This window comes from Paenibacillus sp. AK121 (assembly GCF_019042715.1).
Classification (GTDB): Bacteria; Bacillota; Bacilli; order Paenibacillales; family Paenibacillaceae; genus Paenibacillus; species Paenibacillus polymyxa_C.
Genome location: NZ_JAHPJM010000014.1, coordinates 57,672 through 115,342 on the forward strand (window position 1 = coordinate 57,672; position 57,671 = coordinate 115,342).

At 45.8% G+C, this 57,671-nt stretch carries 55 protein-coding genes (2 of these 55 cut by a window edge); 15 read left to right on the forward strand and 40 right to left on the reverse strand.

Going from position 1 to position 57,671, the window contains the following annotated elements:
• The 3 genes from nadE to KSP24_RS21140 form a co-directional block, all read right to left on the reverse strand.
• On the reverse strand, positions 1–423 hold the 5' portion of the coding sequence (gene nadE / locus KSP24_RS21130) for an ammonia-dependent NAD(+) synthetase (protein WP_216976553.1). Its footprint begins 387 nt before the window's first position; only the first 423 of its 810 coding nucleotides appear in the window; the start codon lies at positions 421–423; the stop codon falls past the left edge of the window.
• A gap of 101 nt (positions 424–524) precedes the next feature.
• Positions 525–959, reverse strand: a complete 435-nt coding sequence (locus KSP24_RS21135) for a BrxA/BrxB family bacilliredoxin (protein ID WP_013369388.1) — start codon at positions 957–959, stop codon at positions 525–527.
• 142 nt (positions 960–1,101) lie between these two features.
• Positions 1,102–2,841: a two-component system sensor histidine kinase NtrB gene (locus KSP24_RS21140; RefSeq protein WP_216976555.1), complete on the reverse strand. Its 1,740-nt coding sequence runs from the start codon at positions 2,839–2,841 to the stop codon at positions 1,102–1,104.
• A gap of 292 nt (positions 2,842–3,133) precedes the next feature.
• On the opposite strand from KSP24_RS21140, the gene KSP24_RS21145 reads away from it, so the two are divergent.
• Positions 3,134–4,396: a BaiN/RdsA family NAD(P)/FAD-dependent oxidoreductase gene (locus KSP24_RS21145; RefSeq protein WP_216976557.1), complete on the forward strand. Its 1,263-nt coding sequence runs from the start codon at positions 3,134–3,136 to the stop codon at positions 4,394–4,396.
• 218 nt (positions 4,397–4,614) lie between these two features.
• Here the strand turns inward: KSP24_RS21145 and KSP24_RS21150 are convergent, their stop codons facing one another.
• The 6 genes from KSP24_RS21150 to KSP24_RS21175 all read right to left on the reverse strand — a co-directional run bounded on the left by KSP24_RS21150 (position 4,615) and on the right by KSP24_RS21175 (position 12,224).
• The gene (locus KSP24_RS21150; RefSeq protein ID WP_040102145.1) at positions 4,615–6,285 is read right to left on the reverse strand and encodes a ribonuclease J; all 1,671 of its coding nucleotides are present in this window, start codon (positions 6,283–6,285) and stop codon (positions 4,615–4,617) included.
• Positions 6,286–6,454: 169 nt separating this feature from the next.
• Complete coding sequence (locus tag KSP24_RS21155) at positions 6,455–7,885, reverse strand: YfcC family protein (RefSeq protein WP_025676064.1); 1,431 nt, start codon at positions 7,883–7,885, stop codon at positions 6,455–6,457.
• Positions 7,886–7,887: 2 nt separating this feature from the next.
• On the reverse strand, positions 7,888–9,471 hold the full coding sequence (locus KSP24_RS21160) for an amidohydrolase (RefSeq protein ID WP_216976559.1): 1,584 nt from the start codon (positions 9,469–9,471) through the stop codon (positions 7,888–7,890).
• 134 nt (positions 9,472–9,605) lie between these two features.
• Positions 9,606–10,319, reverse strand: coding sequence for a GntR family transcriptional regulator (locus KSP24_RS21165; protein ID WP_013369382.1), 714 nt, complete (start codon positions 10,317–10,319; stop codon positions 9,606–9,608).
• A 95-nt stretch (positions 10,320–10,414) separates the two neighbouring features.
• Complete coding sequence (locus KSP24_RS21170; protein WP_129548691.1) at positions 10,415–11,227, reverse strand: fructoselysine 6-kinase; 813 nt, start codon at positions 11,225–11,227, stop codon at positions 10,415–10,417.
• Positions 11,228–11,255: 28 nt separating this feature from the next.
• Entirely contained in the window at positions 11,256–12,224 is a 969-nt protein-coding gene (locus tag KSP24_RS21175) for an SIS domain-containing protein (RefSeq protein ID WP_013369380.1), read from the reverse strand.
• A 289-nt stretch (positions 12,225–12,513) separates the two neighbouring features.
• On the opposite strand from KSP24_RS21175, the gene KSP24_RS21180 reads away from it, so the two are divergent.
• Positions 12,514–13,146, forward strand: a complete 633-nt coding sequence (locus KSP24_RS21180; protein ID WP_025676060.1) for a LysE family transporter — start codon at positions 12,514–12,516, stop codon at positions 13,144–13,146.
• A gap of 20 nt (positions 13,147–13,166) precedes the next feature.
• On the opposite strand, the gene KSP24_RS21185 is transcribed toward KSP24_RS21180, so the two are convergent.
• The 4 genes from KSP24_RS21185 to KSP24_RS21200 form a co-directional block, all read right to left on the reverse strand.
• On the reverse strand, positions 13,167–14,507 hold the full coding sequence (locus KSP24_RS21185; RefSeq protein ID WP_058831246.1) for an amino acid permease: 1,341 nt from the start codon (positions 14,505–14,507) through the stop codon (positions 13,167–13,169).
• A gap of 157 nt (positions 14,508–14,664) precedes the next feature.
• Positions 14,665–14,964 carry a spore coat protein gene (locus tag KSP24_RS21190; protein WP_058710681.1) on the reverse strand — a complete coding sequence of 100 codons (300 nt, stop codon included), beginning with the start codon at positions 14,962–14,964 and terminating at the stop codon, positions 14,665–14,667.
• 16 nt (positions 14,965–14,980) lie between these two features.
• A complete protein-coding gene (locus tag KSP24_RS21195; protein ID WP_058710680.1) occupies positions 14,981–15,166 on the reverse strand; it encodes a hypothetical protein in 186 nt (61 codons plus the stop codon).
• A gap of 194 nt (positions 15,167–15,360) precedes the next feature.
• Positions 15,361–15,783 (reverse strand): hypothetical protein, encoded by a 423-nt coding sequence (locus KSP24_RS21200; RefSeq protein WP_013369374.1) that lies wholly within the window; start codon positions 15,781–15,783, stop codon positions 15,361–15,363.
• Between the two features lie 286 nt (positions 15,784–16,069).
• Here KSP24_RS21200 and KSP24_RS21205 point away from each other — a divergent pair, with 286 nt between their 5' ends.
• A complete protein-coding gene (locus KSP24_RS21205; RefSeq protein WP_013369372.1) occupies positions 16,070–16,534 on the forward strand; it encodes a MarR family winged helix-turn-helix transcriptional regulator in 465 nt (154 codons plus the stop codon).
• A gap of 120 nt (positions 16,535–16,654) precedes the next feature.
• On the opposite strand, the gene KSP24_RS21210 is transcribed toward KSP24_RS21205, so the two are convergent.
• The 8 genes from KSP24_RS21210 to KSP24_RS21245 all read right to left on the reverse strand — a co-directional run bounded on the left by KSP24_RS21210 (position 16,655) and on the right by KSP24_RS21245 (position 26,344).
• Entirely contained in the window at positions 16,655–18,247 is a 1,593-nt protein-coding gene (locus tag KSP24_RS21210; protein WP_216976561.1) for a glycoside hydrolase family 32 protein, read from the reverse strand.
• A gap of 105 nt (positions 18,248–18,352) precedes the next feature.
• Entirely contained in the window at positions 18,353–19,852 is a 1,500-nt protein-coding gene (locus KSP24_RS21215) for a glycoside hydrolase family 68 protein (RefSeq protein WP_040102152.1), read from the reverse strand.
• A 609-nt stretch (positions 19,853–20,461) separates the two neighbouring features.
• Entirely contained in the window at positions 20,462–21,976 is a 1,515-nt protein-coding gene (locus KSP24_RS21220) for an MDR family MFS transporter (protein ID WP_040102153.1), read from the reverse strand.
• Positions 21,977–22,150: 174 nt separating this feature from the next.
• Entirely contained in the window at positions 22,151–23,710 is a 1,560-nt protein-coding gene (locus KSP24_RS21225) for an ABC transporter ATP-binding protein (protein ID WP_216976563.1), read from the reverse strand.
• A 54-nt stretch (positions 23,711–23,764) separates the two neighbouring features.
• On the reverse strand, positions 23,765–24,352 hold the full coding sequence (locus KSP24_RS21230; protein ID WP_025678048.1) for an ECF transporter S component: 588 nt from the start codon (positions 24,350–24,352) through the stop codon (positions 23,765–23,767).
• Between the two features lie 163 nt (positions 24,353–24,515).
• Complete coding sequence (locus KSP24_RS21235) at positions 24,516–25,271, reverse strand: energy-coupling factor transporter transmembrane component T family protein (RefSeq protein ID WP_040102155.1); 756 nt, start codon at positions 25,269–25,271, stop codon at positions 24,516–24,518.
• On the reverse strand, positions 25,255–25,851 hold the full coding sequence (locus KSP24_RS21240) for a GNAT family N-acetyltransferase (RefSeq protein ID WP_040102156.1): 597 nt from the start codon (positions 25,849–25,851) through the stop codon (positions 25,255–25,257). Before KSP24_RS21240 ends, KSP24_RS21235 begins: the two co-directional genes overlap by 17 nt.
• A gap of 187 nt (positions 25,852–26,038) precedes the next feature.
• On the reverse strand, positions 26,039–26,344 hold the full coding sequence (locus KSP24_RS21245) for a hypothetical protein (RefSeq protein ID WP_040102157.1): 306 nt from the start codon (positions 26,342–26,344) through the stop codon (positions 26,039–26,041).
• Between the two features lie 351 nt (positions 26,345–26,695).
• On the opposite strand from KSP24_RS21245, the gene KSP24_RS21250 reads away from it, so the two are divergent.
• Together KSP24_RS21250 and KSP24_RS21255 are read left to right on the forward strand one after the other, a co-directional pair.
• Positions 26,696–27,175, forward strand: a complete 480-nt coding sequence (locus KSP24_RS21250; RefSeq protein ID WP_040102158.1) for a GAF domain-containing protein — start codon at positions 26,696–26,698, stop codon at positions 27,173–27,175.
• Between the two features lie 90 nt (positions 27,176–27,265).
• A complete protein-coding gene (locus KSP24_RS21255; protein WP_216976565.1) occupies positions 27,266–27,742 on the forward strand; it encodes a hypothetical protein in 477 nt (158 codons plus the stop codon).
• Between the two features lie 85 nt (positions 27,743–27,827).
• On the opposite strand, the gene KSP24_RS21260 is transcribed toward KSP24_RS21255, so the two are convergent.
• The 3 genes from KSP24_RS21260 to KSP24_RS21270 form a co-directional block, all read right to left on the reverse strand.
• On the reverse strand, positions 27,828–28,592 hold the full coding sequence (locus tag KSP24_RS21260; RefSeq protein WP_013369359.1) for a MerR family transcriptional regulator: 765 nt from the start codon (positions 28,590–28,592) through the stop codon (positions 27,828–27,830).
• A gap of 240 nt (positions 28,593–28,832) precedes the next feature.
• Entirely contained in the window at positions 28,833–29,204 is a 372-nt protein-coding gene (locus tag KSP24_RS21265; RefSeq protein WP_013369358.1) for a MerR family transcriptional regulator, read from the reverse strand.
• 64 nt (positions 29,205–29,268) lie between these two features.
• Positions 29,269–30,198 (reverse strand): transcriptional regulator, encoded by a 930-nt coding sequence (locus KSP24_RS21270; RefSeq protein ID WP_254207927.1) that lies wholly within the window; start codon positions 30,196–30,198, stop codon positions 29,269–29,271.
• A gap of 250 nt (positions 30,199–30,448) precedes the next feature.
• Here KSP24_RS21270 and KSP24_RS21275 point away from each other — a divergent pair, with 250 nt between their 5' ends.
• Both KSP24_RS21275 and KSP24_RS21280 read left to right on the forward strand, forming a co-directional pair.
• Entirely contained in the window at positions 30,449–30,913 is a 465-nt protein-coding gene (locus tag KSP24_RS21275) for an AbrB/MazE/SpoVT family DNA-binding domain-containing protein (protein WP_013369356.1), read from the forward strand.
• Between the two features lie 416 nt (positions 30,914–31,329).
• Positions 31,330–31,818, forward strand: a complete 489-nt coding sequence (locus KSP24_RS21280; RefSeq protein ID WP_216976567.1) for a hypothetical protein — start codon at positions 31,330–31,332, stop codon at positions 31,816–31,818.
• Between the two features lie 135 nt (positions 31,819–31,953).
• On the opposite strand, the gene KSP24_RS21285 is transcribed toward KSP24_RS21280, so the two are convergent.
• Positions 31,954–32,520 carry an NAD(P)H-dependent oxidoreductase gene (locus tag KSP24_RS21285; RefSeq protein ID WP_216976568.1) on the reverse strand — a complete coding sequence of 189 codons (567 nt, stop codon included), beginning with the start codon at positions 32,518–32,520 and terminating at the stop codon, positions 31,954–31,956.
• Between the two features lie 417 nt (positions 32,521–32,937).
• Between KSP24_RS21285 and KSP24_RS21290 the strand changes: the two genes are divergently transcribed.
• From KSP24_RS21290 to KSP24_RS21305, 4 genes are all read left to right on the forward strand, one after another.
• Positions 32,938–33,849 (forward strand): helix-turn-helix transcriptional regulator, encoded by a 912-nt coding sequence (locus tag KSP24_RS21290; protein WP_216976570.1) that lies wholly within the window; start codon positions 32,938–32,940, stop codon positions 33,847–33,849.
• Positions 33,850–33,937: 88 nt separating this feature from the next.
• Complete coding sequence (locus KSP24_RS21295) at positions 33,938–34,288, forward strand: nuclear transport factor 2 family protein (protein ID WP_216976572.1); 351 nt, start codon at positions 33,938–33,940, stop codon at positions 34,286–34,288.
• Positions 34,289–34,320: 32 nt separating this feature from the next.
• Positions 34,321–34,608: a DUF1330 domain-containing protein gene (locus KSP24_RS21300; protein ID WP_025678031.1), complete on the forward strand. Its 288-nt coding sequence runs from the start codon at positions 34,321–34,323 to the stop codon at positions 34,606–34,608.
• Between the two features lie 84 nt (positions 34,609–34,692).
• Positions 34,693–35,487, forward strand: coding sequence for an SDR family oxidoreductase (locus KSP24_RS21305; protein ID WP_216976574.1), 795 nt, complete (start codon positions 34,693–34,695; stop codon positions 35,485–35,487).
• A gap of 158 nt (positions 35,488–35,645) precedes the next feature.
• Here KSP24_RS21305 and KSP24_RS21310 read toward each other — a convergent pair whose 3' ends face one another.
• The 7 genes from KSP24_RS21310 to KSP24_RS21340 form a co-directional block, all read right to left on the reverse strand.
• Positions 35,646–37,064 (reverse strand): aldehyde dehydrogenase family protein, encoded by a 1,419-nt coding sequence (locus tag KSP24_RS21310; protein ID WP_216976576.1) that lies wholly within the window; start codon positions 37,062–37,064, stop codon positions 35,646–35,648.
• 43 nt (positions 37,065–37,107) lie between these two features.
• A complete protein-coding gene (locus tag KSP24_RS21315) occupies positions 37,108–37,536 on the reverse strand; it encodes a universal stress protein (protein WP_013369348.1) in 429 nt (142 codons plus the stop codon).
• A 27-nt stretch (positions 37,537–37,563) separates the two neighbouring features.
• Positions 37,564–38,775 (reverse strand): MFS transporter, encoded by a 1,212-nt coding sequence (locus tag KSP24_RS21320; RefSeq protein WP_069010958.1) that lies wholly within the window; start codon positions 38,773–38,775, stop codon positions 37,564–37,566.
• A gap of 40 nt (positions 38,776–38,815) precedes the next feature.
• Positions 38,816–39,271 carry a MerR family transcriptional regulator gene (locus tag KSP24_RS21325; protein WP_013369346.1) on the reverse strand — a complete coding sequence of 152 codons (456 nt, stop codon included), beginning with the start codon at positions 39,269–39,271 and terminating at the stop codon, positions 38,816–38,818.
• A 351-nt stretch (positions 39,272–39,622) separates the two neighbouring features.
• The gene (locus tag KSP24_RS21330; protein ID WP_014599460.1) at positions 39,623–39,724 is read right to left on the reverse strand and encodes a hypothetical protein; all 102 of its coding nucleotides are present in this window, start codon (positions 39,722–39,724) and stop codon (positions 39,623–39,625) included.
• A 94-nt stretch (positions 39,725–39,818) separates the two neighbouring features.
• Positions 39,819–40,421: a TetR/AcrR family transcriptional regulator gene (locus KSP24_RS21335; protein ID WP_216976626.1), complete on the reverse strand. Its 603-nt coding sequence runs from the start codon at positions 40,419–40,421 to the stop codon at positions 39,819–39,821.
• 235 nt (positions 40,422–40,656) lie between these two features.
• Positions 40,657–41,268 (reverse strand): pyridoxamine 5'-phosphate oxidase family protein, encoded by a 612-nt coding sequence (locus tag KSP24_RS21340; protein WP_025678021.1) that lies wholly within the window; start codon positions 41,266–41,268, stop codon positions 40,657–40,659.
• A gap of 115 nt (positions 41,269–41,383) precedes the next feature.
• On the opposite strand from KSP24_RS21340, the gene pdxR reads away from it, so the two are divergent.
• A complete protein-coding gene (gene pdxR / locus KSP24_RS21345; protein WP_216976578.1) occupies positions 41,384–42,922 on the forward strand; it encodes a MocR-like pyridoxine biosynthesis transcription factor PdxR in 1,539 nt (512 codons plus the stop codon).
• A 122-nt stretch (positions 42,923–43,044) separates the two neighbouring features.
• Positions 43,045–43,473 carry a DUF1259 domain-containing protein gene (locus KSP24_RS21350; protein ID WP_216976580.1) on the forward strand — a complete coding sequence of 143 codons (429 nt, stop codon included), beginning with the start codon at positions 43,045–43,047 and terminating at the stop codon, positions 43,471–43,473.
• Between the two features lie 68 nt (positions 43,474–43,541).
• Here KSP24_RS21350 and KSP24_RS21355 read toward each other — a convergent pair whose 3' ends face one another.
• Entirely contained in the window at positions 43,542–44,180 is a 639-nt protein-coding gene (locus KSP24_RS21355) for a pentapeptide repeat-containing protein (protein WP_216976582.1), read from the reverse strand.
• A 161-nt stretch (positions 44,181–44,341) separates the two neighbouring features.
• On the opposite strand from KSP24_RS21355, the gene KSP24_RS21360 reads away from it, so the two are divergent.
• Positions 44,342–47,629 (forward strand): DUF5695 domain-containing protein, encoded by a 3,288-nt coding sequence (locus KSP24_RS21360; protein ID WP_216976584.1) that lies wholly within the window; start codon positions 44,342–44,344, stop codon positions 47,627–47,629.
• A 297-nt stretch (positions 47,630–47,926) separates the two neighbouring features.
• Here KSP24_RS21360 and KSP24_RS21365 read toward each other — a convergent pair whose 3' ends face one another.
• A complete protein-coding gene (locus KSP24_RS21365) occupies positions 47,927–48,973 on the reverse strand; it encodes a hypothetical protein (RefSeq protein ID WP_013369336.1) in 1,047 nt (348 codons plus the stop codon).
• A 217-nt stretch (positions 48,974–49,190) separates the two neighbouring features.
• Here KSP24_RS21365 and KSP24_RS21370 point away from each other — a divergent pair, with 217 nt between their 5' ends.
• Positions 49,191–49,589 carry a hypothetical protein gene (locus KSP24_RS21370; protein ID WP_058831258.1) on the forward strand — a complete coding sequence of 133 codons (399 nt, stop codon included), beginning with the start codon at positions 49,191–49,193 and terminating at the stop codon, positions 49,587–49,589.
• 113 nt (positions 49,590–49,702) lie between these two features.
• Here the strand turns inward: KSP24_RS21370 and KSP24_RS21375 are convergent, their stop codons facing one another.
• The 6 genes from KSP24_RS21375 to KSP24_RS21400 all read right to left on the reverse strand — a co-directional run.
• The gene (locus tag KSP24_RS21375; RefSeq protein ID WP_017425736.1) at positions 49,703–50,530 is read right to left on the reverse strand and encodes a carbohydrate ABC transporter permease; all 828 of its coding nucleotides are present in this window, start codon (positions 50,528–50,530) and stop codon (positions 49,703–49,705) included.
• A complete protein-coding gene (locus KSP24_RS21380; RefSeq protein ID WP_025678011.1) occupies positions 50,527–51,411 on the reverse strand; it encodes a carbohydrate ABC transporter permease in 885 nt (294 codons plus the stop codon). The genes KSP24_RS21375 and KSP24_RS21380 overlap by 4 nt, the downstream gene beginning before the upstream one ends.
• 38 nt (positions 51,412–51,449) lie before the next feature.
• Complete coding sequence (locus KSP24_RS21385; RefSeq protein ID WP_216976587.1) at positions 51,450–52,730, reverse strand: ABC transporter substrate-binding protein; 1,281 nt, start codon at positions 52,728–52,730, stop codon at positions 51,450–51,452.
• 109 nt (positions 52,731–52,839) lie between these two features.
• Entirely contained in the window at positions 52,840–53,907 is a 1,068-nt protein-coding gene (locus KSP24_RS21390) for a response regulator transcription factor (protein ID WP_216976589.1), read from the reverse strand.
• Positions 53,904–55,703, reverse strand: a complete 1,800-nt coding sequence (locus tag KSP24_RS21395) for a sensor histidine kinase (protein WP_216976591.1) — start codon at positions 55,701–55,703, stop codon at positions 53,904–53,906. Before KSP24_RS21395 ends, KSP24_RS21390 begins: the two co-directional genes overlap by 4 nt.
• A gap of 135 nt (positions 55,704–55,838) precedes the next feature.
• Positions 55,839–57,671: the 3' portion of a beta-galactosidase gene (locus tag KSP24_RS21400; protein ID WP_216976593.1), read on the reverse strand. It continues 174 nt past the right edge of the window; the window shows 1,833 of its 2,007 coding nt (coding positions 175–2,007); its start codon lies off the right edge, out of view; the stop codon is at positions 55,839–55,841.

The following is a 57,671-nucleotide window of genomic DNA, read 5'->3' on the forward strand; positions in this document are numbered from 1 at the left end:
TACATTACCTCTCACTTGCGGAGTAATGGAACGTTCCAGACCGATATCCTTTAATGTGTGCTCTACTTCCACGGCAATCGTATCCACGGCTTCCTTAATGTTCGTTTCCCCGGCATATTTCAGGTTGAACGCTTTAGCCACCGCGTAGCTATGCTCGATATCTTCCTGTTGACCATAGGGCTGGAATACACCCAGTGTTTTGTATTCTTGCCCTTGCTCCTGTGTCAACTCATCTGTAGCCTGCTTGCACAAGGCGGCTGCTACGGCACTGTCAATCCCGCCACTGATGGCGATCAACAGCCCTTTGCTTCCTGTTTTTGTTACGTACGACTTGAGGAAATCCACACGCTTGCGGACCTCCGCCTCTACGTTGATCGTAGGCTGTACTCCCAATTCAGCAATAATCTGTTCCTGCAAACTCATCAGATAAGCACCTCTTTTTTAGGAATTTCCTTCACAAGCCAACACGCAAAAGCCCCGGCAAGTTTCGCAGGCGAAAAATGCGGGGCATAGCTTGAGCAGTCTTACCGGCAAAAACGGTCAAATGCACTGGTCAAATCAGCAGCAATCTGATCTGCCGAACGATCTTCGATCTGATGACGCTCGATAAAGTGAACCAGTTCGCCGTCTTTCAGTAACGCGATCGAAGGGGAAGATGGCGGATACGGCGCGAAAAATTCGCGAGCCTTCGCCGTTGCTTCCTTATCCTGTCCCGCAAAAACCGTATACAGATGATCCGGCGTTATATCATGCTTCAGCGCTTCAGCTATACCCGGGCGGCATTGGCCTGCGGCACAACCGCATACCGAGTTCACAACCACCAGCACTGTACCTTTAGCATCAGGCAACTTGGCCTCCACATCTTCAGAAGTACGCAGTTCCTGAATCCCAAGATTCGTCAGTTCATCGCGCATAGGCTGAACTGAATCTCTCATATATTGATCGAAAGACATAGACATATTCTTTCACTCCTTTTCACTAAATCATATATACTACGTTTCTAATTTCATCCTTTGCCGTAGTAAAGACATGGACATCTAAAGCCCATTATACAATCTTTTTCACGTAATTTGCAAAAAATCCGGTTACATCTTTGCACAATTATTTCTGTATCGAATTTATGACAGGAGGCTCAGAATGCTCCTGATAAGTCGGAATGGTCCTGCGCAAACGAACTTTAAACTGTGTGCCCATTCCCTCCACCGAATCTACGGCAATCGTACCGTGATGACGCTCCACTATACTTTGACATAAGGCCAGACCCAGACCTGTACCTTTCGTTTTGGTGGTGTAAAAAGGCTGGAACAGCTTTTCAAGCTGTTTTGGCGGAATTCCCGGACCTGTATCCCTCACTTCCAGTTCGACAAAATCCCCTTCTTCATGAGTAGAAATGGTCAGCACACCCTTTTCACCCATAGCTTCCATCGCATTACGCGATAAGTTAAGCAGCAATTGCTTGATTTCCTTAGGGTTCAAATGCAGCATCGTTACATGATCCTCCAGTTTTAACTCAATCGTCTGTCCCCTCAGGTTCGCATCTGCCCACAAAAGAGGTGTTAGTTCACGAATGATATCATGCAGATGACACTGCTCCTTCTCGACAATCCGATTCTGGGCCAGGGAAAGAAAATCATTAATAATCCCGTTCGCCCGATCCAGCTCCTCCATCACGATGCGGTAATAATGACTTAGAGAATCAGGGCTCTTCTCGCGCATAAGCTGTAAAAACCCGCGCACAACCGCCATCGGATTACGTATTTCATGTGTAATGCCCGCTGCCATCTGTCCAACCAGACTGAGCCTCTCGAAATTGCCCAACTCACTGCGCAGCGTCTCCAGCTCTGTGATGTCCTGCAAGGCGATAATGACACCTGTCGTTTGATTGATATGTTTATCTCGAATAGGAAGGAAACTGGAGAAGAATACTTTAGGAGATACATTTATAAAATCAGCGCCTGCTTCTCCTTCCAATGCTTTCGCAACTCGTTCGTTGACTACAGGCGAAGCGCTAAAAACGTACAACGAGTTTAAAGGACGGCCTACAACCTCAGGCAGCGTAATATAGGGATCGAAGTCCCGGTAGAGCTCCAGCATCGTTTTGTTCATATGTATAACTCGTTCTTCGCTGTCCAAAGTAACAAGAGATAACGGCATCAAATCCATGACTTGACGCAGCTTATCCACTTCGATTAAATATTTGCTCGTAAACTCAGTTACATCTCGCCGCAACGTCAGTTTCTCAAAGGAATTATGCATCAGACTTACGACCGTAAAACTTGCCAACACACCTACAGCAACATTCCAAAACGTTGTGAGCAGATCAGGAATGTATACTGAAATGTTCTGTTTGCCCCACAATAGCGGTAATAATGCCTTAAGCAGCATATCAGCCACAACATATGTGAAAATTACGAGCTTTTTGTCCAACAATGTTCCTCTTTGAAAAAACTTGACATGCAGTAGCATAAAAGGAAAAAGGATAAAAGCAGTGCCCACATACATTGGGGACATTTCTATCGACTGCGCTATAATTAGAACACCCGTCAATGCAGAAGCAGCGAGAACAAAGGAAGTGCGACGTGTACCATACATGACGCCTACAGCAAGGGGAATAATACCGAGATTGGAAGGTAGGCCATATGGAGGCTGGTATTGAAAGAGCGAACATAGCAATATAGCTGGCAAGCAACACAGATAAAGTATTCCTTGATGAGGTCCGGGAAGCAGATTGCCTGCCCAAACCTTTTTCTTGTCCCCATAATCCGTTAATATAGAGAAAAAACCCGCCGATATAACGGCAAGGAGAACTTGGAGCACACTTTCCTTCAACGCAATTAACAAGGACTTCTCCCCCTCATCATCTTTCCTTGACGCCGTTAGTTGAATTAAAGCACAGGCTACAATATATTACAATATATGTGTTAAAATCCCGGTGTAGAACGACAAATTCTGCTAAATACCGGATATATATTAGAGGATCGTTTTTACGGTTTTTATACTTCTGTAAAATAAGAGATATACGCAACTACTGTGCTCAAAGTCTATCTAAAGAGACGGTATTACGATATGATGGAAAATCTGTTACGCTATTCTGAATTTTTTTGAAAATTTGTCGACGAAAAGGAAGAGGTCTATGACTTACGACGTTATTGTGATCGGAGGCGGCTCAGCCGGCTTAATGGCAGCGGCTGCTGCCATTGGCGAAGGCGCCAAGGTGCTTTTAGTGGAAAAGGGAAATAAACTTGGACGAAAGCTGGGGATCTCCGGCGGAGGTCGCTGCAATGTCACCAATGCAAAAGAGCTGGATGAACTTATTCGCCACATTCCCGGCAATGGTCGTTTTCTGCACAGTGCCCTGGCTGCTTTCGGCAATCGGGATATCATCGCCTTCTTTGAACAACTAGGTATAGCCTTAAAGGAAGAAGACAACGGGCGTATGTTTCCAGTAACGGACAAAGCCAAAACGGTCGTCGATGCTTTGATTAATAAGGTACGCTCTCAAGGAGTCGAGATTCGGACAAGCTGCCCTGTTCAAGAGGTGATTTACAAAGAAGGTCATACAGCTGGTGTGCGGCTGCGTTCCGGTGAAATGCTGCGTAGCCGTAACGTCATTGTCGCTGTCGGTGGCAAGTCCGTCCCGCACACAGGCTCGGAAGGTGACGGCTATGCATGGGCAGAGCAAGCTGGGCATACCATTACGGAACTATATCCAACAGAGGTCCCGCTAACGTCAGGCGAGACATTTATCCAGACAAAAGAGCTTCAGGGGCTCTCCTTACGAAACATCAGCCTGACCGTATGGAATGCGAAACAAAAGAAGGTTGTCGTTCATGAAGGAGATATGATTTTCACGCATTTTGGTTTGTCTGGTCCAACCGCTTTGCGCTGCAGTCAGTTTGTCGTCAAGGGAATGAAAAAGGATAAGGTAAACACAGTATTGTTAACTCTCGATTTACAGCCTCACAAACATGCTGATGAAGTCTACCGTGAGACACTGGAACTGGCATCGGTCGATGCTAAAAAGGCGATCAAAAACGTGCTTAAACCTTATTTACCGGAACGCATGATTCCGTTGTTGCTTCAGCAAGCTGAACTGCGTGAAGATTTGACCTATGATCATATTCCCAAGCAGCAATGGCAAGAACTCGCCCATCGAATCAAGGCGTTTCCCATTCGTGTGAATGGGACGCTCTCCCTGAAGGAAGCATTTGTTACCGGGGGTGGTGTGAATTTGAAGGAAATTAATCCGAAAACGATGGAGTCCAAGCTGATGCCTGGCTTGTTTTTCTGCGGTGAGATTCTGGATATTCACGGCTACACTGGAGGTTATAATATTACAGCGGCGTTTACGACAGGGCATACAGCAGGAACGCAAGCGGCTTTAAACGAGATGTAGGAGTGGGAGGCACTACGCGTAGGCTTTGATCTTACGATCGCTGGCCCTTCTCCAGATTCAAATCCTCCGCTTCGCTACAAACCGCCATTACAACCGCAATTTTTAAGAAAAACAGGAATTTAAAAGACTTAAATCAGTTGTATTGCTGATTTAAGTCTTTTTTTTGAGTAATCGCGTATTGAACAAACTCCATCTTGTTTTAACGTTTACAGCTATTCCTAAACCTCAATAATGATAGGTAAAATCATAGGTCTTCTCTTGGTTTGGCTGTAAATAAACTGACCCACATTATCCTTTAACATCTGCTTAATCAAGCCCCACTGACTCATTTCGATTTCTGTTAACTCGTTCACTGTGGCCATAATCGTGTCTCGAATCTGATTCATCAGCTCTTCGGAATCCTTAACAAATACAAAGCCTCTTGATATGACTTCTGGCGTTGCAAGCATTTGCTTTTCGTTTTTGCTCAAAGTCATCACAATAATCAGCATTCCGTCTGAGGCAAGTTTTTTACGGTCCCGCAGTACAATATTGCCCACATCACCAGTTACCAGCCCGTCTACCAGGCTATTGCCGGATGGTACTTTGGGACCCAGGGATGCCCTTCCCTCTGCGATTTGAATTGTCTCACCGTTTTGGACAATAAATACGTTTTCCATAGGAATACCGACTGATTCTGCTAGCTGACGATGCTGATGCAGCATTCTGAATTCACCATGTATAGGAATTAAATACTGGGGTTTCATCAGGGTCATCATTAATTTTAACTCTTCTTGGCTGCCATGACCGGATACGTGCATCCCCGTGGTGTTGCCTGATCCATAAATAACGTTAGCGCCCAGTACGTACAGGTTATCGATGACTTGAGAAAGGTTTCGCTCATTTCCCGGTATCGCTCCCGCAGCAATGATGACGGTATCCCCAGGCAATATTTCGATTTTGGGATGCAGGGAATTAGCTAAACGGGACAATGCAGCCATCGGTTCACCCTGACTTCCTGTACATAAAACTGCAATTTTTTCTGCAGGATATCGCTCCGTTTCTCCAGCCTCAATCAACAAATCCTCGGGCATGTGCAAGAAGCCCAACTCTTTAGCCACCGTTACCACATTTACCATGCTGCGTCCGAGTAAGACCAGCTTGCGGCCTGTTTCCACAGCAGCGTCAATGACCTGCTGGACACGATTCACATTGGAAGCGAACGTGGAGATAAATACCTGCTGCTTGGCTCGAGCGAATGCATCCAGAATGTGCCCGCCAACCAAACGTTCTGAAGGCGTAAATCCTGGTCTTTCCGCATTCGTACTTTCGGAGAGAAGCACCTTAACCCCTTTCTTTCCGATTTCAGCCATGCGATGAAGATCCGGAAAAGGTCCGCTGACAGGAGACATATCAAATTTGAAATCCCCGGTATGGACCACATTTCCTTCCGGTGTCTGAAAAAAGACGCCCAAGCAATCTGGGATACTATGGACAGTAGTGAAAAAGGATGTCTGAATCTTCCCCACATCAATGGTAGAATCCGCATCTATAAGATGAAGCTCGGCATCACGTAAAAGATTATGTTCCTTTAGCTTAATCTTAATTAATTCGATGGTGAGCTTTGTCCCGAATACTGGAATGTTGATCTGCTTCAGTAAATAAGGAATGCCCCCGATGTGATCCTCATGTCCATGGGTTACAATGAGCGCTCTAACTTTATCCTGATTCTCCAGCAGATAGGTAACATCCGGTACAATGAGGTCAATACCAGGCAAATTTTCATTAGGAAACTTGGAGCCACAATCAATGACGACAATATCCTGATCGTATTGGATGAAATACATATTTTTTCCAATCTCATTAACACCGCCTAGAGCAGCAATGAGTAATCTGTTATCAGCAAGCATCAAGTTTATTTCCTCCTTAGGAAAATGCTATCCATATTATTTATTTTCCGCGTAAACTTATGCACCATATTGGGAAAGAAATGAGTAGCCTTCCTACATAAGAGGACTTGTTTCACAAACACAAAAAGAAACCCTTGTCTCTAACAGACAGGGGCCCTGACTTGATTGATTACATACCCACCGCAGCCGATATCGCAGCAAAAATAGCAGCAATCAGCCATAGGATCGGGAATAGTTTGAAGATTACCTTCAGCCACTGTCCAAAGCTGATCCGGGCAATGGCCAATCCTGCCAGCAGCACTCCACCTGTCGGTGAAATGAGATTGGTTAACCCGTTACCAAATTGGTACGCTGTGACTACGGCTTCACGATTAATGCCTACAAGATCGCCAAGCGGTGCAAGTACAGGCATGGTTAGTGCAGCTTCCCCCGAAGAAGAGGGAACGAGGAAAGTAATGATATTATGCGCAAGCAACATAATAGTCGTGAATAAATAACTTGGCAAACCTTCCAGGACGCTTGCAAGTGCATTCAATACGGTATCAATAATCATCCCCTGTTCTGCGATAATCAGAATTCCGCGGGCGAGGCCTATGATCACCGCGGCGTAGATAAATTCTCCGCATCCTTTTACAAAATTCTCAGCTATCTCCTTCTGACTCATTTTGGTGACAACCCCAACAAAAATACCAAGGGCAAAGAAAAGGGCGCCGATCTCAGTCATATACCAGCCTTTGACCAAAATTCCCCAGACAATCGCTCCAAGCGTTACAATAAATCCACCTATAATTAATTTGTCCCGGAATGTGAAGACGACGTCCTCGCCTGTGCTTTCCTTAATAAATTGCTCGCGGTTTATAATATCACTTTGAAACACGAGGGATTTCTCCGGATTTCGCTTCACCCGGTGCGCATACCACATCGTAAAAGCAATAGAAATCGTCGTAAATACAAGCCATTCGATAAATCTCAGCCAGAGTTGAGGATTCCCCTCCACTCCTGCGATTCCCTGGGCAATCAACACTGAAAATGGATTGACAGTCGAACCAACATAGCCAATTTGCGTTCCCAGAAATAAAATAAGAATCGCTGTCATAGAGTCGAAACCCAAGGCAAACATCAACGGAATGAAAATCGCATAAAGTGGAATAATTTCTTCACTCATCCCAAAGGTAGAACCTCCGAGACTGAAGATAACCATAGCAATGGGAATAAGCAAAATCCCTTTATTCTTCAACCGCCTGGCAAGAGCTGTCAGCGCACGATCAATGGCGCCTGTCTGCAGAATAATACCGAAGGAGCCGCCTACAATAAGAACAAAAGAGACGACATCGGCGGCATTGATAATCCCCTCAATAGGAGCGCTAAGAATCTGAGGGATTCCCTGTCTTAAATCACCGTTCTCTCCCGTTTTGGGTACAGAGTGATAGGTTCCTGAAACGATTGCCGTTTTGGTCACACCGTTCACTGTCACTTCATGACGCTCAAATTGACCGCTGGGTACAACCCATGTCAACGCGGCGACTGTAATAATAATCAAGAATATTAAGGTATAACTATGGGGCAAGGATAATTTCCATTTCTTATTCGTGATGTTCATGTTTATCCCTCATTCCAAGAATGGTTATACGTAACCTTCCCTCCCATAATGGTCAATATCACTTGGGCATCCCTGATGTCAACAGCGGATGCATTAAGGAGGTCGCGATCAAAAACGGCGATGTCAGCATATTTTCCAGCCTCCAGCGTACCTGTAACCTCTTCCATATAACAATGTTTGGCTCCATTAATGGTCCATGCCTTTAAAACTTCGGATGCCGGCATTCCCTGGTCAGGATACCAGCCTCCAGCAGGCGAGCCATCCGGGAATAATCGGTGAGAGGCCGCATACAGCGAATCGGGGACACTGGTGATAAATAAAGGCAAATCAGTACCTATAGTGATCGGCACGTTAGCTTCCAGCATGGACTTATAATTATAAAAACGGTTTTCATTCTCTTTGCCTGCCACAGCAGACATATAAGCCTCTTCGTAAGAGGGATTTAGCAGCAAAATCTGAGCATAGACCTCGGCAAAAATTTCGTTTTCTCCCATTCTGTTCAGGTCATCTGGATGAGGATACTCCAGATCACTGATCGAATGTCTGATAAGGTGATTGCCTTGCTGCGCGCGGCATTTTTCAATCATGGATACTGCTTGGCGAATCGCAGCATCGCCTTCTGCAGTTAGGCAGCATTTGATCCCCTGGCTGTCCGCTTCCAGAACTGAGGCTTCAATTTTTTCGTAATCGACCGCCCTCAAATTCGTGACTCCAGGCATATCTGCGTAAGGCTCCAACATATCCCCTGTATGATCGGCTACGACGCCGTCAAGCATCAGCTTGTAGCCTTGGAAACGAATAAGGTCTCCATGATAAAGTGCCTTATACTTAATACCAATACTTATATCAAACGGTTCAACAACCGGTTCCAGCGAGAAATGAAACCGGAGTGGCAATTCACCTGTTTCTTTCAATTCCTCTAGAATCGGAAGCAGCTCGCTATGCCGGTCAAAGCCAATATCTTTTATAGAAGTAACTCCTCTTGCAGCCAGCAGGCGGCAAAATTCCATAAACTCTTGTTGGACAAGGCTGCGATCCTGCATCATAGCTTGGAGCAGTAAAGCGCGTGCTTCGGCACTGCATTGATCTGGCGAAAATTGATATCTCTCCTCAGCCAATCGATTCATCCAGCAGTAACTTTTATTTTGGTTGATGGCGATGACCGCCCGATCGGGAAACAATCCATCCAACAAGCTTGGCTCAGGCAGCCCACCCCATTTTTCCTCGCTCCAACCGTAAGCGGTTACATCTTTTCCTGATGGAAGGTGGTTTGCCTCTTGAAGCAGTAGTTGCACTGCTTCTTCACTTGAGGCTGTATGCGTCAGATCCAAGCCCCGATGCATTGACATATATCCGGTGAAAAATACATGGTTGTCATGAATTCCCGGCATGATAAAGGCATCGCCCAGATCATAGACAACCGTTTCCGATCCTATCCAGGCTTGTGCCTCTTCCGGATGCCCCACTGCTGCAATACGTTCTCCTCGCACTGCAATAAACCCGGGCGAAGCTTCATTTTCCAATCCATTAAAAATAGCATTGGAGAGTAATACTTTGTCTGCTAATGTATCTTTCATCCCTTGCATAGTTTCACCACCTCATGATTGATTCACCTAACAACATGACGTAATATAACGTTATGTTAATGCTTCTGCTTCTCCCTATTGGATGGAAGCAGAAGCCAGACGTACCTGAACTACCTTGCATAACAGGTAACGGATTATATGGAGAATTGGTAGCGGTCTCCGATGATGTACTGCTTCCCTACATGAACCGGGCTTCCATGCTGGTCATAGATAATGGTATGCATGTAAAACAACGCCTGCCCGATCGCCGTCTCCAGCAATTTGGCCTGATTTTCATCCGCCAAGGCAATTTGTAATATCGTCTCTCCTGGCTGGTTAGGGTCGATGCTGTATTTTTGCCGCAGCAGTTCGTATACAGACCCCTCCAACTGCTCGTGCATTAGAAATGCAAAGCGTTCATAAGGATAAAAATTGTTTTCCAGCATCAGGGGGCGATCATCCGCATATCTTTTACGCTGGATAAATAACACTTTTTCTCCTGGCGATAGCTGCAACTGATGTGCAATTTCTTCATCTGCTGCTATAATTTCACGTTTTGTAACCTCACTGTGTGAAGAAAGCCCGTTGGATTTGCATGCCGCCGTAAAGCTGATGACATGTTCAATCTTCCGTCCAATTTTGGGGATATTGACAAAGGTGCCTTTTCCCTGACGTTTGGTCAGATATCCTTCATGAACTAATTCGGCAATTGCTTTCCTTACAGTAATTCGACTTACATTATACATTTCGCTTAATTCTGTTTCGGTCGGTATACGACTTCCCTGCGTAAATGTTCCATTATGAATAGCGGTTTTAACCGCTTTTTGTAATTGAATATATAATGGCTCCGCTTGGTCTGAATTTAACATAATGTACCCTCACTTGTCATATAACGTTATATCACTCTCACTTAGAGTATCAAAGGTTACATATTCTTACAAGTGAAGATATTCGAAAAGGATCGTCAATAATGAACGCCGTATCCGAAGGAACCTTCTACCAGGCAGCTCTGGGCGGCAAGCCTTGAGCCTTCTGCCATAGCAGCCTGAATGTTGCCTTTTTCCAAAAAGCTCAGTAAAAAAGCAGTTATATAAGAATCGCCTGCTCCCATGGTATCCACAGCGTCAACGGAATCGGGCATTTGAAAATAGAACTTCGTACCATCATAGGCGATAGATCGGTCACCGCCACGAGTGGCGATCAGAATTTGCCCCTCTTTTTTTCGATTGGAACGGATAAAATTCTGTGTCTCTTCATCCGTCATATGGCTGCAAGAGAAGAATGCAAAATCGGCATGCATGATATATTGTTCTACCTGTGTATCTGTAAAATCATCTGAAAAATCAAAGGAAATAGGAATTCCCAGTGTCTCCAACTCGGGCAGCAAGTGGCCTGTATGGCTGTACAAGCCAGTATGAATCAGGTCGAATCCGCCAAGATAATCCTTGTCATCTTCGCTCAGTTCCAATGGATGGAGACGTGTCACTCCCCCCTCATTACTGCCCAGAAATACTCTGTCTCCGTCTTCCAGGGTTACACGTGCACAGCCGTTCTCACCGCTGTGATATCTGCACCGTGAAATATCGATGTCAAGCTCACGGAGGGTATGTTCTACATGCCGTGCTTCGTGATCGTCCCCAAACACGCCTATAAAGGCTGCATCCACTCCCGCTTTTTTGGCAAACACACTGAAATTAAGCGCATTGCCGCCAGGGTACATCATGCGCAGATGAACATATTTATCTACCACATTATCGCCAATGCCTAGAACCTTCATGATGGTTTCCTCCTGTTGGTAGGTGCGCTTAGTAAGCTACTTTGCCCATATAACGGCGAGTTTCCAATGGGTGGTTGCGTACATTTGCTAGTGCTTCACGATACACACATACAATGCTGTAAAATAAAACCGGGTTAAAAAACTCTACCACTTCGTCTGCAATCGTTCCGATGCCAAGCTCCTTTGCATCAATCACTTCCACTTTCTCGGCATACTGATTCAGGAAAGTCTGTGCCCGCTCATCCAGCGCCCGTGTACGTCCTTCGTTGATCATCAGAATAAATGGAGTTTCCTTATCCGTTACTTCAAATGGGCCATGGAAGAATTCACCGGAATGGATAGAAGCTGCATGAAGCCATTGCATTTCCATCAGCGAGCAGATGGCAAAGCCATAAGCATGTCCATAAGATGCTCCGCTGGTCAGGATATAAAAGAGTTCCTCATTGCGGTATCTGTCAGCGAATACTTGAGCGCGCGGTTCAACTTGGACTTTGGCCCGGTTAATAATCCCATTGATTGCTCCCAATCCATTCTGGAAAGCTGGGTAATGCGCATAGCCCTCAGTGATTTGAAGCAGTTCAACCGTAAGTTCTAGAATAATGGCCATCGGGTTGTTTTTAACATCGCTCTCATCCCCCCACTCGTAAAGGAAGGAATAATCCGAATAATTAAGCAGGCTCGCTTCACTATTGTGGGTTAAGCCAATGGTATAAGCACCTTTCTCTTTGGCAGATTTAGCAGCTGCGACCGATTCTGGAGTATTTCCACCGTGGGAACAAACGATGACCACTGAGTGTGCCCCCAATCGTTTGGGCAACGCATGTACAAACTCATTCGCTGTATACATCCCTGCTACCAGTTTCTTTGCTTCACTATCCAGAAAATATTTTGAAGGATACATATCAACTAGTGAGCCCCCGCAGGCTACTAAATAAACCTCAGAAATCTTCCCATTCGCTTGTTCATTAATCGTCTGAATCGTCTGTTGTACATTCATTTTTTATCTCTCCTTCTATATAACGTTATATAACGTATTGTTTACGAGATAAATATAAGCGCTTTCATTAAAAGTGTCAAGCCCCTTCATTAAAAAAAGCTCTAACCCTTTTGTATGAGGTTTAGAGCTCCTTTTGGGATTTAATTCATATTCATTGATTGGGTTAGCGATAAGGAAGCTATGCCTATAATATACGCGCAAAAAATATGGTCTTACACATGGGTTTGTCCGAATAAACTAAATGAGACAAATACATAACGTCCAATAAATAATCAAGGAGGAAAACACCATTAATACATTTATCGGGTATGTTTTTCTGGGTCTGTCACTTTCAGCTCCCATTGGACCCATCAATGCCGCACAGTTAGATCGAGGTATTAAAAATGGATTTTGGCACGCCTGGTTTATTGGGCTAGGTGCAATCACAGCAGACATTATCTATATGATGCTTGTCTATTTGGGAATGATCCACCTTCTTAATTCCCCATTTGTCAAAGCTTTTTTATGGCTATTTGGTTTTTTCGTGCTTGTGTATACAGGTCTTGAAAGCATCAAAAATGCTGGTGTGATTTCAGAATCTGAATTAAGGGGAAATGGCAATACCCTGACTAACTCCTTTGTTGCGGGCTTCCTGATGTCGTTGTTTAATCCTCTCTCCATCCTTTTCTGGCTTGGTATTTACGGTTCCATACTGGCCAATGTTGCTAATACATATCCAGTACAACAGCTATTGATTTACAGCGGAGCGATTGTACTGGGCGTGTTGGCGTGGGATGTGACGATGGCAGCTGCTTCAAGTGTTTTCCGTAGATTTCTCAAACCCGGATTGCTTAAAACCATCTCTTGGATGTCAGGTCTATCTCTTGTAGGCTTTGGCTTTTATTTTGGTGTACAGGCATTTCAATTACTTTTTTTACGCTAACGCTTGTCTTCTTCATAAAGTTAACGAGATTCCTTGCCGTGCTTTCGACGCACCCATTGAACAATGAGGTCACATATTGCAATTAACAAGACCAGCAGTAAACTGATGTAAACCCCAGGGCGGCTAAGCTTATGAAAAAAGGCCCCGACTACAGCCATAGCTATCAGCAATAATCCAATCCAGCGTTTGATATTGCTTGATGTGCTTGATTCCAGTAACTTACCTGAAGACAGCAAAATAAAGCACCAGTTATATAACAGCATTAAGCCCGCAGCTGTTGTGATATATTCATACACTTTTCCCGGTAGCAGCAACGATAATACGATTGCTGAGATTAATCCAACAGAGATCAAACTGAGTGCATAAAGAGGATATTTGCCCTTCCACTTTCGTGAGAACAGTGTGGGCGCATCTCCTTCCTGGGCAAGGGTAATCATCATCGAAGTCTCTGCATATAGCGATGCTGTCATCGTGGAGAACCCTGCTATAATCAGGACTCCGTTAAACAAATGAGGCACAAAGGCCAGATGATCGCTACTGAGCGCAAGTACAAAAGGGCTTTCCTTCGGATTAAAGGCACTTAATGGTACCATAGACACAGCCAGCCCAATCGAAAGCACATACACTGCAACCAGCGTCATCAACATGACCTTTCCTGCTTTGGGTGCTTCCTCCGGGTTTTGAAGTCGGTTAGACATAATTCCGAGCACTTCAATACCTCCGTATGCATAAAAGGCAAAAATAAAAGATGACCATAACCCTATGCCACCGGTTGGAAAAAAGTCTTTGGAGCTGAGAGGGAACTTCGGATTATATTTACCTCCTCCGATCCAGCCTGCCAGAAGCGCTACCGCTAGGACCAAAAACATCACAAGAGCCGCTATCTTGATGATCGCGAGTACATTTTCTACACGATCAAAACCCTTATTGCCAAAAAAAACAATCACAAGCCCTAAGAGCCCGAAGCCTGCCGCAAAAATCCACATCGGTACCTGAGGAAACCAAAAGCGTGAAAATATAGACAGCGCGGTTAGTTGACTCCCATTAATAAGCAATTCCGAGAACCAATACACCCAGCCACTGCCGAAGCCTGCCCAATTGCCAAATGCTTTTTGAGCATAGGAACGGAAAGAGCCCTGTTCTGGATGATCTGCTGTCATGCGCGAAAGGGCGTCAAACACCACATACGTTCCAACTGCTGCCAAGAAGTAAGCAATCAGCACGGCTGGACCACCAATGGAAATTGCTAAACTAGACCCGAGGAAATACCCTGTACCGATGGTGCCTGCAACTCCTAACAAGCTCAGCTGCCACCATTTTAGTTTTTGCTCTTTTTGTTTGCCCGCTGAAGACTTGCCCATACGAAAATCACCCTATTCTGAATTTGAGACCTATTTTTTGTTTTTTTATGATTGCCTTCTTCTCCATATTTCATGTGAAAGTCAATTCAATTTGTAATAAAGAAGCACCAGCAAACTCGATTAAAGGTTTGCTGATGCTTCTTTTTAATTAAACGTTTTACATTTTGGACAAAGAAAGTGCCTTGTCTGCATTTTGAATATCCATTTGAATTTGCTGATCCGGATCATAGGCGTTGTAGTAACCATTATTCTTCATATAATTAAAAATTTGCTCATGAAGGTTAACAGCTTTGCTCAATTGGTCACAAAGGACATTTCGAACTTCTGAGCTGGTCGACTCTGTTAAGGCCGCGGCGTAGTTTTTGATCCCACTTTTAGCTGCGATTAACAGATCGGAAGCAATCACCTGATCGGTCATGGGGGTTGTACCGGTCATATTCCCAATAAAAGAATTCACGTTATTCCTCCTTAGATTATACAAGCAGATTTCTAAGCTGTTGAATATCTTGTGTACCGCTGCTGATGTCCTGCTGTAAAATATTTTTTAAATTTGAATCTGAGACTAAAGGGAGCATGGTTTGAGTTTTTGTAATACAAGTTGTTTTAAACGTAAGCAGCTCATGCAATTCCAACTTTTCGTGAACTCCAAGTTTTTGCAAGATCAAAACCTCCTTTCTGAACTTCTTTTGGTATTTCCTACGATTGCTGCCCTTATGCACGATCCAAGAATCTTAGTTTTCACAATGTCCTTTTCAGCTGTTTCTCATGATGAAAAAAGGTTCCTTCAAACCATTAGTCATGGTTTTGAAGGAACCTTTTTGTTCCAAAGTGGCAGCCAGGGCGGACACAATTTTCAGGTATGTACGCTTCCTGAAAAACCGTCCACATCGTCCTCCGGTTGTTGGTCAGAGCTGACGTTGTGTTCCTGTGTTGTGTTAGTAAACGTTTGGGAAGAGCCGTTTTTATACGCCTCGCTCCAGTCTTCATTGATGATGTGCGCTGGAATAATCCAATCCTCCGGGCTATAACCTGGATTTTGCATACCAATATTACTTTGTTTACCTGGACGATAAGTGAGAACTCCTGTCTCAATTATACTTCCTTCATAAGCTTGGCAAATCTCTAATGCAGACAGCACATCCTGGTTCTCAACGTGAACACTGAGGCCTGTATCACCGTTCGTGCTGGCAGAGTATCCAATTTCCTTTAATGTTTCACAGGCTTGGGCGGCTTGCTGCGGATCACGAAATTGAAAACGGAAAGAACCCGTATCCATGTGCTTCATCTCCTCTGAATTTATCTTATTTTGTTATTTGGGTTCATTAGGTATGTTATTTGTTAATATAACCAATCGGAACGCTATTTTTACATTCGGAACCTTTATTTTTCAAAAATTTACCTTAAAGCTTTGAAATTAAATAATTAAAAAAGCAGCTACTGTGACAAATCGCATGTTTTCCCTACGTAAATCCCTTTATGCTAGTAGTAAGGGTATGGTTGCCCGGTCATCCGAACCGAGCGGTCAAAGGATGCCCAAATCCATACATAAAGGCGGAATGAAGATGATAGATTACCGAACATTGGTGACACAGCAATCCATGCATTTGTATAGCGTGTTTGCCAAGTCATTCAAAAGTGTAAACGAACATGCGGTTGCTGGCATCAAAACGGTGGGCTTCAACCCAACGGCCTTCGCCGTGATGGAAGTTTTATATCACAAGGGAGCACAGCCAATTCAACAAATTGGTGCCAAGCTGCTTCTACAAAGTGGAAATGTCACTTATGTGATCGACAAGCTGGAGAGCCGCGGTTATTTGCACCGTCACCCGTGCGACCAAGATCGTCGTATTATATATGCAGAGTTGACGGACGAAGGACAACGTGTCATGGACGAAATTTATCCTGATTATACACGTCAGATTGAACGTGCCTTTAGCGGAATCAGCGAAACCGAAAGAGATCAACTCATCGGCTTGCTCAAAAAATTGGGCCGTAGCGCTGATAATCTGTCACCTTATCACAAATAGAACGAATAGTAATTTTAGCAACTGATCGTTTGTGAATAAACGAACAATCTTATAGCTGTGCTAAACGAAAATTTAGATTTACACAGAAAAGTCCACCCTTATATTCAAGGGTGGACTTTTTTAATGATTAAAATGTTTGATTATTACATTACTAAAAATAGCCTTACCGCCATCTGAAAAAAGAGTAATTCCCCGATCCTCTAAGCGTGGGAATATTAAGGAGGAATAAGCTACTTCTCCATCATCTACAAAGACTTCGATGCTGGTTTTATCGACGAGAATCTTCAAGTGGACATTTTTCTTGTCGGTATCAAAAGGCGCCTTACTCTCTACATATTTTCCACTCTGATCCGGCTGCCCGGTGTTCGCTCTGTTTACATAAGAGTATTGACCCTCCACCGAAACACCCACATCTACATGACGCTTACCATCCGCAGACTCTCGAAGCCTCAATCCTGTATTTTTGATCGTTGACCAAGATACATCCGCCTCTAACTGATAGGCATCACCTGCTATCGGAAGCGTATGAGTCCCATCTACTTGGATCTTCCCCAATGATTCCGTTGCGGTAGGGAATTGCTCCAAAGCTGGTACAGGCTGTGAAACCAAGCGATAGCCGACATTAGATGTACGCTTCAACCGAATTTGGCGAACAACTGAATCCATTCCATTAAAGCCTTCTTTCAGGGTAGGCGTGTTATTGGCATAATCCCAATTGTTCATCCAGGCCAGCGCATAACGGTGACTGTATTGGTCTTTGGCTTTGCCATCCTCGAACGTAACCGCACCATACCAGTCAAAGCCATAATCTAGCCAATCAGGATCATTGCGATCAGGGAGAAATGCTTCTCCATTAAAATCTCCCGTCCAATAGGCATACGTGTTGGGTCCGCCGGTTGGTTTACTATTGGCGCTCGCGCCCAGAATCCATTGATAGGTCCCATCATCCGCGCGCATCTGGTAAAGGTCAGGGCATTCCACAAGCCCGATATTTTCCGTTTGAAAGCCACTCGTAAACTGCCAATCCTTTAAATTTTTAGACTTATAAAAGCCAATCTTCGTTCCCTCTGCCATGACCATCACCCATTGATTACGCCCAGTATCCCGGACGATCTTGGGATCTCTGAAATCCTTCGTACCAGGGTTGGACATCACAGGCTTGTTGCGGTAAGAAGTAAACGTCTTGCCTTTATCCTTACTGTACCACAGAAATTGTTCCTGCTTTCCTCCATCTGCGGAGGGCTGTGTGACAATGGCTACAAGTGCGCCTTTTCCAAAACCAGCGGTGCCATGATCGTCGATCACGACCGAACCGGACCAAGGATCTCCATTCGGGTTTGTATATTTGGGAATCGCCACCCCTTCATCTTTCCAATGAACCAGATCGGTCGATGTTGCATGGCGCCATTCTGTACCGTTCTTATGAGGGTAATCACGATTATATAAATAATAATAATGATATTTTCCATCCATATAAATCGGCCGCTGCGGATCATTTTTCCACTTATCCGGAACGGTAAAATGGTAGGCTGACCGGTAGGTCGGTGTTGAATGCTTACTTTGATTCGCTTGATTTTTTGGAGTTGCAGCAGGTTTATGGGGTTTGACAGCATCCTGTTGGTACATATTCCATCCCATAGCTATGAATATCGTTAAGCCTGTGATGACTACTACGGATCGTATCCAAATGTTCTTGGGAGCTTTTTTTCTCATTATGACGATCCTCCTTACTTCATTGCATCGTTATGTATCGTCCGACGGACGACAGATCGGGTTGCTACCGACTGCCGCCTTCGGACATACTGCTTAAATACCTACTTATTTCTTTCCATACTCATTTTGGTGTTCTTTTTTGTCATTCGCTGGATCAATCGTGATTTGCCCTTGTTCCAGAATACCGTTTTTCACAACAGAGGTTTTCGAACCTTTAATATTCAGCAGGAAGCTTGGCGCAAAAGTAGATTTGTGATCCGGGAAAAGCCCACGATTGGTCATATAACTCGAAACGACTACGTTATTGCCTTTGCCTTGCGGGATAGCAAAATGGGCATACGTCCAGGTAATATCATCACGATCCAGATCCTGATGAAGAACGAGACCGGTTCCATTCAACGGTTTATAAGGCCCTGTCAAGGAAGTAGAAACATAACCCAGCATGTAAATATCATCGTCACCGATCGCATCTACAGTCACCTTAGAACCTCTTGTACTCGTAAATAAATACCACAAACCGTTCATTTTGAACACATTCGCCCGTTCAATTTCATCTGTTACCAGATTGGATGCAATCAAAGGAGGCATTACATTTTTCAACGTATAATCATCATTCAATTCAACGATGCCCAGTGCGCCGTTCGCCAGCTCAGCTCCCTTTTTCTTAGGACTTTGCAGCAGGTTTTGTTGCTCTTCCTCGAAGAAATTCTTATTGCCGCCATAATAAGCTGGGTTTTGAATTGAATCTTCGCCCTGATAGCCTGTCTCTGTTCCTGTGTTGGCTTCAAATATAATATATTTGTGGCCTTGATCCTCGACATAGTGAGGGTCTCGAAGAGTATGATTATCCATATCTATTCCGACGCTTTGCTGTACATTTTGATAGGTTTTCCCATCTCCACCGTCATAGATCGATTTCAAATCCTCGACTCCATCTACTTTCAGTGTCTTATCATCAGGCTGAGAGACATTAATTTGAGCCGTGCTCAAGGTTTGCTTGCCGTATAATTTGTTATTTGGGTCATAAGGCTGTCTGCTGGTATAGAATAAACGTACATGTCCATCAGAGGTTAAGGTAGCTGAGCCGGACCATTCTTCTGACTGATTTTTGAGAATCGGATCGTTGGAGAGCAGTTTATCATTGTCTTTAAATACTCTACCAGCATTTTTCCAGCCGCTCAGTGAAGTATCACCCGCTTTTTGATAGAACAGATATATAAATGTATCCTCACCTCTTTTAGGATCGCCTGCCAATCCAAAAACGATATTATATCCCTTGTAATTAGCCACTGTGCCATCGGCATTTTGTAACGGCCAGCTGTCCCAGACATCCAGATCAATCTGCTTGCCTGAGCTATCGTGACCAATAGCAGAAGGAATATTTTTAATTGTAGAGGCATCGAAGGACGGAACCTCATATTTCTCTTTACCTTGCTGTTTGAAAATATTCAGCATGTCACTACGCGTAATTTGGGTAAATGCACTGTCTGCTTTGGAATCTGCCTCGTCATTTCCCTTTGCAAAAGCCTGAACGCCGCCTCCTAACAGTAAGGTAGTTGCTACTGTTGCAGTGGCTGCTTTACTAAACCATTTGTTAAACTTCAAGTACTCCATCTCCCTTAATCTGATTATGATTTCTAGATTTGAAACCCAACTTTTTGGTTGGTAGGGCCATTTTATATGGTATGTCAAACGATTGATATAGACTGAAAATCCCTATTATGTGAGGGAAGAAAACAGATTCCTCTATAAATTTCATCCTCATATTTTCCTAGTAATTTTCTGAAAATCCCTGTTTTTTCATTCTTATTACATTCAGAAAAATTTGTTACTTGATTTTTTTTCGTATCCCATTTTGCTTGGTTGGTTGCTTCATTCACATGCAAAATCGTTCTTAAATAAATCATACAAAGCCCGATTTGGAAGCGGGTTCAAAAAAATGGTTCCTTAGTACTGTACGGCTCAATACAGAAACAAATTTTTAGTTACAATTTTTTAAGACTTTTTTACCATTTCGTTACCTATTCGATATGAATATATCGCAATCTCTAGGGGGTTTTATTTTCTTTTTTATATACTGGGGAATTTATCGGTCCTATACGAGGTGGCTATTTTGCTAAATCAGTAGGAGAAGAGACCTTAGCATAAAGAAACAGCCCGGCCCCTTATTGGTGTACCGGACTGTCTCTTATAATGAAAGAAGTATATTATTTTTTATGCGTGTTCTCTTTGTGGTGCCTTTATACGCTGATCTGCCTCTTCTTCCGTACCCGGTGGGCGGTTCCGCAAGCCGAGGACAACAAACCAGCTAATCACTGCAATAACGACCATGATCACGAACAGGGAATGCAGACTGTTTTCCAGTACAGACCGGAGTAATCCGGCAACCTTGTCACTTAGACTCTGTGAAGCATGCGGGGCCAGCAGACCATTGATATCCTCCTGCGTAACCCCTTGCTGAGTGAGCTGTCCGTCCGCTGTCTGGGCAGCAATGCGATAATTCAGCCATGAACCGAAGGCTGCAACCCCAATTGTTTGTCCCAACGTGCGCAGGAACGTATTCAAGGCTGTAGATGCGCCACGCAGCTGGAATCCGACCGAGGACTGAGCAATAATCGTGAACACGGTCATCGAGAAGCCGAATCCCAGTCCATACAATAATGTAGACAAGAACAGCAGCCAGATCGGAGCCGTTAGGTCCATCAAGGTCATGACGAAAGCTCCCAATACAATCAGGGTCAGCCCGATCAAAGAGGTTCGACGCGAGCCCAGCGTCAGCAAAATGCGTCCACCGATCATGGAGCCAAACAGCCAGCCTACGGACATTGGTGCCAGTGCAAGACCAGATGAAGCGGCATCTCCACCGTGTACGCCCTGAATCCATAGTGGAAGATAGCTAGTCAGCCCGATTAGCAGGGTACTGACGAGTAGTGCAGCGGCACAGGAAAAAGCGATATCCCGTATCCGAAACAGCTTCAGAGGTACCATCGGTTCCTGAGCGCGCTTTTCGATAACCAAAAACAAAACCAGGAACAAAATCGCCACCGCAGCCAAGGCCAGTAATTCAGGAGAAGCCCAGTCGATATACTGTCCCCCAAGGGCCAATACGAGCAAGAGTGCCGTCATCCCGATGGTAAAGGTAACTGCTCCCGCCACGTCGATACGTGCGGTACGCTTGCTTACCTGTTCCCGCAGGTAACGGGCGATGAAGAACATAGCCAGTAATCCAAAGGGAACGTTAAAGCCAAAAATCCATTCCCAGCCAAAATAGGTGACCACGTAACCGCCCAAGAGAGGCCCGACAAGGGAAGAAATCCCCCATACCGAGCTGATCATGCCTTGGACTTTACCACGTTCCTCCATTTTGTATATATCACCGATAATGGTAAAGGTAACAGGAATGACACCGCCTGCTCCAATCCCTTGAATAGCCCGGTATAAAATAAGCTGCTCCATACTACCAGCCAGCATACAAAGCAAAGAGCCAACCACAAATAACGAGCACCCAATTAGAAAAATGGGTTTTCGGCCAAACAAATCGCTAAGTTTGCCGAAAATAGGCGTGGTTACAGCCATCGTCAGCAAATATGCCGTAAAAATCCAGCTGAGCAAACTCACACTGCCCAGTTCACTAACAATTGTCGGTCCTGCTGGACCGATAACCGTTCCTTCAATCGCGGCCAGAAAAGTGGCCAATAGAACACCTGTCAGCACGAGCCCGCGCTTCATAGGTTTATCGTTTCCCAAGCAAATCACAAATCCTTTCCTTGTAAAAACTGTGTTGTATCTGTACGGTTTTTCCTTCCCAGCTTGGATGATTACCCGCACTGCATAATCGTAAACAGGCGGCCTATATAGGCCGCCTGTTGTGTACGATGTATATATATTATTGTCTACATATCCTTAATTTTTGTCAACTGTAATCGTATGATAACTCCCGCTATCTTCCGTTCTATAGAGATACCCCTCTTCCATACGAAGAACATGGCTGGCAAAGCGTTCAGCTATCTGTATATCATGGGTAATGATTAGAAAAGCCGCGCCTTCAGCAGCCTGCTCTGTACACATACGGAGCAGGCTATTCGCCCCTTCGTAATCCGTTCCCGCAGTTGGCTCATCCAAAATGTAAAGCTTTTTGGGTAGGATAAACTGTGCCGCAACGCTCAAAAGCCTTTTTTCGCCTCCACTTAGCAGGTACGGTGAGGCCTCCAGCCTGTGATCCAGCCTGGCGGCTGCCAGTAAGCGATGCGCTCGTTCCTCATAGGCGGCGGGAATCGGATCTCCGATCCGTAAACCAAACTTGGCGCGCACGCTGTACAAGCACTCTTCCCACACCGTTGCAGCTGCAAACTGATGCTCTGGTTGCTGGAACACATAACCGATCCCGGCAGCCAGTTGATGAATGGGCAGCTTCGCCATATCCTGCCCCTCCCACCACATGCATCCCTTCGGTGCGGGGAGTAGACCCATAAGCAGCTTGCCCAGCGTGGTTTTGCCAGAGCCGTTCTCGCCCAGCATTACGGCTCGTTCGCCAGGCGCAAGGGCAAGACTCACACCCTTGAGCGCCGGGCGCTGGCTGCCGGGGTAGGTGAAGGGCAATCCCTTCACCTCCAGCAACGGCTGCCCAGCGCAGTTAGCCGCCGAGCCGGAATTCACCCCCGGCTCACGCGGCATGTCTTCCCTCCCTGCGGAAGAGGGGAGCAGCCCCCAGGCTGCCAGCTGCGCCCCATGCTCGCGCAGCAGCTCTTCGGGCGGACCTTGCAGCAGCATAGTCCCGCCCTTCAGCACGATGACGCGCTGTGCTGCACGCGCGCCATCATCTATACGGCCGGACGCAGTGATCACCGTCCGGCCTGCGGCATGAAGCCGCCGACATAGCAGGACGAAGTCCCGTACAGCCGGCGGGTCCAACTGCGCAGCTGCGTCGTCGAACACGACCAGCGGCGCTTCCAGCGCCAGCACCGCAGCAATGGCGGTGCGTTGGCGCTGGCCTCCCGAGAGGCGCCGCACGAAGGAGCCGCGCTCGGATGCCAGGCCGACGGCCTCCAGTGCAGCAGCAAGGCGCTGCTCTATTTCTGCCGGAGGCACGCGCAGGTTCTCCGGTCCAAAAGCAATTTCGTCTTCGACGATTCCCTGCACTAGCTGGGCATCCGGGTCCTGAAGCACGACGCCGACAGTGGTGGCGACCGTAGCCAATTCAGCGGTGTCGGGGTCCATCCCGTACACGGTCAGCTCTCCCGTCCGTTCACCCTCGCCAGAACGGGACAACCCGCCATGAAGCAGCTGGCACAGCGTAGACTTTCCACTTCCGCTAGCTCCAACAATGGCTACATGCTCGCCCACCGCAATGTCCAGCGTCAGACCATGTAACGCTGGCTCCACCTGGTCATCATACCGATAGCCAAAATTCCTTAAGGAAACAGCCACTCTATTCTCAAAAGCATGATCACTACGTTCATTCATAACCGAAATACCCTCGATCCCTATTGTTCAAGCTATAGCCATGCATAGCCTTGGTTATGCACGTGAAGCGCGTCCCAGTTCAAAGCGTTTTAACAGCCCCGTTCCATTTAAGGCATCGCCCAGTACTTTCGTCAGCAGACCACACAGGACAATGCCGCTCAGGATACGAACGACCAGTGCAATCGTCAGCACCTTCCATCCCCAATGCATATAGCCAAACATATTGGCTGCCACAATAAACCACAGCGGAACCATGGCTCCGCCCGCCAGCATCAGTGAAACTGTGTTCCAGCGGCGATATCGCAAAAGAGCAAATACCAGTTCCGCCACAACCATATAGCAGACAGCCGCCGCGATGATAGACGCAATTCCATAGGCAGAGCCCATAAAAGACTGCACTACTGCGCCAAAGGCATAAGCAATTACCGCCGTACCTGGCTTACGAATAATATAATAGGCCAGCAAACCATATATCATGTACAGCCCGACGATAGTGGAAGTTGCAATAGGCCCTCCCAGACTGTTTAACGTTTTGTTAATCATCGACAAATACACAGTCATGACGCCGTTCAACGTAGCCAGCATGGCCATTAACACGATATCCAGCGTTGTAAACTTGGCAAAAATACGAGATTCTTTCATATATATTTCTTGACTCCTCTCTACAATCTAGTATACAAGGTCATAGACTCTGGCCCTTGTACAAACTGTTACTGTATAAATGTATTCATCCGCTGTCTCATTGTCAACCTAATTTTATTTAAAAAGTTGACAATAAGAACAAAAAAAAGGGGCTGCTTCTTTATCATACCCACCATAAAACAGCCGTAGCGAATACAGCAATCACAGCATATACGTAGCCTAAACGCCCATTCTTCAGTGTTCGAAGATACGTCCGTTCTGCATATGCGCCAAAACCTTTGCCCTCCATAGCCAGTGCTGTCTGCTGAACCCGTCTCACAGCATTCACCAACACAGCAGCCGCATACCCGCTCCACCATGATAACCGATTGCTCCATCCTCGTGGTGGCTCCTGTCCACGGACACGTCGTGCAGCCATAATTGTTCGCCCTTCTTCTTCCAATAAGGGTAGAAACGTCAACGCCACTGAAATACCGAACGCAAACCGATAAGGCACACGCAAGCGCAGATTCAAAGCCTGCACAAAATCTCGGGGATCGGTCGTCGAGAGATAGATATAGGATGCCAAAAACAATACAAAAATCCGCAGCGTTAATGCCCCCGCGATATCCAGTCCCTCAGCTGTAATCACAATGGGTCCCCATGAAGCCACTGCATGCCCTTCTCGAATCGCTAGGATAGACAGTATAAAATATGGAATCCCTAAACCAATCAGGAACGACATAGCGCGAAGTTGTCGTGCAAGGGTCAACCGTGCACCCAAGCCAGCCACAGCGATCAGTACCGCCAAGAGTGCCGCTTCCCGTAGCGTCGAATCCCATGACATCGACAGGAGACTAAAGCATCCCACCCATATAAGCTTACTTAACGGTCCAAGCCTGTGCAGCGGCGACGAACCGCCGTTATACTGAAACAGCATTTCGTTGTACCTCCAGTCTGAGCCATTCTTCATGCAGTAATGAGTACATCAGCATATCCTTAAAACCTGTAGATGTATGCTGTACCTGCCGTAACAGCCCTTCCTGGGTCCAGCCCATCGAGGACAGCAGGGCTTGCGAGCCTGTATTGCGCGGGTCCACCAGTGCTTCAATCCGATTTAATCGGATCGTGCCATATCCGAATGAAAGCACCAAGCGAAGCGCCTCCGTCATATAGCCCTGTCGCCAATAAGGCTTGGCCAACTCATAGCCAATCTCGGCTTTATAAGCTCCCTCTGTCTGCCAATAATTAAAGCCGCAGCTTCCAATCAGCTTCCCGTTGTCCTTCAGCTCGATCCCCCAGCGCAGTGCATCCTCCGTCTTCGCCAGCTCATTCAACAGCCCAATCATATCCTCAGCATCCTCACGTCCTGACATACCGGAAAGATTCATATAACGGTGAACCTCCGGGTCAGACCAGCAAGCGAACATCGTAGCCGCATCCCGACTTTCCATCCTTCGCAGCCGAAGACGCGGGCTTTCCAGCAGTGGTATATGCCCCTTACATGCATATGCACACATGTTCCATCATCCTTCCAGCATCAAAATACAACAAATATACGCTACATTTAAGCATACACCTCCAACAAACACAACCTTATTAAAGTGGACAGACCCTATAAAATCAAATTAGCCCTCCGCTTCCTGGAATCAGGAATGAAGAGGGCTACCTTTTATTTTTATATGATTTTTTTGTGTCCCTATTCTTTTATGAAGAGGCACGGGCAGCGACTTGCGCTGGATTTTTCACAACATCTTCGTACAATACGCCTAGAATTGACTGAATCTCCTGCAATTCTTCGATCCCTGCGCCGGTAAGACTGAACATATCATCATGCGGTGTCAGAAAGTTTTCCTGTGTCAGGTTTTCCAGTTCCTGCTTGACCTCTCGTTCACCTACACGGTACCCGCGTTCTTCGAGCAACGGTTGTACATCACTCACCGTCAAATCGTTCTGCTGTGCGTAAGAAAGCATCTGTATACGGATAAACAAGTTCTGAACATCTGCATGCATAATTGTAACTCCTCTCTGGCCTAAGCCAACATGTTACATTGTTTTTACCCATAGGGGAGAAGCTGGAAACAGATGAGGGCAACCCTCGCTGAATTACTTTCTATATTATATGTCCCGCTAAAACGTAAAGCTTTGCCGTCAGCGCTGCTTGTACAGATAGGGAATTGTGCTGCTGTTAGAGTAAGGTGATTATTCCAAGACGGTAGTGCTATTTTCTACTTGACTGAATATGTACAATCGTTATATCTTAAATTAATTAACCAATGGTAAAAGCGATTTGCACAATTACCTATTTTTGGTGATATATACAACAGTTAATATGAAAATTAATGTTAGGAGCGTGGACTCTACATGTTTCAAACTATCCCTTACGAAGGAACACGTCAGGAACAATTCGAATCCGTTCTCGGACAACTCCGGGCACTTGTTCACGATGAATCCAATAGGATTGCCAATTTAGCGAACGCTTCAGCGTTACTGGGTCACTTTCTTCCAGATGTGAACTGGAGTGGCTTCTATCTTTATGATGGGACTGAGCTTGTACTAGGACCTTTCCAGGGTTTACCCGCATGTATACGGATTCCACTGGGACGTGGTGTTTGCGGTACCGCAGCAGCTGAACGGCGAACACTTGTCATAGACGATGTACATGCATTTCCAGGACATATCGCCTGTGACGCTGCTTCCAATAGCGAAATCGTTATCCCTCTAATCAAAAACGATGAGCTGATTGGAGTGCTGGATATTGACAGCCCGCTAAAAAACCGATTTGATCAAGAAGATCGTGTATTCCTAGAGGAATTTACGGCTATTCTGGTATCCAGCCTGTAACCAAAAATTGTGCATATATATAGTCTTCCTTCGCCACAATATATGAGGGTCCTAAAACCTAAACTATCCGGCGAAGGAGATTGATGATCAATGTTCAACAACATGGCTCCACAACAACAACTTCATCAATGTGAACAAATTATGCAGCAATTGGTACAACAAACACAGCAAGGAACTGCTATGTATCAGCAATTGCTGCAACAAGAGCAACAAAACGCATCTAGCCTTGAAAGCCTAGTGCAACGCGAACGTAGCGCAGCTCAAATGATTCAAACCGCAATTCAGCATCACCAGCAAGCTATGCAGCAATACCAGCAAGTCATTCAACTGTGTAGCCAATTGGAAAACTCCATCCGCTCAAGCAGCCAAATGACTCAACCTGGATTTGGCGATAACTATGCTTCTCGCAGTATGCAACCATCCACCTTTAGTGCAGGAAGCCACATGAATCACAACTTTCCGCAACATATGGGGACGACCGGACAACATTTTGCAGGCAGTAGTAACATGCAACAGTTCGGAAACAGCAGTCAACAAGGCATGAGAACAGCACCAAGCGGCATGTAAGCTGCTTTACACAAAAAAGGGTGAACAGCAGGCCGTCGTGTTCACCCTTTTTTCATATTACTTATAGCCCTTTCATCAGCTATTGCTAGGTTAATTCCCGCTTGGCCAGCTCCTTCATTCCGTCTCGCAAATACTCAGCCAGCCCAGGGTGATAGCCTTCATACATTTTACTGAAATCCTCATGTTCTACATACAAGTCTCCCAGCCCGCTATAAATTTCTGCTGTAGGGGTATAAAATCGGCTTACCCATTGAAGATGACGGCGGATCAGCGCCTGTACTTCTACACTGTTATGCTTCAATCCCTTATTCATGGCTTCAGCCAACTCCCGATGAATCTGATCTGCCTCTGCCTGCGAATCCAAATAATCCTCTTTGCTCCAGTTCGTCGTCGCAGTCTTACTCTCCTGAACCTTCTCTTCGACCTGTGAACCATAACGTTCCGTCAGATCACGTTCATACATTTCTTGTTTTTCCGGGTTAAACCCTTGGTACATTTGCTCTGGTTCCATCGTTTGTTCTCCTTTCAAATGAGCCACCGTTTCGTCGATGGTCTGAAGGAGAGTATGCAAGCGGAAGACCTTGGCCTCAATATTGGCTCGATGCACCTGCAAAACCTCAGCCTTTTGTTCCTTGGTTTGCTCCAGCACATTGCCAATTTCGGATAAAGGCAAATCCAGTTCCCTGTACACCATGATTTGCTGAAGCCTCAACAGTTGTTCCTGTTCGTAATAGCGATATCCATTATTTCCGATATGATGTGGTTTCAGCAATCCAATTTCATCATAATAATGCAAAGTTCGAACGCTGATTCCCGACAGATTAGATACTTCCTTAACCGTATAAGCCATTCCGCTTCACCTCCCTTGCTTTCACAATCTACAGCCTCACGTGGCGTGAGAGTCAATACCCCCACTTCCCCACCTTGGTACTACACTTTTACCCTGTAAGCACATTGTGAACCGCCTAATTGCCAACGATTTTTCATACTTGCGGCCTACAGCAGGTATCTTTAGATATCTATACAAAAAAAGCCCTACAGCGTATTTCAAATAGGCTGGGGGCTTCATATATTCAATTCGATCTGGCTACTAAGAGAAGCTTTTTCCCATGACCACATGATCGTAGTAAGCTATCTTTTGAATAATTTTCTCCAAATTGTGTTGCGTTTGTGCCATATGTTCTTCCACTTTCTTTTTGTGAGCAACCAGGAAATCTCTTCGCTCTTGGATCGTGGCTTCTCCTTTTACATTTAGCTCAAGGTATGCCTTAATTTCTTCAATGGTCATTCCTGTGTCTTTCATAGCCATAAGGAACCTGATCCAATCCATTTGTTTCTCGGTATATACCCTTCTCCCACCTTCATCCCGACCGACATCAGGTAGAATGCCCTCTTTTTCATAATAACGAAGGGTAGATGCGGGCAATCCGCTCCTGATTTCAACTTCTTTAATGGAGTACATGGTTGATCCCCTCCTCGTTCTTGTATTTTCGCTTCAAGTCAGCTGTAACGATAAGTATAAGTTTTCATAGAAAAGAGTGCAAAATCTCTCCCTGTCCTTCCCCTCGCAATTTCCCAATATAACTCCTTACATTCTCCTCCGGATGGCTCACTTCCCATTGATCCAACAGCCGATTGACCTCCTCATCCTGAGAATTCAACTGGTAATAAAATATGGCCGCTCGTAATTGGTGGTGCTCTTCGACAGGTTCATCATCAGGCCAGTGGTACTCTTGCTTGCCGTTCTCATCGGTAGTCCCTATCGCTCCGTCCAGTAACGGAGAGCGGCCTTCTAGGCCTTCACCACGGGCAATGGCTTTGAGAAAATCGGCATGTCTCATGGCAACATCAGGCGAACAACGGTGCAAATTCTCGAAAATATCAAAGGCATCAATCGGATCGTATTCCAGATTCTCAAGGAAATGCCTTTGCAGCAACGCGGCAACTTTCTTATTGCCCGTCAGTCCGGACAGAAAATAGAATGTAGGCATTTGTGCCTCATAACGAAAATCGTCGACATGGCTGATAATATCGTCCACAATCTGGTCGGTCTGAAGGCCTTCACGGGCTAACCGAGTTAGTATCCGCACCGCCTTATACTGCGTCCAATCGTACACCCCGAACGCCACCTCATACAGCATGGGAATCGCCTTTTCCCTGTAATTATAGATAATCTCAAAAATAGCATCCTGTTGAATATGCAGCCAGTCACCCAAACCTTCGTACTTGCCCGCCAAACTCTCTGGCTTCTGCAACTCAGTCCCGAAAAAATAACGCGGGAATAGAGGCAATGCCTCTTCTCCCAGCATAGCAGCCGAATTTTTCGCCTCGGCGGTGAACTGCTCTGGCTGATCTACTAATCCGCCAACCTTTATAATGGCTGCAGGAATAGCAGTGTCCAAATTGATTGCCACCACAGTTTTTTTATTTTTCTTCCAAAACTGAAATATTCTCATATGTAATTTCCACAGCCCCTTAACGTATATTACTAAAAATTTCTTTGCCAACTAGAATATTGATTCTGAATATATATCGGCAATCCCCTATAATTCCTCAACACGTTTTCCACCATTAAACAAACATATTATGGGAATTACTTGTATACTTTTCAACAGTTTACTTAATATATGCGATTGCTTCTCTAAGCCTATTCTTTTTTATCATAATTATTTAGTATTATAAGGATATAAAAAAGGAGGTTATCATTTGAAAAGTACAGGTATGACACGTCCCCTAGATGCGTTAGGCCGTATCGTCATTCCCAAAGAAATGCGAATTTCTATGGATTTTAATGTGGGTGATCCTGTTGAGATTTTCGCAGATGAGGAAACTGGTATTCTCGCCTTTCGAAAATATACCGGGGTGACGTGTAAAATGTGTGGTTCAGCAGAACAATTGACTTATTTTAGAGACAGTTTTATTTGTAAAGAATGTATTGAAAGTTTAAAGAAGGGGTTAAATTTCAGTCCTGTCCTGAGACCAGCCAAATCAGCTTTAGCCAACGGACAACGGTCGAATAAAGAGCCCAAACGTCTACGGCGATCAACACAGCAGATGATTGAAAGTCTCAAAGAATTAATGCAAAAGCAGCCCAATGCAGCACAGCACGAATATGCCAAAATGCTTGAGGTTTCCCAAGCCCGTATATCCCAGCTCAAAAAATTGCTATAACTACAGCTTGCTATCCTACATAGGTATACACCAGAGATTTCATCATGTACAGCTAATTTTGAACCGTGATACGCAGCATCATAGCTAACCGACAAAACGCATATGCGAAAATTCAATACTAGGTATAAAGAACCACTGGATGAATTGCAAGCGATTATGCCTTATTTAAGAAGACAATGCCAATTAATGGTAACGCCTAAATTAAACGAAATGACCTCCTCTATATAAAGAAGGTCATTTCGTTTATTTATTCATTTTAATGTTATTTCCAATCATCCAAATGCTTTACCCGTAAAGGTATGCTTTTTGGGGACAGTGAGTTTTAAAAAAATATCTTAAAGGAACATTGCCCATTCCAACGAGTACGTTTGCACATATGATGTCACAAAATTCAATCTAAAGGAGAGATACACACCTTGTCAAAACATTCTTCTAATCGTTCGATGGGACCGGTTGGTTTTTTTCCAACCACTACTGAAGTGAGTAATTTTGTTAATTTATGGGGGATATTTACTGTGAATGGTCAACAGATTGTTGCTTACGTAAAAAGCGTAGATCCCGTAAATAAATCAATGTTAGTGCTATATCCTAACGGTACACAGTCTTATATTGACGTTACTCAAATCAGTCAGGCACAAGGTCCCTATCCAAGTATGCCTTCTGTTGCAGGACAAAGCGGTGGCCAAGGCGGCGGTCAAGGTGGTGGATCGCATTGGCAGCCTCATGGGCAAGGCGGCAGCCAGGGCGGTGGGTCTCAATGGTGGCCTCCTCATGGGCAAGGCGGCAGCCAGGGCGGTGGGTCGCAGTGGTGGCCTCCCCATGGGCAAGGTGGCGGTCAGGGAAGCGGGTCACAATGGCCCTCCAGAGGATCTCATAGTGCTAATCGGAAAAATCGGAAAAACTAATACCCATCCCTTAGTGTAGCAAATTGATGCTTGCCATGAGCGAGTGTTGATTGGAACACATTCAATATTGCAGCGAGCAAAAAGGCAACGCCTACAGATGCACGCGTTGCCTTCTTTCCTGAGAACACATTTTCATTAAGCCTTGCTGGCCATGTCTGCAATCTGGTAAAGCCACTCTTTACGTGTATCTTCATCGGATTGGGGTACCGACTCGAAAAATAGATGATACATAACGTCAAGTCCGCAATATTCAAATATACCTTTATCGGACGTCAAGCGAAGTGCTTGATCCATGCCATTGCTGGCATATTCCGCATGTGATTTCCCTTGTGTGTTGAGGATGATGACCTTCTTCCCCTTGAGCAGTCCTATCTGCACCCCGTTTACATATTTGTAAGCAAATCCGTAAGAGAATACGCGGTCAATATACCCTTTCATTATGGCTGGCATCCCCGTCCACCAAATCGGATAAATAAAGGTAATCACCTCTGCCCATTGCAAAAACTGCTGTTCCCGCACAATATCTTCTCCGATTCCTCCAATAATCTCGCTACTGCTGACTACAGGTTGAAAGCCGATATCATACAGATCACGAACCACCACATCATGTCCTTTTTGCTTTAGCCCCTCCACTGCAGAGGTCAAAATTGCATGATTAAAGCTTCCCTCAGATGGATGCGCGTAAATAATAAGATGTTTCATCTTTTTCTCCTCCATTTACAAATAAAATGAGTGATTGATCAATTACATAACTTCATACTTCTTCATCTAACTGAATCTTTATCAATCTATAGTTCCAATAAAGATACGTTTAGTAAACTTGAAGCAGTCTCTTGCTCATGAATGTTACCTCGTTGCTTGTTAATCAATTAGTAATTGATCAATCACTAACTAACTGGTCTGAGTATAGTTTATTCCTTTTTATTTTGCAAGTGCTTTTGGTTCAACTTTATATAAAAGATTGTAAAAAGATCTGATCCAAGGCAGTGTTATTATCGCTGTTCAAAGTAAATAAAGTCCCCCAGTTGATGCCCATTAGGGTGTGATGTAGAGCAATCACTTAATATGACTTTATAATGTCATGTTATAAGGTGTATGCTACCGAGTGAGGTGAAGCTTATGCCATTAAGCAGACATTTTGAAATCGTTTATATGTTACTCCATAAGAAAAAAGTGACTGCTGATGAATTGGCAGAGCATTTTGAGGTTTCCACACGAACAATTTATCGGGACATAGATGCCTTAAGCGCAGCTGGGATTCCCATCTACAGCAGTAGAGGCAAAGGTGGCGGAATATCATTGATGGAGGGTTATGTCTTTAACACCTCTTTACTGTCCGAGCAGGAACAAGATGATATCTTAATGGCCCTTCAGAGTGTGGCTACAGCTACCATCCCACAGGTAGAAGAAGTGCTAAACAAGTTGAGTAGGCTTTTTAAAAAAGAAATGGGAAACTGGATCGAAGTAGATTTTTCGCCATGGGGAAGCCAAAACAGCCAGAGACAGCTATTCACTCTTATACGCAACGCAATAATCACAAACCGTGTTATAAAGTTTCGCTATTATAACGTCGCCGGGGAACAGAGTTATCGTAGCATCGAACCTACCAAGCTCTTGTTTAAAGATAAATCCTGGTATGTGGAAGGTTACTGTTTAAATACCGAAAGTTATCGTGTATTTAAGATTAGCCGAATGAAAGAGATTGTAGTTACCGAAATTAGTTATGAGCCAAGAACAGTCGTGGCATCTACAGATACAAAGATGAACGACTTGCTTCATACCATTGAAGTAACTCTTCACATTTCTGCTCAAGGAGCTTACCGCGTATACGATGAATTTGCCGAGAAAACAATTACTCAGAGGGAAGACGGCTCTTATACCGTCACGGCACAATTTCCTGTAGGCAATTGGCTGGACAGTTATCTGCTGTCCTTTGGTCCCCTCCTTATAGAGGTTAGCCCCGAACAAGTACGTACAAGAATATTGTCTCATTTAGAAACGATGAAAAGAAATTTAAATGATCCTCTATAATATGACATCATGTAGTCATATTATTACTGCTATGATGAGTTTGAAGTTATCGCTCACAACATACTCACCATAGGAGGTTGAAGAATCAATGAATTCACATAGATCCATGCCACCAGCAGTAGAAACTTACTTTACATCAGCGAACAAATCCCGACTTGAAGCATTTACATCCGCTTTCGATAAAGATGCGTTGATCTTGGATAACCATCGCGAAATCAAAGGTATGAAAGCCATAAAATCATGGTGTGAAGCAGAAATATTGGAGCCGAATGTCACCTTCGAGATCGTGGATATGGATGACATTAATAATACCATCGTCGTAATTGCGAAAGTAGACGGAGACTCTGATAAATCGAATCTTCCCGACCCACTCCTACTTAAACATCAATTTCTAGTAAACAACAATAAAATTAAAGAACTGATTATTACACTTCCATAAAGAAATTAAAAAATAAGAAAGGGAAAACGTATATGCCCGCTTATGTTGTTTTTATACGTGAACAGAGTACCGATCAAACTGAACTCCAACTCTATTCTCAGTTGGCACCGGCAGGTTTGGCGGGACATTCCGTCACCCCCCTAGCAATGTATGGCGCATACCAGGTCCTCGAAGGACCCGATATTGAAGGGCTGGCCATCTTGGAATTCCCCACTTTTGAGGAAGCACAAGCTTGGTACTTTAGTCCAGCCTATCAAAAAGCCCTAAAGCATCGACTGCGCGGAGGGCGGTACCGGGGTATCATTGTCGATAGTGTGTAAGGTTCGCAAAACAAGTGAACTCGGAGTGAAGATACCCAGAGGTAGTTCTCAACCACATTGTCAAAATTAGGAGGAATTATTCACATGAGTTTTCAATTAGAAAGCATTTTAAGTGAGTTTAAAGGCAAAAAGGCCTTGGTCACAGGCGGTACCCAAGGAATGGGAGAGGCTATTGCTAAGAGACTTACGGCTGCAGGTGCTACTGTAATTACTACGGCTCGAACTACTCCAGTAAATTTAGAAAATCCGGATCTATTTATTCCAGCCGATATTAGTATGCCTGAAGGTGTAGATAAAGTGGTAACCAGCGTTCTTGAGCGCCTAGGCGGTGTAGATATTCTTGTCAACAATGTTGGAGGCTCGTCCGCCCCATCCGGGGGAGCTCTTGTCTTGACGGACGAGCATTGGCAGCAAACTTTTAACGCCAATCTGTTTGCTGCCGTTCGTTTAGACCGTGGACTGCTGCCGGCTATGGTGAAAAAGGGTTCAGGTGTTATTATTCATATTTCATCTATTCAACGTCGCTTGCCTCTATATGATGCAACATTGGCTTATGCTGCGGCCAAAGCAGCTTTAACTACTTACAGCAAAGGATTATCCAAGCAGTTTTCGCCTCAAGGCATTCGTATTAATACAGTTGCGCCAGGCTTTATCGAAACGAAGGCAGCACAAAGTTTGATTGATCGGATTGCTGAGACGACAGGCGACCGAGAAAGTGCATTAAAGCAACTAATGGACTCGTTGGGAGGAATTCCAATTGGTCTTCCAGGACTACCAGAAGAAATTGCTGAGCTTGTTGCTTTTCTGGTATCCGACCGGGCCGCTTCTATTACAGGAAGTGAATATAATATTGACGGTGGAACAGTTCCAACGGTCTAAAACTCAAGCTAAATACGCTTTATCCAAATATTCTTCAGTCTAACACTTTATTTTCATCTGACATTCGCGCAAATAATGAGAAAAAAAAGCCCATCTAATGAGCAGACATACGTAAAATGTATTATCTATGTCCATCAGATAGGCTTCTATATAGCTATTTACCGTTTAATAACGATCAGCTTGGTTTCCAGCATTTCTTCCATAGCGTACTTTACACCTTCGCGTCCGGTGCCACTTTGCTTCACACCGCCATACGGCATATGGTCAACACGGAAGCTTGGTATGTCATTGATCATCACGCCTCCCACCTCAAGCTTGTCCGCTGCATCCAGCGCGGTCGTGATATTACGTGTGTAAATTCCCGCCTGTAAGCCATAAATTGAATTATTCACATGATTCACAGCCTCATCTACAGAGCTAACAGAATGAATCAGCACAAGTGGGGCAAACACTTCGCGGCAGGATACCTTGGAAGTCGGGTCCACATCGAGCAATACGGTTGGCTCCAGAATCCCTCCTTCAGCATGGCCACCCAGAGCGATCCTCGCACCTGCTTGGACCGCTTCCTCCAGCCACTCACGAACACGCTCGACATCCTTGGCTGAGATGAGCGCCGATACGTCCGTGTCCGGGTCTAGCGGATCTCCAATTTTTAAACGTTGAGTCGCCTCTACAAATCGGGATACAAATGTATCATACAGCCCATCGACAACGTAAATACGTTGAACCGAGATACATACCTGCCCCTGATTGGCAAAGGCTCCACTTACACAACGGTTGATGACCGCGTCCACATCCGTATCACGGTCAATAATAACAGCCGCGTTGGAACCCAGCTCGAGCGTGACCCGTTTCAAGCCAGCCTTGGAGCGAATTTCTGTACCGACCGCCGGGCTACCGGTAAAAGTGATATAGCTAACGCGCGGATCAGTGACAAGTACGTCGCCAATGGTTTTACCATCGCCACTGATCACGTTAAGAGCGCCCGCAGGCAACCCGGCCTGCTCCAGCAGTTCCGCGATCAAGTAAGCCGACAGCGGTGTCTGCTCCGCAGGCTTCAATACGACCGTATTGCCTGCTGCCAGCGCAGGGCCCACTTTATGAGCGACCAGGTTCATCGGGAAGTTAAATGGTGTAATAGCTCCTACTACCCCGACAGGTTCTTTAAGCGTGTAGGCCATTCGGCCCTCACCGCCCGGTGCTGCATCCAGCGGAATGGTTTCCCCGTGAATGCGCTTGGCTTCTTCGGCTGCGAACTTGTAGGTTTGCACGGTCCGATCAACTTCCGCGAGCGCAGCCTTCCATGGCTTGGACGCTTCGCGTGCAATAATACGTGCTGCATCCTCACGCCGCTCTTCCAGCAGGTCAGCCAGCTTCTCCAAGATAGCTGACCGCTGGTGCGCTGGCATGGCCCGCATCTCTGCACGTGCATCAGATGCGGCCTGAATAGCGGTCTTGGCATCCTCAGCAGTGGCCTCTGCCACCTCAGCAATGACTTCCCCAGAATACGGTGATTTCAGTGTCGTATATGATGAAGCTACTTGCCATTCACCACCAATAAATAAATGCTGCTGCATGCTTTTTTCCTCCTTTTCTCTATATCAATGTTCCTTTTAACATCTATTTTACCGTCAGTACTGGACAAGGTGCATGCTGAATCACATGATGACTCACACTACCCAGGATCAGCTCCGAAACAAGTCCCTGTCCCCGTGTTCCCATAATGATCATATCCGCCTTTTCCTGCTTTGCACTCTCGCAAATAACACTCGCCGGATCACCATGACCCGCCAGCATACGGTACGAAATGCCCTCGTCCTTCAAATAGTCGGCTGCAGGCTCCAGAATATGACGACCTTCCTCTTCGATCCGCTCATCCACATCAATCCCAACCGGGGGCTCATTCATGGATAAAGTCGGATTTACATGCAATACGGTCAGATGCAGGTTCCCCTGAAGCTGCTTGGACAACGTTTTGGCTGTCTCCAATGCCTTCATAGCGTGTTCCGAACCATCAATCGCGACCAGAATCTGTTTGAATTCGCTCATATTCTTTTCCTCCCCAGAAGTTCAATATTAGTGTGCATCTACCTGAATGTCCTGCATATGTCGACGACGTACGATCAGCACAGCTACACCAATCAGTACCATCAATGCTCCAAAATAAAACGGGGTTTCTGCTGAGTACCACTCTGACAGCTTCCCTGCAAGCCACGGCGAAATGGCCCCGCCCAAAAAACGCATAAAACTGTAGGCCGCAGATGCTGTCGAGCGCTCCACTGGAGCAGCCTGCATAACAGCAGTTGTAATCAATGTATTATTAATCCCCAGAAAAATACCAGCTACAATGACGGCGACAATGACAGTCGTTGGCGAACCAGCTACCGTCCCAATCGCCATAACACCTAAATCAATGGCAAATAGCGTCAGCATGATACTAATGGAAGATACCACGCTCAAGCGTGCTTGAATCTTTGGAGCCACAAACACCGAGGTAAAGGCCAACATAATTCCCCAACCAAAAAACACGTAACCCAAACCATGCTCGTCTAAATGCATTACATATGGAGAATACGCCATCAACGTAAAAAATCCAAAGTTATATAACAACGCCACAATGCCGAGCGTGAGTAAAGCTGGATAACTAAGCGCTTTGAACGGATCGGCAATGGAGCCACGTTTTTTGGGCTTTGGAATCGAAGGCAACATAAACGTAATGAACAAAAATCCCACTACCATCAGTCCGGCTACACCGAAAAACGGACCACGCCAGGAAATGGAGCCTAACTCACCGCCCAGCAGCGGACCCACTGAAATCCCGAGGCCCAAGGCCGCTTCATATAAAATAATTGCTTTAGCTGTTCCAGAAGTAGACAGACCTACAATCGCAGACAGCGCTGTTGCGATAAACAAAGCGTTCCCCAAACCCCAGCCTGCTCGGTAGCCTACAATTCCGCCAACCGTATTGGCCGTGCCGCCCAATCCGGCAAACACAATAATAAATAAAATCCCGGTTAGTAGCGTCCATTTGACACCCAATCGACTTGATACGACGCCCGTAATCAGCATCGCAACGCCTGTCACCAGATTATAGCTGGTAAACAGCAATGACACTTGGCTTTTCGTAGCATGAAGCTGATCGGCAATGGCCGGAAGAATCGGATCGACTAATCCCAGACCCATAAATGAAATAACACAAGCAAAGGCGACCGCCCATACGGCTTTAGGTTGAGACAGCAAGCCTGAGCGTTCTTTTAACTCTTCAGGTAATGCATGTTGTGAACTCATATTATGATGTTACCTCCACATCTGAATGTAAATGTTCTTGTTATGATGGGTCGTGTTCAAGTTCCTCATCCAAAAGGATTTTGCGTTCACGAACCCTGATCCGCAGCTCTTCCAATTCAGTCTGGAGCATACGGATACTGTTGATTTTCCCCTCCATTAATTCCAACTGTTCGTTCAGCGTACGTTCCATATCCTCCAACATGGCCCGTCGCTCAATTGGTTGCAAATGCTCCGTCCGCTCGCGATATTCCTCCCGCTGCCCCTTGAGCATTTCCGCTGCGGACATGTAACGCTGAAGCTCTTGCAAAGAAAAACCAAGCACTTCCTTGGCACTCACTATTTTTTTTAGTAGATCCACATCCTCCTGCGTATACAGCCGCATATTTCCTTCACTGCGCTGCGGGGAGGGCAATAAGCCGATTTCCTCATAATAACGAATAGTTCGCTTGGTCAAACCGCTTTGTTTCGCGACCTCATCAATTTTATACGTAACCATGACACCCACCTTATGAAAAAGATTATATATAAATACTACGCCTATATAACGTTAACGTCAACGTAAACTTTAAAATAAAAAGAAACCGCCTCTGTTAGAGGCGATTCCTATTTGGGATTGCATGGTCATAGACCCGAAACATCGGCGCTCAAGCCCATGAATATCGCTTTAGATGAAAATAGTACGTGTGATGATAACCAGCAAAATGAAGAGTACCAGAATAACACCAGTGGAAGTAAACATGCCGTAACCGCCACAACCACAACCTCTTTCTACTTCACCCATCTTAGAATTCCTCCTCCTTCTGTCGATTAGAACAAATCGCCCGAAATCAAATTCTTGAGCTGAGAATTAGATAACGAATGCTTTGGAAATAATAACGAGCAGAATGAAAAGTACCAGAATCGCTCCTGTAGATGTAAAAGCTCCATAACCAGCGCCTACTCCAGACATGGTGATTCCTCCCTTCATGGTTTACAAGAGCATCTTATGCTTATGTTACCGTCCATGATAGGGACAAATGCCGCGCCTGACGCCCAAATGTGGGTTAAGATTCTACGGTTCCGTATCCTTCGGATGCCAGCATACCACGATACAGTAGGTTTCGTGCCTGCTTGGCAAGTACAGATGGGCTTTCACGTCCAGGCAGCAATTTCGTTAACGTCAGCCGTTCTATCAAACCGATCACGCATTCTGCTGTCAGTTCAGGGTCCAGTTCCTCACGGCAGGAACCCCATCGTTGTGCTGCCATCAGATGTTTTTTGATGTGCTCTGCCATTTCCGCCTTAATGCGCACCGAGTCTGCTGCCTGGTAAAATCCGACACGAGTGATCGCCGGATTATTAGACAACACGCGAAAAATAGCTTCCAGAAACACTTGTCCTCGTCTCAAAATTTCAGTCTCGCTTTGATCCGGGTCTACCTTCATGCTCTGTACTGTCTCATTCACCAAAATACGAAAGCTCTCCACAAGCTCCTCATACATCTGTTCCTTGCTTTCAAAATGAATATAAAAATCCGGCTGCGTCAATCCTGCACGCGCCGCGATCGAACTTACCTTTGTCTGATAAAACCCCGTCTGAGCGAACTCTTCAGCCCCCGCTTCCAGTAACAACCGTCGACTTTCCCGACTTCTGACTCCCGCTCTCATCACGGTCTTGCCCCCTTACGCCACAAATCTATCGTATTATAAAATTCCTTTGCAGTAAGAACAACGGGCTTGAGGATGATATATACCTGTCCTTCAAAAGTCCTAATACAGAAGGACTGAAAGTTTTGGAAAATCAAGGGCATCCCCCTTCAAGGTATAATTAACCAATTAGACGGATGAGCGAGCAGGAGTGAGTATATCGAAATCAAATTTTTATATTGGCGTTATACATATATCAATGATGAGGACAATATTTACGCATCATTTCAATTGTTATCAGATCATCATCCAGCCCCCGTTGTTGCAAGCCGTCGATAATTTGCTGGCGCTCCTGATCTTTAACATTTTGGCCAAATTTAAACTTGGCGGTCCATTCCTCGGGTACAATTTTGATCAGAGCGACCCCTTTCAAACGTGAGGCATACCGAGAATCGTTGGCATCAATCGTGTCATACCCGCCTTCCGGTTGCAGCTTACTCATAAAAATGGAAAATGCTGATGCTTTTTCTTCCAAATCCACTACATGCTCCGCATGACCACGCACGGTAATACTTTTAAAAAATGAAGTCGCAGGACATGCCATATGTTCATCTGTAAAATAAGATGGAATGAGCGCATACTCTTTGGCAGCTGAAAAAGTAACCCGGTTATCCTCTTTCATTCGTTCCATTTTTTCTCCAGCACGGCTGCCATGAATATAAAAAACGCCATTCCCATAAGCGAAATTCAAGGGAACCACACGCGGAAAACCATCCTCGCTGTTCATGCCTAAAAATCCGAAACTGACCTCGCTTAGAAACTGCTCTATTTCCTCTAGTTCTGCCACTGTAAATTCTTTTCTTCTCATAGGGATCTCTCCTTCCATCTATTGACCAACAATACATTTCAGATTATGTTGAAAATGGATTATTAAAAAGACCCAATATAAACGAAAATGACTGGTCCAATATAAGGAGAAAAGTATGGACATTACGATTGCTTATCAACGTGCGATTCAAACATATCATTTGAAATACTTGGCATTGTATCACGCTCTTCGAGAGGGAATTCTCACTGGCTCCCTTGCCAGCGGTACGCGCCTGCCTTCCAGTCGCGATCTGGCTGTGATGTATGGAATTTCGCGCGGGAGTGTTAAAGAAGCATACGATATGCTGTTGGCAGAAGGATATGTGAATTCGGTAGTAGGCAGAGGAACCTTTGTTATGGAACAGACCGCAATGCTGCCAGACGAATCTCTAATCGACCAGCAAAACCAAAACTCGCCTTATACAAAACAAAAAGCCCCTGCTCTGTCAGCATGGGGACAACGAATAATGCAGATCGAAAGGGAACGAGCCTTATACGCGACTCCTGTGTATGCTACAGATAGAGATGGTGCACACCAGCCTTTGATTTCTTTTCAAGCAGAAGAAGTTATATTGGAGGGCAGCTCACAGATCGCATGGAAAAGTGCATTGGTTGCCGCCGGCAAAGATCTGCAGAAGCCCTCGGATGACTCGATGCCTGCACCAGTAAACGGTGATAACTGGCTGCGTGAAGCAATTTGCCATCATGTTGGCAGAACACGCGGTATTACGGCTACCCCGGATCAAGTCGTATTATGCAGCGGTTCCATGGAAGTGATCACGTTACTAAGTCAGCTGCTTATTCATGAACAAGATAACATTGTACTGGAAAATCCCTGTTATTCCGGCATCTATCGTGCAGTAACTGCCTCAGGCGGACAGATACACGCTGCTGAACTGGATCAGCATGGAATTATTCCACAGGATTGGGATGCCAAACTCCTGTTTGTTACGCCTGGACGGCAGTTTCCAACCGGTGCTGTATTGCCATTAACACGCCGTCAACATATTTTGCAATGGGCAGCGTCCAAGGGGGCGTGGATTATTGAGGATGATTATGACAGTGAATTCCGCTGGGCGGGACGCCCTATTGAACCGTTAAAAGCATTAGACCACGCGGATTGTGTCATCTATGTCGGTTCCTTTTCCAAAAGTATGTTCAGCAGCCTTCGACTTGGGTTTGCCATCCTGCCTGTGGAGTTGGCCCAAGCACTGACTGCTGCCAAACGACTATACGATCCCCTGCCGCCTGCCCGTTTGGAACAGCGTGCACTGGCACGTTTTATGATACGCGGAGACTACATTCGTCATTTGCGGCGGATGACTCGAATATACAGATCACGCTACGACGTATTCCAGCATGAAATACAGCCGTTGAGTGAGCTGTTTCACTGGCATCAGAACGATTGTGGTCTACACGCCTATGCCATCTGGAAGCATGGACCTGCCCCGTATCATCATTTGATGCAGACAGCACAATTTTATGGAGTCACATGGCGTGATGCCGCTGATTACCAACTAACACCAGGACCTCCTTCAGCCTGCTTTAACTTTGCTCACTTAACGGAGCAGCAGATTATCGAAGGTGTTACGCGTCTGCGCCAGGCCTGGGACCGTATCAAACATGAGTATCACGGAGCAAAGCTGAGGCTTTAAAAGGGTGCTCCATTCGCACTTTATATATAGCAAATTAGACTAACGATAAAGAAGACTTGCCCTTTCCATTCCCTTACTTTTTCATATGATGCTAGTAACTTAAAAGATTTGGAGTGAGAGAAATGGCAGTTAGTCCACTTTGTAAACGGTTTGCCGATATATTAAAAGCAACACCTCAGATCATTAACGGAGTTTGTACTGCATCTGCAGTCAGAAACAACATCAAGCCAATCATTTTGGGGAAAAGGACCAGCTCCTTTCTTGCAATACCCCAAGCTTTTTCTTTCGAAAGTATTGGCCGTAACGGAAAAGGATTATGTCTTGGTGAAACCGTGATTTTAACCGCAGAAATTAATCCGTTTATTTCTCGACTTCGTAAACATGATATCAAAGTGACGGCACTGCACAATCACTGGCTATTTGATAACCCCAACCTTTGGTACATCCACTTTGAAAAAGTAGAAAAGCCGCTTGTTTTTGCCACAGAAGTGCGTGACGCGCTTAATGTCTTGACAACGAAGCCTGTACGGCCGGTTATTCAAAAAAAATAAGCTATTAATAAATGCAAGAGATCCGCTTAGGCGGATTTTTTTTGTTATGCTACTTTGCCCTGAACCCTTTATTTGATCACTAGCCCCAAAAGGCCCACAAATGATGAAGCCTGATGCGGTGAGATGATGCAGCCATTCAAATCTTCTATCTCCACTTGTATTCCATCAAATTCGCAATCACTGAGATCTACCCCCTTGAGCTTGGACCCCGACAGGATGGCTTGATCCAGATTGCAACGGGCAAAAGAGGTTTTTTGTAGCGTTAAATGATAAAAATCTGCACTTATCAAAGAACAATCCTCAAAACCAACTTGCTTGAAATTCGCAAAACGGAACATCGAATAATCCCCTAAGCAATCCAGAAAACGAACGTTTTGGAATCTGCTTCTCGAATAATCCGTTCCAAGCAATTTACAATTTCTGAACTCTGCGCGATGGATAAAGGAACCGGAAAAATTAACATTAGACAGATCACATTTATCAAAAATGACGTCTGTCCATTCACTTTCTGGCAATGACGATTCTGTGATAGTTACATTTTTAAAAGTCATCTTCTCTAATGAAACTTTAACTGCTTCGATATTGTCCAAAATGATTTCCTCTACTGCCCCCACACTAAGTTCGTCTTTGGATCGTATGGAGCGTATTTCTTCACTTAATATGGGTAAGTCCGCAGGAATCTTCGGTGACTCCATTTTATTTTTCATGATACCTCTACCTCGACTATGAATAGACTTCTAGGACATCTATATGAATCTATATGAATCTATTTTCTATTAATTCTCACGCATAAGGTAGCAAAAGTATTTTTGACACATATATTAACATGTGAAGTACACTCACGAACCTTTGTTAGGAGGTTGATAGCATGGCAGTACAGCTATCTAATCAAATATTCTCCATCTCGATCGGGAATTATGGGGATATCTCTTCCTTACGTCTGACAGGAGACACCTTCAATACGAATTATGTCATGAACGGCTCCAACGCACCTAAGCAAAATACGTCAGATCATCAGTGGCTGGGTGAACTTATGTTCACCTATCGTCTCGGTAACGGGGCCTGGACTCGGGCGTGGACAAGCAATTCTGCAGATGCGCGCCAGATCACCTCTTCTGGTAACAGTGTCCAGGTGTCCTATCAAAATTCCTCAAACCATCAGGGAATACGCAACTTCACTTTACATGAAACCTATTCGTTGGTTAACGACTATTTACATTGGCAAATGAAAGTAACGAATACCTCTAATCAAACACTGGAAATTGGAGATTGGGGGCTGCCGCTACCTTTTAACGAATACTGGTCCGGCGGTAATAACGAACAAATCTATGAAACCAGGGTACTCTCTCACTCCTTTGTAGGTCACCACAGCTCCTTTATTACCGCTGGACGGCCTAGCGGCATCGGACCGTATATCCTGCTGATGCCCGATGCCTCAATGGGTGCTGGTCTCGAGTATCAGGACCACTGGAGAGTCGAGGAGCATCCAGGCAGTACATGGGCTATGGAGCAAGGTGGCTGGTCTGAGGGATTGAATGTGTTCTATATCCACTCCAATGTCATCAAAAGCACCAACCGTGGTTATCTCGGGAGCACCAGTCTGTCGCTGGCCCCTGGTGAAAGCAAAACGTATGCCTTTAAATTCTACAAGGTAGCAGACGAGCAGGCTGTAAAGGACAGGCTATACAGCGAGGGACATGTGGATGTGACTGTGGTTCCTGGGATGATTGTCCCGACCAATCTCAAGGCTAAATTCGATCTGCATACCCGTAAATCCATTACCTCTGTCACAGCGCAGTATCCCTCCGAAACGACCATCAACTATTTGGAAAATGCCCCTACAAACCACAAAATATATGAACTTACACTAGGACGATTGGGTCACAACAATATTACGGTGAACTACGGTAACGGCGAAAAAACCGTTCTCCAGTTCTATGCCATTGAGCCGGTTGACACTGCACTTCAGCGTCACTCCACTTTCATGGTCAACAGCACGCAATGGAATGTGCCTAGCGATCTGAGGGACAAGGTGTTTGACGATTGGATGATGCAATATAAGGCCAAACGCAACAGCTTTGCCGGCTACTGGGGCTGGGGCGATGATTGGGGATTAACTCACGGCCAGTTTCTGGCGGAGAAAAATGTCCAGAAGCCCGTGGCCTCTGAGATCAAGGCAGTCGATGATTATCTGGAGGTGGCTATCTGGACGAATCTGATGGAAGGCCATCATACCGATTATCTGGTCCCCGATTTCCTGATGCCGCAGCCTAATACGACACCAACGTACCGGGGCTATGCCTATCCGCACATCTATAATACGTTTTTCAGCATGTATAAACTTGCCAAGCTGTATCCCAACCTGATCAGCTATCGCAATAGCAAAAACACATATTTGCTACGTGCTTACCGTATTTTTAAAGCATTGTATGAAGGTCCTGTTGCTTATAACTGGAACACAGGGCTTATGGGTGAGCTGACCACACCGGATATAATTAAGGCGCTTCAGGAAGAAGGATTGACTACTGAGGCTAACGACATGATTGCCAAAATGGCTACCAAGTACAACAATTTCAAAAACACCACCTATCCCTATGGCTCTGAGTACAACTATGACAATACAGGCGAAGAGGCGGTGTATACACTTGCCAAAATGAACGGCAATACGACGATGATGAGTAAAATCAATGCCAAAACACGCGCTGCACGCGGTCATATGCCTATCTGGTACTATTACGCCGATCCGGTCACAATCACCGGAGAAAATTGGTGGAACTTCCAGTACACCACCTCGCTAGCGGGCTATGCGATGGACGACTGGACACGTCGTTATTCGTCCAATCCCGAAGTGGACCAGCGTCTATCCTATGCCGCCAAGCTGGCGAACATCGGGGCGATTAATTCGGGACAGATCAGCTCTGATCCTGCCAATATCGGGGCAGTATCGTGGACATATCAGGCAGGCAAGGGCAATTACGGAGCCCTTGGTCTGGACGGCGGCCCTCTGTTTAACGGATGGCGCGGCATGTCCGGGGAAGCTGATCTGGGGCTGTTTGGAGCCATTAAAATCCTAAGCTCCGATGTTGCTGTCGATCCGATATTCGGCTTATTCGGCTATGGCTGTGACGTTACTGAAAGCAATAACAGCTATACGATTACTCCAAAAGACGGCGTATTCCAACGTCTGCATCTGATCACCCAGAAGCTGAGTCTGGAGCTGAACCGGGATCAATATAGCTTGGCCATCGTATCCAAGTCCAAGAACAACATCCGCCTGATGTTGAAAAATACGACACCAGACACAGCTCATACGACTGCTGTTACGATAACTGGACTCGCGGCAGGTACGTATGACGTATTGGTAGACGGTACAAAAACCGGCTCAGTCACAGCTGTTAACAATGCTGCGACTACTGCCAGACTGAATATCGATACGGCAGCCAACTACGATATCCGTATTCAGTCCAGTACAGGCAATCCGGCTCCCGCTGGGGACATTATAGCCCATTATGAATTTAACGAAACGGCCGGATCAACCGCAGCCGATTCGTCAGGTTATGGGCAGCAGGCCAGTGTAAATGGCGGCTCGTGGGGCGCGGGACGGAATGGCAATGCTCTGCGCCTTAACGGTACAGACGCCTATGCCAGCTTGCCCAGCGGAATAGTTAGCAGCCTCAATGACTTTACCATTGCCGCGTGGGTACGAGTGAACACGCATAACGGCTGGGCTCGTCTGTTTGATTTTGGAGCAGGAACAGATCGGTATATGTTTTTGACCCCGAAGGCCGAAGGGACAGGTATGCGTTTTGCCATCACTGTTTCGGGGAACGGAAAGGAACAACAACTGAACGCCCCTGAACTGGCGACAGGGGTCTGGAAGCATGTTGCCGTGACTCTGTCAGGCACTACAGGAATGTTGTATGTGGACGGTATAGAGGCGACCCGTAACACGAATATGACGCTGAAGCCTTCCAGCCTTGGACTGACAGATTGGAACTACATTGGGAAATCCCAGTTTGATGATCCTTATCTGAATGGTGCGGTAGATAAGCTGATCATTTACAACAGGGCTCTGACCGCTCAGGAAATCAGGAGCTTGGCCTCGGCAAGCAGCACCATTACAGCCCATGATGTGGGAGTTCCAAGCATATGCTGAGGGGGCAGATTAAAATACACCTATGCATTCATTTCATGCCATTAACGTTTTAGATTGTGAATAATTGGTATTATGAATGATTTATACCGTGAAACATTTGCGTCGTAAATGATTGGTAACGTGAATTACTTTTGCTGATGCTTCCCATCGCCTCCGCCCCGGATTTCTTATATTAATTCTGTAATCAGGGGAGAAATCCGGGGAGATGATGCTTCCGAAGCGAGCCTTCCTATGGAACCTCTTAAAGCGACCACTTTACCGAAACAATCAGCGGCAGCTTTTCCATCAGCAGAGGAATTAGCTCCGTCTAATGCGTGTCGTTCTTGGTCTTAAGCGAACAAGTTCCTCACTGGTGAGTTGTCTAGTATAGGAGCGAGGGGAAGATCCTGTATCTACTCTGAGCACCCTGCCTGCCCCGCTGGGGCGGGCTACTCGTGTGTTGAACACCTGCATGAACCACTGTACCGGAAAGGCTATGGATAAGCGACCATCTGCCGTGCCTGCATAGTTGACCGCGGCTGCATAATTATCGGACTGTCTGAGCCATACAGAGCCGGAATCCCCGGGTAGTGATACAGGAGTTGTACCTCTAATAACCGTCTGATCTTCGAAGGTCAGTAAGCCCAACTCTCCCCCATAATTGATTTGCAGGTCCGTATAGACGGACTCTACCGTGCCATTAACCCGCCCGGTTGTACGCCCTACCTTCTTCAATTTTTCTCCTACGCGATAAGCGGTAACATGACCCGGAATGGCTCCCACTGTAGCATAACGCGGATTGAGCAGGTTATTGCGGGTCGGAAGCGAAAGCGCTGCATCAATCAGGTTCGTTCCGGTGGGATTTAAGCGCACGTAACGATACAGTCGTCCTATACGATTCTGGGCAACCGTCCCCCCATCGGCTCCGCCTGGTTGAATTGTAGCTTCCCGATTGTCTGTATTGGAAGGATTGAGGACATGGTTATTGCTAAAAAGATAACGTGTAGCCGGCTCTCCAGTTGGGGAAACGATGAGTCCGGTTGTACCGGAACCTTCAATCGTCCCGACACTGTAGCCGGCGATGACCGGGCGGATGCGCACTCTGTAGTCCGTGGCATTAGCTCTGATCTTTCCAGTCTTTACAATTCGGATAGGAACGTTCGATTTCTTTCCTAAGGCAGTGGCCGACAAGAGTCCAGTAGAAGCCGACGCTAGACGATCCGTGTACACAATGACAGCGGCTCCCCTTTTGGGATGAGCAGGGTCCCTGTATCCTACGCCAATGCCGTGGACACCAGACATTTTCAAGACACGCTTGGCCATCCGCTTTTTTACTTGAAGCGCGGCCGAGAAGGTAGCCAACATAATCATCTCCTTTTACATTCAGATGAAATATTGTATGGCTAAGGCCGCTCCGCGTTCCATTTGATCTTACGATCACTGTTGCTTCACTTGATCCAAATGGACCCCTGCGCTATCGAACTCCGTATTGAAATGTATATGAAGGTATTACAAAATATGGTATAATCACTCCCGAAATTGACATTCGCTCATTCGATTCTGATGTTCAAGGAGGTACTTCATGTTCTTAACGATATTGACCTACAGCATACAAGCAATTGTAATTTTACTGATTATCTTTACATTGGTGAGAAAAAACAGAAAAAAAATAGGCCGTGGATCACTTTCACTGCTGTTATCTCTTCTTGGTATGGCTGTTTCTTTTGAATTTGGCGATTACATATTGGGAGACCAGTTGCTTTCCTTTTTAGGATTGCCCGCCTGGTCTAACAGTGTTGATAATACTAGGTTTCACTACACCATTTATCTATCCAGTATTTTTTTTATTCCCAGTTTAATCATTGGCTATAAAAATCCTGAAGACTTTGGAGCTCTTATCGGAAGACGAGTTTCTAGTATTTATCTATTTTTGATCATCATTTCGCTTTTATTTTTTATAATAAGCTGTTTGTCGAAGTGAAAGTTGGATCTGCGTCGTTCCAAAACAAGAGCCTTCCTTAATTATAGGAAGGCTTTGATATTTATGTCATGGGGATGATGGGAAGTACCATCCGCCTGCCCACCGTCTCCACCTTATCCCTTAACCGCTCCCTCCGCGATGCCTTCCATAATGAATTTCTGAAAGAAGGCATAGATCAGGATAACCGGGATAGAGGTCAGCACGAGCGCGGCCAGAATAAGCGACCAATCCTTGTTGTACTCTCCAAACAGCATATTGGTCGAGAGAATCAGGGTGTAATGGTTCACATCCGTCAACATCAGAAGTGGAAGCAAAAAGTCATTCCAAATCCACAGGAAATCCAAAATAGCAATCGTGACGGTGATCGGCAGCAGCAAAGGAAATATAATGCGAAAGAACGTTTGGAACTCATTGCACCCATCCATTTGCGCAGATTCTTCCAGCTCACGCGGGATGGATTTGACGAATCCGTGATACAAAAAGATTGCCATGTTCACACCCAAGCCGATATAGATCAAAGCCAAGCCGTACGTACTGCCTTGAACAGACAAATCCTTTGCCATTCGTGTAAGCGGTATCATTATAGAGTGGAACGGCACCAGCATGGAGGCAACAAACAGGAAAAAAATTGCACTGCTCAGTTTTCCACTTGTACGAGACAGCTTGTAGCCTGCCAGTGCCGAACAGACCACGATTCCGCCAATGCCGATAAAAGAAATAATCGTGGAATTCAGAGCGCTGTTCAGCAAATGGGTCTGATGAAAAGCCTGACTGTAATTTTCAAAGTGAAGCTTCGTCGGCAACGCCGTAAAGGATGCAAACATCTCGCCCTGTGTTTTAAACGAATTAATGACTGCCATGTAGATCGGGAAGAAGGACACGACTGCGCCCACGCACAGCATCAGCGTGATCAGCAAGGAATTGGCTTTTTTCAGCCTCATGCCTCCACCTCCCTCTTCTTCATGACACGCAGTTGGATCAGAGTAAAGATTAGCACAATGGCGAACAAAATAACGGATTTAGCGCTCGCATAACCATAGCGGAAGTTGTTGGAGAACGCTTCCTCATAAATGTTCATCGTAATCACCTGTGTACTGCGTCCCGGTCCCCCTCCAGTCAGTCCATACACGACCTCATACACCTTGAAAGCACCGTTAAGTGTCAGGAAGAAACAGATCGTAATCGCGTGGGTAATCATCGGCAGCGTCACACTTCTCAATGTCTGAAATGCGTTCGCCCCGTCAATAATAGCAGCCTCCTTCAAACTTTGTGGTACACCCTGAAGCGCAGCCAGATAGATGATCATCATATATCCCACACCATTCCAGAGCGAGACAATAATGATGGAAAAGAAGGATACTTTCGGATCGCCCAGCCATGATTGACCTAAAAAGGCGATGGCCGTCTTTTCAGCGATTTGCGGTAGCACGGAGGAAAAAACGAATGTCCACATAAATGCGCTAATAATGGTACTGATCATATTAGGCATAAAAAATAGCGTCCGAAAAAAACCTTTGCTACGTGTGCGTGACTCAATCAACACTGCCAGTACTAGCGCAAGTACATTTTGCAGCACGATCATGACCAATACGTATTTAAGTGTAAACCAAAGGGAATTGAGAAAATCGGGGTCTTCCTTCAAGGATTCCACGAAATTCCCCAAGCCGATAAAGTTGTAATTGGGATTCAATCCGTTCCAGTCTGTAAAACTGTAGTACATACCGCTGATCGTTGGAATAAGCAGGAAGATGGCGTAAAAGATTAGTGCCGGAGCAGTAAACGCCAGCAGCATGACGTATTTTTTGTAGATTTTAAAAGGCATGGAGTCTCTCCCTCCCGATGTCATTCTGTAGGTTACCGCTACTTGTTCACTTTGTTATACGATTTCCATGCCTTATCCAGCGCCTTAATGACGTCATCCTGCGAGAGCTGGCCAGCATAATAGGATTGTAGCGATTTGCCTGCCTCATCCTTGACCGCCTGCGGAATTGATGGATCTTGGTACGACTTGCCTGCTTTCACATATTCGGTAGCATCATTAACCCAAGGATAGCTCTTAAACGTATGCACTTTGGAGATGGGGTTAAATTTCAATGCTTCATAGAACGCGCTGGAATCTTTGTCGTCCAACACATAGTTAACAAAATCGAGCGCAACCTCCTTATTCTTGCTGGTAGAGGATACAGCCAGGGAAGTCGAAGTGGACAGATTGATCAGGGTCGCATTAGGATCGTCATTAATCGGCAGAGGTGCTACTCCAAATTCCATCTTCGGATCAGATTTTAAAATCGTTTCCGCAAACCACGGTCCCTGAATCCACATTGCCGCTTTACCCGAAGCAAATGCCGCCGATCCATCATCCCCGCCAATTTCCAGCGCCTTGTCTGTACCATTGCTGTTCACCAGATCAATAATATCGAACATGCTCTTCATTTCGGAAAAAGAACCTTTGTCCTGATTCATCCGTTCGATAAAATCTTTATTCTGTGTGTTCATCATCGCACCTGCTGTGAGCGGCACGAACAGCTGTGGAATCCAGGATTCCTTGTAAGACAACAGGAACGGTTTCACATTATTCGCTTTCAGCTTCTCGACGACAGCCTTCATTTCGGTCAACGTTCCTGGCGGCTTCAAATCCAAATCCTTAAATATCTTTTTGTTGTACAAATAGCCCCAGGAGATCGTTTCCAAAGGAACCGCTACAACCTTGCCGTCTTGGGTTGTCACCGAAGGCTTCACACTATCCATCAATTTACTGACAAATGGCTGACCGGACAAATCCTCCAAGTATCCCGCTTTGTAAAACGGTGGAATTTCATTCACCGCATGCAGTGCGAATACGTCCGGTGCATCGTTGGAAGCGAGTCTTGTCTTCAGAATTTGTGCGGCATTGTCAGCAGGCGGCATCTCTAGTTGAATGGTGACGTCGATATTTTTATCTTTCTTCTCTTTGGCTACAAACGCATTAATGTATTTATCGTAGTGCTCCTTTAAGCGGGGCTGAGCAATAAACATTTTGAGATTTACAGTTTTTCCGTCTCCACTGGAACCGTTGCTGTCACTGCCTGAAGAATTCGCTCCACATCCGGCCAACAACGTGCCAACCAGCATTGTACTCAATACACCTTTCCACATTTTCATGCAAAATGACCTCCCCTAAGTTGAAAATCTCATTTTGTATACGCTTTCATTATAGGATGGGAGGTCACTTCTGCCATTGGACACCCTTAACTTATTGGATTGGATTTTTTTAAACTTCCTTTCTCATTTCACCGGGGGCCATGCCAAAATGCTTTTTAAATACCCGATAAAAATAAGACACATCTTCATACCCAGTCATCTCTGCAACGGCTTTAATTGAAATCTGTTTATTAGACAGCCATTCCCGCGCCTTTTCCATTCTCCGTTCTACAATGTAGTCCGTTACATTCTGACCATACTCCTGCTTGAATACCTTGCTCATATATTCCTTGCTCACAAAAAAGTTTTTCGCCAACTGCTCCAGTGTAATCGGCCCAGCAAAATGACTGTCGATATACCGTCGTACCTCCTCCAAATTCAGCTTATTTTTGTATTTCCGTTGCCGAATCAGCTGATCCAGTTCCTGAACATAGCATGACGATACGAATTCCAGCGCATGTTCTACAGAGGATAGGGCAGCCTGCGAAAGCGGAAATCGTTCCTTTGCCGTAGAAGTATCCAGCCCGTTATCCGCTGACAGCTCTTTCAGCAGGGAAAGCAGCTCCTGCACCAGCCTGCCCAGCATAGGTTGACTTGGTGCTTCATAACTCTCCAGCTCCTGCACAACCTGCCTGCATGTTAAGTTCACCCCGTCACGATTCAATTCATTAAAATAAAGATGCAACAGTTGCTTATACCGGGTTAACTTGTGGAAAAACTCATAATCCAGTTCTCTTACTTCTGGCTGCTGTTCGGCCGCCTTGACCTCCAGATCGTTTTTGCATTTGAGCAGCACCGCATTCAGCTCGACAGGATTGACAGGCTTGAGCAAATAATCAACAGCCTTGTAACGGATCGCATGTTTGGCATACGCGAAATCATCATAACCGCTCACGACAATGATTTTCACATCAGGACATTGGTTATTTAGCGCTTGCAGCAGCTCTACTCCGTCCGCACCCGGCATGTGCATGTCCGTAATCACAATGTGGGGAGCTAACTCCCCGACCAGCCTGAATGCCTCGTCTCCATCCTCAGCCTCACCCACTACTACCATTCCAAGCTTTTCCCATGTGCCAAATGTCTTCAAAATATCGCGGTTCCACGGCTCATCGTCAACGATTAATACCCTGATCATATTTTGCCCTCCTCTGCTGAGATAAATGGAATACGAATAGTGACACATGTACCGACTCCCTGCTCACTATCTATAGTCACTCCATAATGCACTCCAAAATTCATTTGTATGCGTGAAGCCACATTGCTTAATCCGATATGACTGCCCTGCGCCCAAATTGGTTCCTCCGATGCGTTTTCCAGCTTAGCCCGAACTTTCTCCAGCTTGTCCGGGGGCATACCGTTACCATTATCGCTGACCGTAATGCACACTTCTTCCTTCATAATTTCCACGCGGATTGCCATTCGCCACGCCCCTGCCTTGCGATCAAGACCATGCTGAAACGCATTTTCCAACAATGGTTGAAGCGATAGCTTGGGCAAACGAATATCCATCGCCTGCTCTTCTGTCTCCACCTGAAATACTAATCTTTGCGGAAAACGGCGCTGCTGGATACGCATATAATGTCCCACATGATCGAGTTCTGCACGCAGAGAGGCCATATCCTGAGGCTCACGTACCACGTAACGGAACATCTCACTCAGCGAACGAATGACTTCATAGGTATCCTCCGGCTTTTGCGAAAACACCATACTTCCGATCATTTGCAGCGTATTTTGCAGAAAATGAGGATGAATCTGCGCCTGGAGCGCTTTCAATTCAGCCGTCTTTTTTTGCAAATTGATACTGTATTCTGTCTGGATATGCTCGCGTATTCGGCCTGCCATCCCATGTAGACTTCTTTCCAGTAACCCAATTTCATCCGGTCGTGTACTTGGCTCTCCAACTGGCCCCTTGATCATATCAAGCTCCTGCACCGAACGCGCCAAATGGACAATCGGGCGTGCAGTCCGCCATGCGATGAAAACGGCAATGCAGATGGAAACCAGGATTGAAATCACGCCTACGGCAATACCATACAGCATGGTTGAAAAGGCACTGTGGTTAATGGAGGAAGTCGGTACGATTTTGACCAGTTTCAGTCCAACTACATCCAGATCATTGTAGAACACATAATGTTCGGCAGTTTGAAGCATCCCGTGGCCCGGCTTAACATCACGAAGAGCTGTCAGTACTCCTGGAGGAGGAGGCGACTGACGAGCCTGCGCTGGATACATGACCCTGCCATCCCCATCTGTAATCAATACCTGGTGCTGATCCCCACGTCCCAACAGACCCAGCGTCTGATCAAATTGTGACCATAGCACCTCCAATGAAATAGCCCCCGTCTGCTTCTGGTCTTCAAAACGCCGAATACTGCGTGTCAGTGTAAAGCGATCAGGATCAGCAGGGCTTGATCGAATCGAATAATCCTTGTTCGCTTGCCACATCTCGGCGTACTGCGAGGGAATACTGCCCACTGTCGTAATTTCATTTTGCATACTATTAAAGGTAAACAGGGTTTGCGATTGCTTCAGATACAGCTGAATACCGATGACATGACTCCCGGCTGAATAATATACATTCGCCAGCGTATTCAACATTTTTCGCTGAGCATTAAATTGGCTTGAAAGATTGTCAGGCTCGCGTTCATTCAAATAATCGCTTAGATCAGGGCTGATCTGAATGCTGTAAATCAGATGATTCAGACGATCTAACTGGTCGCTGATATAAATGCCCGTCCATTTCATATTGGACATGTTCGTCTCGACCACTTCGGTTTCCATAGATGCTCTGCTTTTCTCCACAGCCAGCACCGTGACAGCAATGACAGGCAGCACAGATAAAACAATCATCGTCAAAATCAGCTTGAGCTGAATACTGCGTCGATACGGGGCAGTCAGCGCCCGGAACCAGTGGGCTGCTCGGGTTGGCATAGCGATGCACTCCTCTATTCAGCCATATGCGAAAACGCCCCGCAATTCGCAGGGGCGCTTCAATGTGCCGGATCGTTACGGCGGGATACCTATTCTGTATTATTCGTACGTCGATTTCAACTCATTATTCATCATTTACGCTTCTTCGATAATTATAACACTCCAAGGCTTCAATTGGAGCAATTGTCCATGGGTAACCGCCTGCTCTCCGATCAGCTCCTTGCCGTCCCCGTGCGGATACACCACCGAGCCTGCTTGTTCGGAATAGTTAAAATAGTACCGGATCGTTCGTCCCAAATCATTCGTACCAGACTTAACAATGATCGGATAAGAAGCTTCCTGATCCAGTCCCCATACGCCTGCCTTTTTGGCTACAGAGCTGAACAATTCGCGGATGACCGCCGAACTGACGATACAGCCGATGTAGGTCGCCGTTCCCTGACCATAGCGATTTTGCGTAATCGCAGCATATTTGCCCCAATGCGGGTGATCGTAATAGGCTAATACTTCGGCAGTCGTCGGCGTTATCAGCTCCATCCACGTATCTACCTGATTGTCCTCTTCTGCCACATTAAAAGGATTATCCTTGAGTGTCACATTTTTCGGCTCCACAAACAAGCTGTAATGAATACCACACGCTTCGCTAATCACGCCCGGCTGCTGCGATGTTCTCACCTGCACATGTTCGTCGGTAAATCCGCTGCGGGACGTGTATACCACATGACCACCTTGCTCGACATATCGGTTCAGCTTTTCCAGCAGTGCATCTGGCGCAGAATACAGACTCGGAACGATCAAGAGATCATAGTCATCAAACGATTCTGTACCCGGATGGATGATATCTGTCCCAATATTCAGCTTATACAGCTCGTCATACAGACGGCGTACGATGTCATTGTAATTCAGTGGGCTGTTCATATTAAACTTGAACCAGTTAATGGATGTCAACGCTTCGTTGCTAACCAGGATAGCTGTTTTATTTTTCTTTTTCAGATTGACCAGATGCGTGGACAGTCTTGCAAAGTCCTTCCCTATCGTCTGTGCTTCCTCATACACAGGATTCGGTTCAAAATCATGGCTAAGCAGACCCTTCCAGTAGGTTTCGAAGGAATTATGAATGGAATGCCAGTGCCAGTAAGCTACCATATTGGCCCCGGAAGCCAGATGGCTGAACGCTTGCAGACGCAATTGTCCCGGATAAGGAACCCAGTGTGTAAACGCCTGCGCCTCCGTTTCCAGCACTAAGTAATTATTATGTTTTGTCGAACGTGCCACATCACCACCGAAAGAGATTTCAATTCCAGTCAAATCATCTTGTGATGGATGGTAAATATCGACACCCGTCACATCAAACGCTTCAGATGCAGCAAAGTGATCCACGTCCGGCTGAATTCCAAAGGAATGACCTCTCCACTCAAAATCAAAATTTTGTGTAACAAATTGGTCTTCCCGCTTATATTCATTGACAATCGCGACCTGCCAGGCCAGGAAGTCCGTCACCAGCTTGCGCTGGAACTGGGAAAAGGCCGCGCCCAAGCTTCCATTAATCGTTCCGACCACCGAAGGGAAGTCCTCCCAGCTATTGATGCGATTGCTCCAGTAATCCAGTCCAAATTTGCGGTTCAGCTCCTCCAGTGATTCAAACCGCTCCCGCAAATACTTCACAAACTGTAATTGCACATTGGGACCACTCGTATGGTAATGCTTCGTCTCGTTGTCTGTCTGAAAGCCAATAACCGCCGGATGCTGGCTTACCCGTCCAATCAGCTTGCGTATGATTCGCTCAGCATGGATCAGATACACCGGGTTCGTAATGTCCATAATCTGACGAGCCCCGTATTTGCCCGGTCCCTGAGGTGTTGTCGCCAAGACATCGGGATGCTCCTTCACCAGCCATGTGGGTACGGCATAGGTCGGCGTGCCCACAATGACCTCAATACCCGCCTTATGCATGGCGTCCAGCACCCG

Excerpts from the sequence above, each read along its gene's own strand:
- KSP24_RS21230 (WP_025678048.1), bottom strand. The coding sequence starts at position 24,352 with ATGAAAGAATCTCGTATTTTTGCCAAGTTTACAACGCTGGATATCGTG.
- KSP24_RS21290 (WP_216976570.1), top strand. The coding sequence starts at position 32,938 with ATGCCATTAAGCAGACATTTTGAAATCGTTTATATGTTACTCCATAAG.
- KSP24_RS21285 (WP_216976568.1), bottom strand. The coding sequence starts at position 32,520 with ATGAAACATCTTATTATTTACGCGCATCCATCTGAGGGAAGCTTTAAT.
- KSP24_RS21310 (WP_216976576.1), bottom strand. The coding sequence starts at position 37,064 with ATGCAGCAGCATTTATTTATTGGTGGTGAATGGCAAGTAGCTTCATCA.
- KSP24_RS21395 (WP_216976591.1), bottom strand. The coding sequence starts at position 55,703 with ATGCCAACCCGAGCAGCCCACTGGTTCCGGGCGCTGACTGCCCCGTAT.
- KSP24_RS21205 (WP_013369372.1), top strand. The coding sequence starts at position 16,070 with ATGATAGATTACCGAACATTGGTGACACAGCAATCCATGCATTTGTAT.
- KSP24_RS21210 (WP_216976561.1), bottom strand. The coding sequence starts at position 18,247 with ATGAGAAAAAAAGCTCCCAAGAACATTTGGATACGATCCGTAGTAGTC.
- KSP24_RS21320 (WP_069010958.1), bottom strand. The coding sequence starts at position 38,775 with ATGAGTTCACAACATGCATTACCTGAAGAGTTAAAAGAACGCTCAGGC.
- KSP24_RS21375 (WP_017425736.1), bottom strand. The coding sequence starts at position 50,530 with ATGAGGCTGAAAAAAGCCAATTCCTTGCTGATCACGCTGATGCTGTGC.
- KSP24_RS21305 (WP_216976574.1), top strand. The coding sequence starts at position 34,693 with ATGAGTTTTCAATTAGAAAGCATTTTAAGTGAGTTTAAAGGCAAAAAG.
- KSP24_RS21340 (WP_025678021.1), bottom strand. The coding sequence starts at position 41,268 with ATGAGAAGAAAAGAATTTACAGTGGCAGAACTAGAGGAAATAGAGCAG.
- KSP24_RS21220 (WP_040102153.1), bottom strand. The coding sequence starts at position 21,976 with ATGAAGCGCGGGCTCGTGCTGACAGGTGTTCTATTGGCCACTTTTCTG.
- KSP24_RS21155 (WP_025676064.1), bottom strand. The coding sequence starts at position 7,885 with ATGAACATCACGAATAAGAAATGGAAATTATCCTTGCCCCATAGTTAT.
- KSP24_RS21240 (WP_040102156.1), bottom strand. The coding sequence starts at position 25,851 with ATGTGTGCATATGCATGTAAGGGGCATATACCACTGCTGGAAAGCCCG.
- KSP24_RS21350 (WP_216976580.1), top strand. The coding sequence starts at position 43,045 with ATGGCAGTTAGTCCACTTTGTAAACGGTTTGCCGATATATTAAAAGCA.
- KSP24_RS21335 (WP_216976626.1), bottom strand. The coding sequence starts at position 40,421 with ATGAGAGCGGGAGTCAGAAGTCGGGAAAGTCGACGGTTGTTACTGGAA.
- KSP24_RS21150 (WP_040102145.1), bottom strand. The coding sequence starts at position 6,285 with ATGCTTGCTGATAACAGATTACTCATTGCTGCTCTAGGCGGTGTTAAT.
- KSP24_RS21135 (WP_013369388.1), bottom strand. The coding sequence starts at position 959 with ATGTCTATGTCTTTCGATCAATATATGAGAGATTCAGTTCAGCCTATG.
- KSP24_RS21300 (WP_025678031.1), top strand. The coding sequence starts at position 34,321 with ATGCCCGCTTATGTTGTTTTTATACGTGAACAGAGTACCGATCAAACT.
- KSP24_RS21200 (WP_013369374.1), bottom strand. The coding sequence starts at position 15,783 with ATGGATACGGGTTCTTTCCGTTTTCAATTTCGTGATCCGCAGCAAGCC.
- KSP24_RS21265 (WP_013369358.1), bottom strand. The coding sequence starts at position 29,204 with ATGTACTCCATTAAAGAAGTTGAAATCAGGAGCGGATTGCCCGCATCT.
- KSP24_RS21175 (WP_013369380.1), bottom strand. The coding sequence starts at position 12,224 with ATGAATGTACAACAGACGATTCAGACGATTAATGAACAAGCGAATGGG.
- KSP24_RS21255 (WP_216976565.1), top strand. The coding sequence starts at position 27,266 with ATGTTCAACAACATGGCTCCACAACAACAACTTCATCAATGTGAACAA.
- KSP24_RS21385 (WP_216976587.1), bottom strand. The coding sequence starts at position 52,730 with ATGAAAATGTGGAAAGGTGTATTGAGTACAATGCTGGTTGGCACGTTG.
- KSP24_RS21270 (WP_254207927.1), bottom strand. The coding sequence starts at position 30,198 with ATGAGAATATTTCAGTTTTGGAAGAAAAATAAAAAAACTGTGGTGGCA.
- KSP24_RS21360 (WP_216976584.1), top strand. The coding sequence starts at position 44,342 with ATGGCAGTACAGCTATCTAATCAAATATTCTCCATCTCGATCGGGAAT.
- KSP24_RS21365 (WP_013369336.1), bottom strand. The coding sequence starts at position 48,973 with ATGTTGGCTACCTTCTCGGCCGCGCTTCAAGTAAAAAAGCGGATGGCC.
- pdxR (WP_216976578.1), top strand. The coding sequence starts at position 41,384 with ATGGACATTACGATTGCTTATCAACGTGCGATTCAAACATATCATTTG.
- KSP24_RS21295 (WP_216976572.1), top strand. The coding sequence starts at position 33,938 with ATGAATTCACATAGATCCATGCCACCAGCAGTAGAAACTTACTTTACA.
- KSP24_RS21160 (WP_216976559.1), bottom strand. The coding sequence starts at position 9,471 with ATGCAAGGGATGAAAGATACATTAGCAGACAAAGTATTACTCTCCAAT.
- KSP24_RS21315 (WP_013369348.1), bottom strand. The coding sequence starts at position 37,536 with ATGAGCGAATTCAAACAGATTCTGGTCGCGATTGATGGTTCGGAACAC.
- KSP24_RS21260 (WP_013369359.1), bottom strand. The coding sequence starts at position 28,592 with ATGGCTTATACGGTTAAGGAAGTATCTAATCTGTCGGGAATCAGCGTT.
- KSP24_RS21165 (WP_013369382.1), bottom strand. The coding sequence starts at position 10,319 with ATGTTAAATTCAGACCAAGCGGAGCCATTATATATTCAATTACAAAAA.
- KSP24_RS21390 (WP_216976589.1), bottom strand. The coding sequence starts at position 53,907 with ATGATCAGGGTATTAATCGTTGACGATGAGCCGTGGAACCGCGATATT.
- KSP24_RS21325 (WP_013369346.1), bottom strand. The coding sequence starts at position 39,271 with ATGGTTACGTATAAAATTGATGAGGTCGCGAAACAAAGCGGTTTGACC.
- KSP24_RS21250 (WP_040102158.1), top strand. The coding sequence starts at position 26,696 with ATGTTTCAAACTATCCCTTACGAAGGAACACGTCAGGAACAATTCGAA.
- KSP24_RS21170 (WP_129548691.1), bottom strand. The coding sequence starts at position 11,227 with ATGAAGGTTCTAGGCATTGGCGATAATGTGGTAGATAAATATGTTCAT.
- KSP24_RS21355 (WP_216976582.1), bottom strand. The coding sequence starts at position 44,180 with ATGAAAAATAAAATGGAGTCACCGAAGATTCCTGCGGACTTACCCATA.
- KSP24_RS21245 (WP_040102157.1), bottom strand. The coding sequence starts at position 26,344 with ATGCATGCAGATGTTCAGAACTTGTTTATCCGTATACAGATGCTTTCT.
- KSP24_RS21185 (WP_058831246.1), bottom strand. The coding sequence starts at position 14,507 with ATGGGCAAGTCTTCAGCGGGCAAACAAAAAGAGCAAAAACTAAAATGG.
- KSP24_RS21235 (WP_040102155.1), bottom strand. The coding sequence starts at position 25,271 with ATGCTGTTTCAGTATAACGGCGGTTCGTCGCCGCTGCACAGGCTTGGA.
- KSP24_RS21380 (WP_025678011.1), bottom strand. The coding sequence starts at position 51,411 with ATGCCTTTTAAAATCTACAAAAAATACGTCATGCTGCTGGCGTTTACT.
- KSP24_RS21330 (WP_014599460.1), bottom strand. The coding sequence starts at position 39,724 with ATGTCTGGAGTAGGCGCTGGTTATGGAGCTTTTACATCTACAGGAGCG.
- KSP24_RS21225 (WP_216976563.1), bottom strand. The coding sequence starts at position 23,710 with ATGAATGAACGTAGTGATCATGCTTTTGAGAATAGAGTGGCTGTTTCC.
- KSP24_RS21370 (WP_058831258.1), top strand. The coding sequence starts at position 49,191 with ATGTTCTTAACGATATTGACCTACAGCATACAAGCAATTGTAATTTTA.
- KSP24_RS21145 (WP_216976557.1), top strand. The coding sequence starts at position 3,134 with ATGACTTACGACGTTATTGTGATCGGAGGCGGCTCAGCCGGCTTAATG.